We start from the raw sequence: 55,849 nt of genomic DNA on the forward strand, positions 1-55,849 counted from the left end.
CGTCGAGACCGATATCGGCAGCGGATACGTCATGGACGACTACATCATGGAGCGTCAAGCGTAGGCGCAACAGATTGCGGCGCAACATGAAGAGGCGGTCTGACCAATCGGTCGGACCGCCTCTTTTGCATCGATACTCGAAAAGCTAGGCAGGAACCGTTGCCAGCGACTCCTGTTTGGCCGCCTCTTCCTGCTCTTCACGCTCCAGCACCATCTGCATCGCCGCAATGGCGCATTCAAGCTGCTCGTCCTCGGGCTCGTTCGTGGTCAGGTACTGCATCTGCATGCCAGGCCACAGGATGACCTTGACCAGCGGATTGTCAGGATGGCTTCCAGCCCACTTCACCGTAATCTCATAGCTGACGCCTGCGATGATCGGCATAAGCAGAATGCGCACGAAGATGACGAATACGAGCTTGGGGGCGCCGCTGGGAATGCCGAGCGCTGCGATGACACCGTTGAGCGGCGTGAGCGTGTACACGATGATGGCTATGATCATGACCATGATAAGGAACGCCGTACCGCAGCGGACATGGAGACGCGGGAAGGACCGCGCGTTTTCCGGAGTCAGCGGCAAGCCGTGCTCGTAACAGTGGATGGTCTTATGCTCGGCGCCATGGTACATGAACATACGCTTGATGTCGGGCATGCGGCCGATCAGCCAGATGTAGAAGACGAAGATGGCCACGCGTACGATGCCGTCGACGATGTTCCACGCGAGCGTGTGCGCATCGTATTCGCCAACGAGAAGGTTGGACAGGACAGCAGGCAGCACCACGAACAACGCCACGCCCAGAACAAGGCCCAGCACCATGGAGATGGTCATCTCTACCTTGCCGAAGCTGTCCTCCTCCTCTTCGGAGTCCTCCTCGCCCGCATAGGCATGCATCGCTGCGATTTCCAGGGCCTTATAGCCAAGACCGAGGCTCTCGACAAACGCGCGGCATCCGCGGATGATGGGCCAGTACATCCAAGAGTTCTTCTTGCGGCCGCTTGCCAAATCGTGTTCTTCAGTGTAGATGTTGCCGTCCGGCTCACGCACGGCAACCGACCAGTTATACCTGCCGCGCATCATGATGCCCTCGATCAGGGCCTGGCCGCCGACATGGGTTTTCAGCTCGCCGTCCTCTTTGAACGCGCGCTTCAGGTCGCTATCGGTATTCTTAGGTGTCACTATTCACGTACCACTTTCGGATAGGGGTTTCCGCAGGTCATTTTACCTTCGGGGCAGGCGCCGCGAACACAGGATGCGCCGGCGTCCATGAAAATATACGGGGCTGTGGGCCGAGCAAGCTCCAACATGGCATGCGCAAGCTCGCGAATCTCCCACTGAGCGCGATTGCAGCAGCGGTTGGAGAAGAAATGGAGCAGCTCGCGCACGTTCATGGTCACGACGATCTTCGTTTCGGCGGCATTGGGAAGCAGGTAGCGCGCGTCTTCGGCCGGCACGCCTGCTTCGAGCAGTTTCTTATAGGCCTCCATGGCGGCGTCCACGGCTTCGTCGAACAGAGCGGCCGTTTCTTCGTTCGCGGAGATGGTCTCGGGGACGATCACGTCCAAGCCGTCTTTGTACTTCACGTAGCGCTGGGACTGCTGGTTGAAGCTTGCGATACGGTGACGCACCAGCTGATGCGTCAGGGCACGGGACACGCCGTCGATGGCGAAGGTATAGCTCGCATGCTCCAATGTCGAGAAGTGACCGCCGCGCATGATAGTGGAGAGGACGCTGTGCATACGTTCCTCCGACATGGTCTCCATCAGCTCGGATGCACCGACAGGCGCATAGCACAGGCGCGCGGCCGTAGCGATGGCCCGTTCAGGGTTCGGCGTATGGTACAAAAGCTCAACATGCATGGTTGCCCCCTAAGTCAATGCTGCGAAGAACGACATTTGATTGAACATGGTAATAAAGAATGCGACGACATACTCTGCCGTCGCATTGATTCCATGGATTGACCCGCGATAATCCTTACGCGCCTTCGCCTATGCCGACGGTAGCAAGGAAGGCCTCCCATTTTTGGAATGAGTCGCTGCTGATGGTGTGTTCCATCTGACAGGCCTCGTAGTTTGCCGTCTCGGGGTCGATGCCGATTGTCTCGTTGAGGAAACGGAACAACAGCTTGTGCTTGTGCCAAACGGCCCTGCCGTAAGCCAACCCCTCTTCGGTCAGCGTGATATCGCCATAGTACGGCTGGTCGGCAAAGCCCTTGTCCTTCAGGTTGGAGATGGCCTTCGACACGGACGCCTTGGAAACATCCAGCTTCTTAGCCAGATCAACCGCGCGGATGGGATTGTTCTCAGGACCAGCCAAGTCGACAATGGCTTCAAGGTAATCTTCAAGAGAATGGCTCAGGCCCTCGGCCTGACGAGATTCGAGCATAGTTTCAGTTTGAAGTTCAGTCATTCATTCCTCCTAGCTAGACCCACCCATTGTACCTTGATTTTTGATATTCCGTCGCAACGAATCAGTATCGAAATCTTATTCTTCGGTCGTGATTAGCAAAAGACCCGGCCACTCGATGCGGCCGGGTCCTCTACGACGTGCGGAGCTCCGCGCGATTACATGGAATGCGAGGCCAGGTCGCGATCCATGTTCTCAACCATGCGCTTGGCTGCGTCGCATTCGGCGCTGCCTGGATTGCAATGGCCCGAGCAGTGCTCCTTGTAGCCGCAGGTGCCCTTAATGCGGAATGTGCGCACGGACAAAGCGACAAAGACCACGAGTATCGCTAAGACGACGGCGGTTGCAAGATTCACAATGGCCTCCTTTCCTCAATCGTGCGGATAAGACGTACAGCAGCCAGGCGCTAAGCGGCGTCGGCGGCCGTCTCAGTACCCTTCTTGTCATAGTTGGGCATGGGACGGAAGATCTGGAACAGCAGGGCAGCCAAGACCACGATGGCGAAGACCGTGCCAATGCCGAATCCGCCGCCAGTGAACAGCATGCCGAACTGATAGACCATCAATGCGACGCAGTAAGCGAAGCCGCACATGTAGCCGATGGCAATCCAAGTCCACTTGCCAGAAACCATCTGACGATAGATGGTGCCGATGGCAGCGAAGCAGGGGGCGCACAGCAGGTTGAACGCGCAGAAGGACATGATGGCGGGAGCGGAGCCGCCGAGCATGGCAGCGAAGCCCTTCCACAGACCGGGGTCGGTCTCGCCCAGGTCCTCAAGAGCGGTCAGGGTAGCAACGGTGGCGACGACGTTCTCCTTGGCAACCAGACCGGTGACGGAGGTTGCGACCGCTTTCCAAGAGCCGAAGCCCAGAGGAGCGAACAGCGGTGCGAGGATGGTGCCGAGGCCGGCCATGAAGCTGTCTTCGATGTCGACCATGCCGAAGTGGCCATCAGCCACGCCCAGGTTCAGGAGGAACCAGATGACGATAGAGGACAGGAAGATGATGGTACCTGCTTTAATGATGTAGCTCTTGACGCGTTCCCAGGTCGCCAGCAAGACGGAGCGGACGGTCGGGATGTGGTACTGAGGGAGTTCCATAATGAACGGAGTGGCTTCACCTGCGAAATAGGGGGTCTTGCGCAGCATGATGCCGGAGATGATGATGGCGGCAACGCCCAGGAAGTAGAACATGGGGCCGACCCACCAGACGGATTCGTACTCAGCAGAGGCCAGAGCGCCGAAGACCAGAGCGATGATGGGCAGCTTCGCGCCGCAGGGAATCATCGTGGTGGTCATGATCGTCATGCGACGGTCCTTCTCGTTCTCAATGGTCTTGGTAGCCATGACGGCGGGCACGCCGCAGCCCGATGCGATGAGCATCGGGATAAAGCTCTTGCCGGACAGGCCGAAGCGGCGGAAGATACGGTCCATGATGAACGCGACACGCGCCATGTAACCGCAGCCTTCCAAGAACGACAGCAGCAGGAACAGGATGATCATCTGAGGAACGAAGCCGATAACGGCGCCGACACCTGCGACGATGCCGTCCATGATCAAGCTCTGCAGCCAATCGGCGACACCGGATGCCTCGAGGGCATTGCCGATGATGAGGCCAAGGCCGGGGATGTACAGGCCGTAATCGCCCATTGTCTCGGCTTCGCCGCTTTCCTCATCCCAGGCTTCCATGCCGCCAGGGGTGTAAATCCAGCCGTCGCCGGAGATGCCGTCGTTGGCCCAGTCGGTAACGACGCCGCCACCGACGGTACAGGCGGCATAGTAGACGACGAACATGACCAGAATGAAGATGGGCAGGCCCAGCCAGCGGTTGGTCACGATGCGGTCGATCTTCTGGGTGGTGGTCAGGGTCTTGCCAGACTTTTTGACCGTTTCGTCCACGATGTGGGCGATGGCGTCGTAGCGCTCGGAAGTGATGAGGCTCTCGGCGTCGTCGTCGAACTTAGACTCCAGGGTGCTGCGAACTGCAGCGACCTTGGCCAGGACATCCTTGGACGGATTGACCTTGGCGATGGCGCGCTCATCGTTCTCGAACAGCTTGATGGCATACCAGCGCTTCAGGTGCTCGGAAACAGACAGCGCGGATTCGATTTCGGACAGGCCGTCTTCGAAAGCAGCGTCGAACTGGAACGTCGGAGCCGCAGGCACACCGGCCTTGCCCGTAGCGATGGCGGTCTGCAGCAGCTCGTCGACGCCTGTGTTCTTCAGAGCGCTGATGGACATGACGGGGCAGCCCAAACGCTTGGACAGACCGTCGAAATCGATCTTGTCGCCGTTCTTCTCGACGAGGTCGGCCATGTTCATGGCGACGACCACGGGGAGACCCAGGTTGACGATTTGAGTGGTCAGATACAGGTTGCGCTCGAGGTTGGTGGCGTCGACCAGGTTGATAACGCAGTCGGGGCGTTCATCAACCAGGTAGTCGCGTGCAACGACTTCCTCGGGCGAATAGGGGGACAGGGAGTAAATACCAGGCAGGTCAGTGATGGTCACATCATGATCTTTGCTGTATTTACCCTCCTTCTTCTCAACGGTTACGCCAGGCCAGTTGCCGACATATTGGCTTGCACCAGTGAGAGCATTGAACAACGTCGTCTTGCCGCAGTTCGGGTTGCCGGCAAGAGCAATACGGATTGCCATCTCTCTCCTTCCATACTTCATGCATAGGGTTGACTAACTTTGACTAATACCGCTTGGGACAACGCGCCTCCGAGCGTCTGTGCGGGAATAGTCTTTACTGCAGCGGCTCGACGATGACATTCTCAGCCTCGCTCTTACGCAGCGACAGCTCGTAGCCGCGGACGGTGAGCTCCACCGGGTCGCCCAAAGGCGCAACCTTGCGGACATACACTTCGATGCCCTTGGTGATGCCCATGTCCATGATGTGGCGGCGGACAACACCGCTGCCGACAATCTTGAGGACCTTTGCGCTTCCCCCTACGGGAATGTCACGCAAAGTAATGGTCTCCTGCTCAGCCATTGATCCCCCTCTCGAGTATCTCGTGTTCCGATCGTACAAAGTTCCTACAACCGGGGATCAGCAAGCACGCAGTATTATTTGCTGATCTCCGATGGTGTAAGCTTGATGGCTGCTATTGCTGCACCGTAATCTTGCGGCAGACCCCGTTGTCCAAAGCGACCTGTGCACCCTTGATGACAACAATCTGGTTGCCGCCGTTCTCAGAGGCGATTTCGACCTCGGCGCCTTCTACGAATCCCAGGTTTTCCAAATGGTGCTGCATGTCTTCGTCGCCGATGTTGCGAATCTTGACGATGACGCCCTTCTCACCTGGCTTAAGAACCGACAGTGGGACGGCAGGCAAACCGCTCATCGATACCTCCAAAAAGTTAAACGTACTAAACTTAAAGTATGATAGCGCAAACTTTTGAAAAAGAAAACCTGGACAAACTTTTTTAGCGGTGTTTTTGAGCGGAGACGCCCGAAAAGCTTCGAAGGCCCCTCTCCCAGCAGGGCCTTCGACCCGATATGAACGTTGTGAATTCTTTGGGCGCGTCATCTGTCGGCATCCGTCAGATGACGCGCAGCGGCTGCGTGCTGCTCCGGTCGCATCCCGCCAGCTGGCGTAGAGTCCAGCCGACCCGAAAACATACCGAAGGTCAACCGCACACCGAAACGTAATCCCGAAGAAGCCTTCCCACATCGATGGTAATGGTCAACGATGCCGAACCGTCCGACCCCTCCGATGCCAGGGATCGTGCGATTGCCGAAGATGCGTTGTATGTGCGCACGGGCATCGCCGGTCGGACGGCGGATCTTGAAGGGCCTTCGACCGATGGCTTACGCTGTTCAGGAGCTTTGCGCTCACGACATGCTTCATGGAGCGGCTGCCGCACCTCGGTGCCAGAATCCGCATCGCGCCTGAAATCGTGCAGGCACCCGAAGCAGACATCCATGTCGTCAAAACAATTCGATTTGCACACAGGGCAGGTTTTCATGTGAATCCCTCCTTACGCGGTTTGGAAGGCCGGCGCGCCCGACACCCGGATTTTGCGCGGTTCGACAATAGTATGGGCCGGTACGCAGAGATACTGCGTCGCCTGGACGGGCGCGACTTTCGCCGCCTTGGTCTGAGGGGAGGCGCCGGCTTCCGACGGCTGCTCCGATTTAGCGGCAGGCCCGCTTATGACCTCGGAAAAACAGTTCTGGCCAAGCTCGAACCAAGGCATGTTCGGGGCGGAGGGACGTTCCACGGCGAAGCGCGCGTCGTGGCATCCGAACCGTGAACGCGGCGGCAGGTCCCTCATGACGGCGATGGCCGTACCGCGCTCATCGAAGAAGGCGATGTCTATGGAATGGCCCATGCCGTAGGTGTGGATATCGCGGCACGGCATGAGCACGATTGTGGGAATGCTGCGGGAGCGTGCGGCCAAAAGCCCGCGGAGCCTCCCCCACCACGTGGTCCGCACGTCAACGGCCTCCCCGCCCTCGTGCTCAAGGGCGCAATCCGCCGGTTCTTGCAAAACCGGTGCGGCGGCGGTGGCCATAGCGCGAGAAACCGCACCGAATCCAATCGCCTGCTGCTTGCGGCGTCGGTTGCCCAAATCCAACGCATTGATGCCGTATACGGCAGGAGCCGTAGGCTTGATCGCGTCTGCAGTACTCATATGACGATTCCTTTCCTATAGGGGCTGATTTCAAACTCTATTTCATGATGGAGCGGAGGGATGGCGACGCCGAACACCGACGATGGAGCAGGAAGCCCGTAAGACGAGAGCCTGAAGTCGAACCCCGCGGTGTAAACCACATGCCCATTCCACATCCTGTCGGCGCTCACCTGCACACATGACGGCGGGATGCCCGTGGCGGCGCTGATTCGAGCCGCCACTTCGGACGAAGATACGCCCCCTTCGTATCCATCGTCGACCTGCATGAGTATGGCGTCCCTGGCGGCGGGGTCGAACGCTGCACACTCGCTCAAGAAAGCCATCGAAGTAAAGACGACGACCGCGACCAGGGTCAGCACGGGAAACATGCAGGCAAGCTCGACTGTCATCTGTCCGGACTCACCCGACGTGCCTGGCACGCGCATTACGGCACCCCCTTCAATGCTCGAATGGTCTGTGATAACGGCCCGTCCTCATGCGCCACCACATACGCGGTATTGACAAGAGTCGGCTTAGCGGCTGATGTGTTCGCCGGCTCCATGCCGAGCTCTCCGATGAACGAACGCATCTCATCTGCCGCCCATGTCCCAAGTCCGCTTGCCCCGATGAGAGGCAGGCCGTCCAAGGCCTTCTCCACCCCGTCGGTCAAGCCGTCGACACCTCCTTTGTAGACTCCCAGCAAGGACGCCCACAGGCTAAGGGCCATCGTTCCGCAGTCCAACAGAACCGAATCGGCGTCGGCGCTTGCCCCTTCAAGCAGGGATGAGATGACGTCTTCGGATTCGTCCTCCACCAAAACGGCAGCCGAGAACGCCGTGAACGAACCCAGTTCTTCGGGGGTGCTCACGAACCCGACAGGCCGCCCGCCGTCCTCTCTGGCCGAAAGCTCAACCACAGCCCCGAATCGCCCTGGCGGATACGCCTCGATGCGATACCCGAGAACATCCTTGAACGCCTCAGTAAGCTCGCCGAAAGCATCATCGACCTCCGACTTGGCGCCCTCTATGGCTGGCAGTGCCTCGCTGCGGGCCCTTTCATATTCTTCGGCCGCCTCCGCAACCTTCCGATAGTGGTACTCGAAGCCGTTTTCTATATTCGTCGACGCCGAAAGGACCTGCCCCAACGCGACCGAATCCAGACCGCACGCCGGGCACACCTCGTAGGATCCGGCATCCAGCCCCGACAACGAACCGTATCCGCCGGAGCCGTCTTGCTGGTATTGCGGACACCCGGCCCATGCATGGATGTACGCATGCTCGCCAGCGCTTACCGGGTAGTCCGGGTTTGTGTAAAGCGGCGTCTCCTTCATTTCGGAAGTGTTCTTCGGGAGCAGCGGGAAATGCAGTTCGGGTGCGGATACGCCATCATCGATGACGTATCCTTCGTCCATGACATCGACCGCGTAGGCGAACACGTTCTTACGCAGCGCGCTACGCGCACCTTCCTCGTCCGTCGCGTCCATCGGAGCCTCATCTCGCAAACGAGCGCGGTAATACGCTTGCGCCCGCTTCAAAGGCACATCGAAGGACCAGGTAGTAGACGAATGGTACAGAGGGTTTTCGGACGGCGATATGCTCGAGAGCGTCTCGGCTCTCTGCTGCATGCAATAGTTCGGCGCGTATCCGCAATCCTCCAGATATGCATCGATCCAGGCGTCATCCGCCTCTTCGGAGGCCTCCTCTGCAGTATCAGCCAATTCCGCCACCGTGTCGGAAGCATCTGTCGCCGTATCGAGTGCGTCGTCCACGGACTCGAAACCGGGAATCTCGATCTCCTCCCCTTCACGGGGTACCAGCTCCATGTACCCTATATAGGTAGTGCCGTCTTCGGCGTTCGCGAACATGACGGATTCCGCCTGGGTCAGAGCCACCACCGGCAATGCGGCCTGCTCGAGGTTGAGCACCTGCGCCGATTTCTCGGCGAACACCTTCCTTTTCTCGAGCACTTTCTCGCCGGCCTCTATGAGGGAATCCCCCACGCCGGCGATAGGTGGCACGCAGCAGCACACGATCCCGACACCAAGAAGCGTCAACCCCGTGAGCGAAATAGTCAGCAGCGTCGCGTCCGCAACCTTCACGGATATCATGAACTCCGCTACTTCGGCCTCCGCAGCCAATGCCGCGGCGTCAGCGACGGATTGCACCTTGGTGGCGCGGCTTTGCGATTGGACCGCCCATGCCGAAAAACATACGAGCGAACAGGACAGGAGGATAGCGACGGCCGTACCCGCCGTGGAGAAACCGCGCTCGTCGAAGAACGCATCGGTCCAGCAACCGAGGCGCACGGAACGTCGACTCTGCGAGACACGCCTCGTGTACCAAGCAAACCTTCTCAAACCTTATCCTCCCATCTGTCTACCCAGGAACGCGGATCCATACCAGAACCCGACTCAGCCAGCCAGCTGTCCTTTTCCAATTTCACCTCGACTTCAAAACAGTACATGCCTCCCGCATCAAGCGCCCCGGCAGCCCCCATGGCCGCACCTATCAACGGCACTGGCTGAACGGAGTTTTGAATCACCACCGCGCACAAATCGCTCTGAGAATTCCCCTGCAGGTCCACAGCCCAATCGCCCTGGTGGAACAAGGGGGCATCAGGAACCGCCTTCAAATGGCGCTCAACCACGAAGCGCGCCGATGAAGCGTCCTCGGGTCGCAGCGTCGCAAGCATGCGGCATCCGTCAGCTGCGGCAGATTGCATCACAATGCGGTCGTACAGAATGATGCCCGGCTGGATAGCCATGAGCATCACAAGCAGCAGCACTGGTATGAGAAACGCAGCCTCAACTGTCGCCTGCCCGTTCGACGCCTTTTCCGCACGTTCAGAACAGCAACGCATCGACAAGTCCTTCCAATACCCGATGGGTCAGCGGCACAAGCGCTAAGTCGGCCGCGCGGCCGTCCGCAAAGAACTTCCAGATCGCACCCATCCCAACGATCAGCGACGCGAGCGCCGAGGCGACCACCGCGTATTCCACCGTCGATTGGCCGCACTCGCCTTCACGAGCCCTGGCGTCTTCTCTGCTCCTCATGTCAGCTACAAACCGTTGATGCTTGTGGCGATGGAGTTCCACAGCTCTTGGATCTTTGGTTTGAACAGGGTGATGGCCACAATGGCGATAACCACAAGCACCCCCACTAATAGTTTTGCGCATTTTCCTGATACAATGAGGTCAGGATAGAAAAAGGGGTCTGACATGGGTAAAGCAGAAAAAGAAATGCAAGGTAGACCGATGAAGGCGGCTATCTATACTCGTATCTCATTGGATAAGACAGGTGAGAAGGAAGGTATAGAGCGGCAGTTGCGCGACTGTCGGTTGATTTGTCGAATAAATAATTTCGAGGTCTACAAAGAGTATCCAGACAACTCAATATCAGCGTTCAGCACAGAAGCGCGTAGTGCTAAAGAACGCCCTCAGTTTGATGAAATGATTAAGGATTACAAAGAAGGCAAATTCGACGTAATCGTGGCATGGAAACTAGACAGACTTGTTCGGTCTGTTGCCGCGCTAGAAGATATGCTCAAAGAATTAGAAGGTCTTTGTATTTGCACGACCGACCTGGGCGGCATGGTTGATTTGCGCAACTCTGCGTCGATTTTACAAGTCCAAATCATGGCATCTATGGCTCAGTTTGAAAGTGCGCGTAAGAGCGAGCGCTTTAAAGACAAGTATCGAGACTCAGCCGCTCAAGGCTTTATGCGTTCGAACTCGAAACGTTCTTTTGGCTATACGCACAGGAACAAACAGATTAGAGAAGAAGCAAAAGCCGTCAGAGCCATATTTAAAGCTTATGCAGATGGCGCATATCTAGGATGGATAGCAGAAGCACTCAACGGCGAAGACAAGCACGGCTACGACTATATTCCGACCATTGAAACCGTAAGAGTGCGAGATGCCAAAGCAAAGAAAGAAGAACAAGAGCAGAGGAAGAAAGAGGGGAAACTAAAAGACGGAGAAAAGGAAATCGTCATTCCCAATTACAAGTGGACTACCCAGCGGCTAAGCCAGCTGATGCGGAATCCGAAATATGTCGGATGGGTCTATCACGCCCCTACTGGTGTAGATGGTAAACACCAGTCGTATTCGTCTGATAAATGGAATGACTACATCGTAAGGGATGATGACAACAATCCTATTAAGGCGAAAAACGTCACACCTATTATCGATGAACTGACGTGGTACAAGGTGCAAAGCCGATTAGAAGGAAACCTCGTTAACTGGGAGGGTAAGAGAATAACGAGGGGATATGGCAGAAAGAATATCGGTTCAGGAATTTATACGTGTATGAAATGCGGCGTACCACTAAAAACTGGCGGTAGAGCAAAAACAAAAAAGCACGACTATGGCATGACATATCACTGCCCTTCGTGTGGCATGTCCCGTACAGCAAAACACGTAGATAAATTCGTCTTGTACCAAGTGCGAAAGTTCATAGCGACTGATAAGTTTGAAGAAATTGCTCAGATGAACAATAGCGACGACCCCCGCATAGCGAAAATATCTGATGAGATAACTACTCTGAGACTTAGAATTGAACAAACGAATAAAGAGTGGTTGGATAGTTTGATACCAGGGTTATTGAGGTACGAAAAAGTAACGATGCTTGAGGGGCAAATAAAGCAGTTAGAAGCAGAACGAACAGCGTTATTACCTAACACGGCTTTAAGAGGTATCGCAGCATCTGATGACCGAGTAGCAGCTTTCGATGCAATAACAGATGCAAGAGCAATTGGAGCATTCATCGACTCAGTATTCACCGTTCAAGTTGACAGACACGCAAAAGGGAAAAGAGTCACACCACAGAGCAATGTTGATGAAATTAAAGTGGATTGGAAAGCGGGAATTGGAGAGCGGGAAACAGGCGAAATAGAACCTGAAATCGCCGAAGAAGAGCAAGAAGATTAGTGACGGCTAAGGAGCGTATTGGGCGCTCCTTAGCCTGTTACACGCGGATTGTTTGAGGGTTTATTCCTCAGCATCAGCTTCTTTCTTTTCGGCTATACCTGCCCTTCTGCGGTTCTTCTTCTCCTGCGCCATATCAACCACAGTTGACGAGAAGAAATCCGTTCCATATTGTTCTTCTATCGTCTTCTGGAACGACTCGTAGTACGTTTCGTCGGAGTTCTTGTGCTTGTGATTTTTCATGTAATCAATCATTATTTCGTTGAACGAGCGAGCTTTTGCTGCTTCAAGGTCTTCGAGGTCAGCCAGTTCCTTTTCGTATGCTTTTTTAGCATCGTCATACTTAGGCTGGATATCGTCAAGTTTCGCTTTCGCCTTATCAACTCTCTCCTGCTGTTTTTCGATTTTCTTGTCGTACTGCGCTTGCGTAGTAACCCTCTTACGTGCCATGAAACTGTCCTTCCTAGTAGTCAGCCCTTCATTTTGCCAGCATCATGTATCATAACGCGATTTTTCCTGCAAAGGCGGTTCATTTTACGAGCCGCCACGAGAGATTTTTAGCACTCAAAATTACGCTTGAGAAGGGTCTGTATATGAGCAACGAACACAATTACGATGACGAAATTTACGACGTTTGGGAAGTGGATACAATCAATGGCATCGTTCACATTGTTATCGACTCTGACAACGCGCATATGTCAGTACGTGAGCTTTACGAATTGTATGGGATTGTGGAGTACTACGATGACCCCTGGCTGTTTTGGAAGCAAAGAGCAGCTGCAACGGGGGAAGAATTTGACCTGTCTCTTTACGATTTTGGTGACGAATAACTCTATCTCCGAGCCAAAGAGCGCCTTATTTAAGGCGCTCACGAGAGATAACTCGTATGGCATTTGGCAATAGGATAGAGAGGACTAGTTATGTTGAAAGCATTCTTCCAGGGCAACGTCTCAACTGAGCCTGAATTGCGCGGTGTCAACAAGAACGTTTTAACGTTTTCGGTAGCCGTCAACACGCGCAAGAAAGACCCCGACTCCGACAAATGGGTTGAAGCACCGCAATTTTTCCCCTTCGTGATGTTCGGTAAACGCGCCGAAGCAGTTGGCTCATTCTTGAAAAAAGGAGCCGCCGTCAGCATCGAAGCTACCCCGTCGCAGAACGTCTGGGAAGACGAAAAAGGCAAGCGCTCGTCAATCGAATTCATCGTTGATGACATTCACGTTGACGCCACTCGGTGACAGAAAATCCGTCAATTTTCAACTGTGTAGGAAGCATCGTTCAGCCCTGTCTGAACGATGCTTTTTGTCAATTTCCGAAAGGGGTAACTATGTCTCACAAAGCAGTTCTCGTGCCTGTCGGCGATATGCCGCGCATCGTGGAGGTCGAAACCTACAAGGATATCCAGCGATACGTCGGCGGCAACATCGAACCGTGCAGTTGGGTATTCGATGATGCGCCTAGCGTCTACGTCAACGAAGAAGGTAAGTTCACGTGCCGACCGAACAGGGCAATCTATGCCACCGACAAGGACGCTGGAAAAGTCACCTGGGATGGCAAGAAAATCAAAGAAGGTGACCTTCTCGATATCCTCTTTGGTGACTTCGTTTGCATCGGTTTTGACCCTGAAACAGGTGAAGACCGCGACATTTCTGACGATGAAATCCAACTCGTGATTGAGCGCTTCGGCTCATACGAGTCGATTGACAGCGGCGTTATCGAAACGCTGAAAATCCAACTCGGAGCAGCAGGTGACCGCGCCTAGTTCAAAGGAGGTTGACTATGTACTTCGAGAAGTGCCAAGACCTCAACGAACTCAAAAGCGTCTATAAAAAGTTGGCGCTAAAGCATCATCCAGATTGCGGTGGCGATGTTCGCATCATGCAAGAAATCAATGCGGAATATGACCGCATCTTTTTGTTGCTGAAAGCGAAACAAAACTTCGCCGCGAACGATGATTTGACAGGTCGAACCAGACACACAACAGAAACGCCCGACGAATTCAAAGCGATAGTCGATGTGCTTCTGAAATTGGAGGGTGTCGAAGTCGAACTCTGCGGCGCATGGCTCTGGATTGACGGAAACACCTACCCACATCGCTCAGCGCTCAAAGCGGCTGGTTGCCGCTGGTCTGCGTCAAAACGTAAATGGTACTGGCGGCATGAGGAAGACGATTGTTTCTGGTCACGCGGAACAGCGTCGATGGAAGAAATCCGCGACAAATACGGTTCAGAGTGGCTTAGACCAAAAGCCGAACACGTCACACTACCCGCTTAACACGCCGAAACCCCTGCGACTTTTAATGGTCGCAGGGGTTACTTTTTCAAGCGTTTTAGCTTTGTTTTTGATGCACGTTTGATTAGTCCTTGAGCATCGATAAATCGACGCTCACGAGATATCTCGTAGGACTAATCCAAACTTGAGGAAAGGATAGAGTATGGCACATCAAATTAAAGCAGCCGAAGCTCACGTTTTGGCTGGTGGTTTCAAGCGTGATTATTTCGACGCTTGCTATCGTCGCATCGAAGCATACGCTCGACGCGGTTCCGAGTGCTGTTCCTTGAAGCACGCACCCGACCCCGAAACGGAGCAAGAACTTATTCGGAAACTACGCGATGACGGCTACAAGGTCTACGAGAACGCGCTTTTGGTCGGTTGGTATTGTCCAGACCACCCCTTGAACAAACGACCTTCGAGCGCCCCCGTAAGACCCTCTCAGAGCAATTCAATCTGTGATGCTTATGATGCCCGTGTCGAAGTCAATAGCCACAGGGTCAATTACGTCGCTGAGCAGTACGGCAAAATCTCAAAGGCTGCTCGTCGTGGCGAAACGTGGTGTCAACTCGACCACTCACCAGATAGCCAACTCGAAGGGCTTCTGTGCGAACTGCTCAAGCAAGATGGCTACGAAGTCCATGCTGACAAGATGATTGCGACGTGGATTTAATCATGATGACAAGAGAATTAACGTGGCTAGAATGCCATGCTCTTGCACGCGTTTTCTTACAACGTGAGAAGGGATTTGCAATCCTCAAAGATGACTTTTCACGTGGGCTTGATAGCATCGACTTTATAGCGCTTGACGATACGCAAACGGTCATCGTGTTCGTTGAAATGAGACTCAGGCATGAGAATTCTTACATCGACAAGAATCCTCGGAGCGATTTTGACAAGCGCCGTTTCGAGCACTTAGCACTTGCATTTTTGTCAAAATATCCGTGCTTGTTCAACCTCGAAATTCGAGCAGACCAGTTAAACCTATCACCGACTGGTGACGAAAAACTCACGATAAATTACTACTCGAATATTGCGTCAATCTCGTTCGAATGAGCAAAGAAGCGGCTCTGGGCTTAATGCCCGGAGCCGCTTCTTTTTATCGTATTTATAAAGTCTCAGACCGTTCTACAGCCCTCGTTCGGAACTTGCCGCAGTAGGTTCAATCGTAAGCGTATCGCTGACCTTAGAACCACTCTCAGCTTTCCAGTACAGATTTGCAGCTGCACCTGCTGACGAGTCGGTTTCCCAATCGTTCTCAAGAAGTTCTTCGTATGAGACACCGTACTTTGCGCAAATCTTTCGGAAGTCAATCAAAAACGACGTTAAATCTGAACTTGGAATCGCAACTCCCTCAAGAATTTCGTCGTTGTCGTTCATCGCATCGACCAGGTTCAAGTGCAAGTCATAAATGCCGTAATCGCGTGTCATGATTACTCCTAAAGATTAATTCGGTCGCTATACGGAAGTGACTTCATGTATTGTTCCATCCATACCCAATCAGGACTTCCATCCGATTTAACAGGAAGCTTAATCATCACGTTTTTATATCCATCCTCGGTCACTTTACGACCATAGCAATACTTATAGCGGTTTGCTTCCAAAATTGTTCTTACGAACAGGTATACGTAGACGTTCTTTGCAGAGCTATCTTTCAACAAAAGAATTTTTGCTGAGTCTCCAACAACACATCCATTCGGATGATATGCAACATAACCAGACGTTCCACTACGAGCAACAGTCAAACAGGGTTCGTCTACTCGTTTGTAATCCATCTCGTCGCAATACTCACGACTTATTAAACCCAACACACCCATGTTCTCTTCACCGCTCTGAACGGCTTCTAAATCACCAGGATGCTCTGCAATTTCATCAATAGTAATCCCTTTGCCATTGATAATTTTAAGAACGTCATCAACCAAGAATTCTTTCCAGTTTTGAATATCAAGCGGCACGTTTACTGACCGTATACCCGTTGTTACTGGCTTCGAATGCAACCCATCAATATATGCTTCCATAAAAGCCCAGTCAGGGTCGCCGCTTGGTGTAACTGGCAGCTCCAAATTAAAATCGTCTCGTATATGAACATTCAGTTCTCTCCCGAACGCTGAATACTTATATCGACACTCAAACATAATCACAGAACATATGAACAATTTCGCTTGTATGCTCATCGGCTCAAGTGCATGCAGCACAGCAACATTTTGGGAAGTATAGAATGGTTCGAACTGCAAGCATGAAGTTCCAAGACTACCACCTAAGGCAACCGTAATATCCCCAGAAGGGTACGGTTCTAAACCAGCAATTCTGTCAACCTTTGCCGCTACGCCATTATTGGAACTCGAACGACCCACGAAATTCACCTCTGGCGCGTCAAAAGTCATCTTATTCATGTCAAGCTTATTGCCCATCGTTATCTCAAATAACTCTGTGAGCAAAAAGACTCGTCTATTCGCATTATTAAGACTCATAAACAACACCCGTCTTCACGAGATACGATAGATAATTGTTTATGGTTCCCTGGAAGTCATTTTCAGCAAGCTTCGTATAGTCGGTATCCATGTAGGCTTCGGCAAGCCATTCGTTACTGCTTGTCACTGATTGCATAGCGCTGTAACCAGCCTCTATCGTCTTATTCCGATACAGGTCAAGCCATTTTTTGAGTATCTTTTTCCATTCGCTGTGGCCATCTGCGTCGAACTGCTCGACTCGACCAAGACCTTTGCGTTTTACAAAGCCATCATCACGGTAATATCCAAAGAACGTTTGCTTTTTCGGCGTACACCCGTCAGCTTCATAATGCGAACGGTTCAATGTGAACAACATGCAGCAAGCTTGTACAGACGCCCCTGGATAAAAGATTTCGGCAGGAAGAGAAAACACAGCTTCTAGAGTGTTATCAACTAGCAGCATTTCTTTCACGCTGCTCAAACGCGTTCCTGTTCCAATTGCAGCAGCCATCGGCAAAAGAACAGCCAATCGGACACCATCCCAATCCTCAGCTTTTGCGATATCTGATAAGTACTTTACGAAGACCAGACCTTTTGTCGGGTCAGACTTTCCATTTCTTTCTGAAGCCGTCCAATCACGTTTATAACTAGCAGGAATTGTTCGAGGTTTCGCGTTATAAGGGGGGTTCATCAGAATGACCGTAGGCTTTGCGTCAGCGATAAACTGTCGTTTATCGAAACATGAACCAAATTCCACGTTCGAATTACCATCTCCGTGTATCAACATATTTGTAGTTGATAACCCATACGCTTTTTCTTCATTCTCAATCCCAAAAATATGGTGTTGCTTTATCTCGTCAGCACGTTCACGAAACTCTGCTTCGGTGCAACCAAGACGAGCATCGGCAAGCTCTTTCACCATTGCCTGCACAAGAAATGAACCCGAACCACAGCACTCATCAAGCACAACGTCTTTCCAGGTTACTTCTGTGAGCTGAGCCATAAAATCTGTAATGTGGTCAGGCGTAAACGCTTGGTTCTTATCCGCTTTACCAACGTATTTGTTAAACGTAATAAAGAACAGATTGAGGATGTCTTGTCCCTCAGACGAATCCGCATCGATATACCGATAGATATTCATCAGAATATCAGTCAGAACTTCAATCCAATCTTCTTGTGTAAGAGCACGCACTTTCTGGTCTTCTAACACGTCTCGTTTGAGCAGGCGTATCTTGGTTTGCTTGTTGTTGCTACCATCAAGCAAATCTTCAAGAACTTCACCTATCGCCGAACGAATTTGTGTCGGCGTAAATTGACCCCAACGCTGTTGCATTTGGATTTTCACTTTGTCATTGACGCGCCCGCCATGACAGTACATTTCTATATCGTGTTTTACGAACAATAAACACGTCCCAACAAACTGGCTACGGTTCTTTTCATCTATATCTTTACGGTGCAAAAGTTCGTTCAACGCGTAGGTATTGCGCATGACTTTCTCGCGGTCGTTCTGATGGTCAATCGAGAACAAACGCTTGTAGTGTTCCATGCAATCAAGAACGGTTTCTTCGGGCAACAAATGCTCGTCATCAACTTCTGATTTCCAAACACGAATACGGTCATCATTGGTATTCGCGAGAATAGCGATGACCTTAGTACCGCGATGCAGCGCGTATTCTTCCTCGACATAAGTTGCAAGCTGCTCAGCATCGCTATCGACAAAACTCTGCTTTGTCTCAACCAACACGGCATAGGAACCCGTGTCATCCACATCCGTGAAGCGCCTATCAAGCTTATAGTGCGCAGGTCGATAACCCAGCTTCTCGGTAAGAGCGCCTAAAGTACCTGCGTCTTTGGCGTAACTCCACTCATCTTCCTCGATGTTATGACGATGATACTGAGCGCCTATAGTCTCAACAATTTGCTGTCGGTTCACCTTTTCACTCCTTATCTCAACCTCGGTCATTATCTCACGCGCTTATGCGTCCGGTCCTAACGGAACGGACGAATAAGCGTTAAAGGCTCCTATCGTGCGACAATCCACCGCCAGGAGCCATCGTTGCCGTGTGTTCACGCTGACGTGGTGCGCTAAAGGCAGATTGCATACCGCGTGACGTCTGCTGTTGCGTCTGTGGCGTTTGTTGCGCTACCTCAATCTTGAGCTGCTTATCTCTCTTTACATCCTGTGTGTATTGCTTCATTACGGTTTCGGCTGCGCGTGAACGCTTCTCGGCAGTCCACATCTCAGCTCGCTTATCGTAGAGATGTCGCTTTTGCATTTCCTGACGAATGCGCTGGATTTGACGCTCTCGTTCAGCCCACATCATGAGCAATATCGACACGATGATTGCCGCAGTATCACCCTTCTTTGTTGCATCACGCATCACTGTTTGTGCAGCATGTTGAACAACGTTTGCGCGTGATGCATTGACTTTACGACCCTGCTCTTTTGCGCGATGAAACGCTTTTTCCGCACGCTCGGTTTCACGTTGCATCTGTTCCATTTCTTTACGGAACGCATCGGCTCCGTTCTTATCAATGCGTTCACGCATTTCCTGATATAAATTCGGCTGCTTATTCTTGGATGCATGACTAGCAATTGCGCACGCATCCATTCGCGTTTCGTAAGCGTCCACTTTTAACGTACGCTCATCGCGTTCATTAGGTGTGTATTCTTCTGATTTAGATAACGTTTTGCTACGCTTCGATGCTTGCTCATCGTGCAACTTGTCTTCGTATTCTTGAAGCTCTGGCGAAAGTGGATAAACTTGCTCGTTGAAACGACGCTCAACTTCGTTACGCGTAAAATCTGAGCAGAGAGAAGATGCTTTGCGTCTACGTCGACGTTCTTTATTTGGGTCTGTCGTATCAAGCATTGAATACGACCAACCGTTTTTGTTCTCGCGTAACTCAACACCATTTTCGATGAGCAGCGTTTTAAATTCATCAACGCTGTTTGCCTGTTGCAAACACTCGTTGATAGTATCGCCAAGTTGCATTTCAAAACTTGAAAGTTTTCCGTTTGAACAAGTCTGTTCCCATGTACGCGATGCATGTTCACCAACGACCGAATAACCGTTACGTTTACAAACACGGTCAGCCGCAAGAGAAACATGCTTGTGCGACGTATTGCGTAACGCTCTACCCGTCACTTCATCTTGATTAACAACAAGACAATGTGCATGTAGATTACCGCCCTTACCATCGTCATGAATAACAATATCGCAAAGCGCGTTCGGGAACTGCTCACTGATTATGTCGTATGCTAATCCCGCAGCCGTTTCTGGTGCGTTCGGGTCGTTCGGGTCGAGGTCTTCTTTACTAAAAGAAATGCGTACATGCTGACCTTCGACCGTACGATTTTTCTTCTTGCACATCCGACGCGCATAACGCGGCAAGTTTTCGGGCGTGTCGCTACTTATGCGATAAACAACTCGGTCTGTTCCTTGTTCACGATGCTCTTTTGCAACGTCACCTGTTCCATGCGTCACGTACTCTTCAAGACCGCCAAAATCATAGATTGGCATGATGTTAGTTGTTGCCATGTGTATCACCTTCAATCCGTAACGGATGCGAGTATTCATCAAGCCATTGCTCTACTTGGTCAATGGCAGATTTGATATATGCGTAATCCGTTTGCGCTTCGTGCTTTGCATCCGCAATAATTTCGTCTGTAAGAACGCGGAAATTGTTCTTCGTATTAAGCACTCGTATCATCTGATTGAAGTTGTTCCCATGACGCGACAACTCAATGCGTAAACGCTGTAAATCGTTGTGAAGCATCACGGTATTTGGGTCGCATTCTACGGTGCTTGTTGCGTTACGCTCTTGAGCGCGTAACGCGTTACGTTCTGCATCTTCGGCAAACAGTTTGCCGTTACTATCAGAACTGATTAACCCGCGTACATACTGCGATACGTTCAAACCGTGTGCAGCAGCAATTTCTTGAAGCTCACTCATTTCATCTTCGTTAATGCGAACTTGCAACATTTTCTTTTTGGCAGGAAACATACGCTGTTGCTTCGTAGGCTTCGTTAACCCATAAATTCCATCCTTGCTCGACATGAAAACACCTCTGAAAATCATCCAATAATCGTCCATATTTCGGTCAATTCAACGCTTGCTCTGAGCCTTGAAATTTAGTTCCCGCATCGGTACCGTTGGTACCGTAAGGGGGGTACTGATATAGGCTCATAGCAAGCAGGGCATCCGTCACGACAAATTTCCCCTTCGCGGAAATTTGGTGCCTGGAAGCCAGCTCGCCCCGCCGCCTTCGACGGAAGGGGATTTACCCAACCCCCAGCCCCTATCCCTTTGCATGGGACAGGGGAGCTTTCCTACTACGACTAGCCGTAGCGGGTGGGCAATCGTGCAAGCACGTTTGCGTATTTGCACGACTGCCCTTAGAGATAAAGCACTACACCACAGCGCCCATAAACGGAGCGCGTTTGTTTTGTTCTTTGTGTTCCTTGTCAGATGTAGTGCCTTTATCATGCGACGCGTCGTTTGCGTCGTGCGTTACGTTCGGCTGATTTTGCTCTGGCTTTGGCGTTACGCTCTGCTGGTCATTCTTTGCATCAGAACCAGCATTGTTCTTTTTCTCAGCACGACGTTTCTTCGCTTTCTCTGCTCTCATAGCACGCGTTTCTTTGTCTGCTTCTGCATCAGCGGCAAGTTGCACGATGACATTCTCGTAATCATTGCTATATGCGTCTTCTGCGTAAAGCTGCGCATGACTCATAGCATCTTCGTACGCAGACGGATTAACTTTCTTGAGCGACTTCATAAAGCGCTCTGGCGTTGCGTAATCTTGGATTGTCTTTGCTCTATCGAGCACGTTCTTAATTTCTGCGAATGTTGCCATATTTATCACTCCTATTCTTATGAGTTGTTACCTAATCAATCGTTCCAATAGGAACGTCTTTATCCTGTGTTTGTGTTTTGTGATTGTTCATGCGTTCACGACGTTCGAGCTTCTTCTTTTCCCAACGCAAATCTTGGTCAGATTGCCACGCTGCAATATCGTTGTACGGAACACAATCTGGGTCATCGTCTGCTGAACTATCGACAAAGCAACAAGTGCTGTGTCGAACTTGACCGTTGAACGTATCTTCGAAATCAACGATGCCTGTTTGACCATCTACTGTGTCGGCATCGACGTATATGCCAGACGCTGGTAGCGGCGTCGAATACGCGCCGTTGTCGGCTCGGTATCGCTCATAACAATGTGCGAGTTTCACGCCATACGGTCGCGTGTTTGTTCGACCGATGATTTTCTGATTGCCGTAAATTGTCCCTGGCACTTCGTCTCGTCGTGCTCGGACAAATGAAACAACCCCAACGTCACTGATTTTGTTAATGCGAAGGTCTGGGTCATCCCAGCTATCGGGAATTAAATCTTCAAAAGCATCAATGTCATATCCAGCGTTTTCGTATTTGTGCGGGTCATCCATGTCTAAGAGTTCGCCGTACTCTATCGGCGGATACTCACCGCTCGAATCGGCTAACGTGAACGAAAGCGCTTTACGTCGGACGTATGCAACACAATTGATTGACGCTGCTGCTTTGCTGTAATTGCCTGCCATGATGTGCGTCATCACATGCTCAAGCGCATTCGGATTTTTATCAATAATATCGAGATACGTTGACGTGTTCATGTACGCGACTGGAACATCAACGTGTTCTTCTGTTTCTGCAACACCCACGGCTTCGAACAGACCAGGCGTGAACTGAATACGATGCATGCCTTTTGTTGTCTTGGCATATTCGATGAAGCGTTCTTCTGCTCGCTTGTCGTTCTTTTCGTATGCCAATTCTGCGAGCTGGAACGGCGTGTAATGCTTCTCTGCTGCTTTCTTGGTGTTGCCTGCTGAAAACACAACTTCATCGACCGCGCCCATGATTGAACCGCCCACGGATTTAGTTACGTAAGCCGCAACTTTATTAGCATCGCCAGCGCGTTCGATTGTGATGCGTTGTGGGTCTAAACGTGAGTGCTTTGGTGTTGTGTCGTACCATCCGTAGCGCTCTAAGCCCTTATCAAAGAACTCAAAGAGAATGTCGTTGAGTTCTTTGATATCGTCATCAGTAAGAGCGTTCTTGAGGTACAAGATTTCGTGATAATGCGCGTGCCAACCGTTCTTTGTTCCTTCGGTTACATCCTTTGCGCTTACTGCACCGATGTAGCCGAGTTTGCGTAATATGTTTTTCCATCGGCGCTGGCTCTTAAGATACTTGCGCACCTTGGCAAGAATTTCAAACTCTGAAGCAAGTGAGTCAACGTAAAAATGCGGAATCGTAATCGTGACGAAAAGGATTGTTCCATCCATTTCAATTACGGCTTTTGCAACACGTCTTGCTTTTTGTGATTGTTCGTATGCATAATGCGCTGCACAGACAGGGCAAATCCACTTTGAATTGCAGTGCTGTGTACCGCGAAACTTAGTGCCCTTGCCACAAATAATGCAGTTGTGTTCTTCTGGGTCTACAAGCCGAATGTTTTGAACTCTCACACCACCATCTTTACGATAGATTGGCTTTCCACAGTTACAAACTCCCATGTGCGTATGATTTCTCTCTAGTATCTTTTTCACAACTTTTCTCTGGTAGTAAGAGTTCTTTTTTACATCTCCATAGCTGTCAAAAAGTGCCGTTTTACTAGCACTGGACACAAAGCTTACATATGGACTAGAAACGCTGTTTTCGAACCCGTAATCACGTATGTTTTCGAGTATGTTTTGAACGTTTTCATCAGGTACGAATGTTGTCGGTTTGAGGTCTGGATTTAACATTGACATTTGGCTATTCACTTTCTTCTTGTGTCAACTCGAATTTGTGGTATTATTCGAGTTGACATTTGGCTATGAAAACGTCCGTAGTGGTAGCGGGCGTTTTCATTTTTTATGCAATCTAAACTGTCATGTACTCGCTAACGAGATTTGCTAACTTCTGCTTTGTTTCAAGCGAAAATTTCGGCATATCAGCCATCAATTTCTTGGCATATTCTTCGTACACAGCTTCCTCTTCCGCTGTGTATGGGGAAGTCAATTTTTCCAAGTCTGATTGCTTGTAATAGAGTCTCCCCAACTTAATAACAGCGGGGAGTTTTCCTGCTTTTCGATAGCGGTACAAAGTGGCGCGTGAGCCATAACCCGCGTCTATTGCTTCTTGTGCTGAGAGTAACTTTTCCTCGGTCATCGGTAGCCATCCGTTTCACTTGCAAACGGAGCAGCTACCAAAAACAAATAGGCAGCAACGTATACGCTCTCTTAGCGTATAGTCACCGCCCTTTTCGTCTTGCTTCTAAGGCTTGCGAGTTCTTAGAAACTACCCCCTCGGATGTTTGGCTAGGCAACCGAGGTTATGACCTTCTCTTTCACCTCGCAACCGAGATAGCCAGTCTCGATTACTACCCAGGCTGCATCCCGCTTACAGCCTGTTGCGGCACTCTTTGATTTCCTCGTTATCGGTCGCGGGATAGACCAATAACTTACGTTCCAAATTGGAACAACGGCAAAACGAATGTGACTCCGTTCGTGTCTTGAAATAAATCATACCATATCGTGTTAATTCTCGCAAACATCGTAACATCCCCTATAGGGTAACAGTTCGCAAAATTGTATAACTGTTTCAGCAAAAATCGACGTTTACCCAGCTCAAACCTAATAGCGAAAAACTTATGGTGGATACGCCGACGAGAATGGCGTATTCCGTGGTCCCCTGACCCGATTTGCTTACCAGAGAGCTGCGTGTCCACGCGCACAACTCTTGCGTTTTTCCGGCAACCTTGGCGCCGAAGTTCTTCATCATGTATTCCATATATGTCTCCTTTCGCGTTCTTTACAACAGTTCAAGCATCACGGGGCCAAGCACGACGATTAGCATGGCAGGCAGGATAAGCATCGCCGTAGGCATGAGCATTCTCACCGGCACCTTGGCCACCTTTTCTTCCATCCGAGTGCGATAGGCCGCCTGCGCCTCCGCCGACAAAGCACCTAGCACCCGAACGATGGAACTTCCGAACTTCAGGTTTCGGCTGACGTTCGAGGCGAATCGGCGCAACGGTGCGGAATCGAACCTCTCGGCCATATCCGTCAAGGCCTGTTCGCGGCTCACCAACCCCGACTCCCATTCCGTATGGGCCTGGGCGCAGGCCCTGGCAAGCTCGTCGTCGAACCGCGCATGGTAAAGCCCAAACGCGCTGTCGAACGACAAACCCGCCTTCATGCCCAAAGCGACGGCGTCCATCATTTCCGGAACATGCCGCTCTATGGCCGCCGAAGCCTCCCTTTGCCGCCGCTTACGCCGAACAGCCCCGAACAACCCGTCCGACGCCGCGGCCCCCGGACCGCGTCCGCGGCGCTTCAAGAATTCCTTCCTGTGGATGAAGGACCACCCCACGATGAATCCGCAGCCAAGAGCACTGGCTACGGCAGCCAACAACCACACTTTCATCACCCCAAATCAACAGCCAGCATCCTCCTGACAATCAGAATGCCACCGGCCAACATCGATGCGGCCATGGCCAGCAGTGCCAAACCCGTCCCCGTTTCGAAAAACGGGTTGAAGAAGTGGGGGCTAACAAGCGAGAGCACACCCACGAGCACGAGCGGCATGGCACTGACGATCTGCGCCGAAAGCTTCGCCTGAGCCGTCTGTACACGCAAAGTCCGCCGCAGCTCGAGCGCGTGGTCAACCGAATCCTGCGCAATACGCAGCACAGAGGTGGCGTCGCCGCCGGACACGTACTGCACGTCCAATGCGACGGCGACGAACGCCAGCTCGGGAAGGCCCGAGCCAAGCCGAAACCGGTCGAGAGCCTCATCAACGGAATGCCCGAGCTCGATATCGTGCGATACCTGCGCGAACGTCTGGCTGAGCGGAGGTTCGGTTTCGCGGGCGGTTTCCGCGAAGGTCTGCGGCAAAGACAACCCCGCCTGGAAACACGACTCCATACACCGCAATGCGTCCGGAACCAGCTCTCGAAGACGGTTCTGTTCCTCATCCGCAGCATGCGACCCCGCCGCAACCACGGCGAATACACATCCGCCCGAAAGACACAGGGCAGCCACCAGCGAACCGGAGACGGCTAATCCCAACGCGAACCCGAAAACCGCAAGCGCGCACATGAGTTCGCAGATGCTTTGGGCGTTTGCAGCGTATCCTTTGCGAATCAAAAGCCGGACAGCGCCCTCCAAATACCGAGACGCCTTTCTGGAACGCCTGACCATGCGAGCCGCGAAGCCGAACAACGGCAAGCCGTTGCGCATCAGGTAGCGAACCATCTTTTCGGCATTGTCGCGCCAGGACACCCCTGACGTATACACGCCGGCATCTTGGGATTTGGCAGACGACCAGGCCTTTGCGCTCCACGCATAGGCAAGCCCTGCGAGCACGGCGCCCGAACAGGCCGCGCTTACGACGCCTGCACCAGCGAACACGACCCCTTCCACATACTCACCTCCTCCTCTTGGACAGACCCCGTCTGTACGGCTCCGTCGATCCAGGTTGGGCATGCGAGCCAACGCCCCGCATCGTCGGGTCCGTCCCGCTTGTATACGGTCCTGATTCGGCACCCCTGGCCGCCAGGCCCCGGCACCACATCGGCGACCGCCGTCACGAAACGCCTGCCATCGCGCCAGCGCGTCACCTGGACTACCACGTCAAGCGCCGAGGCCACGATGCCTTCGATCACGTCGACCGGCAGATCGGACCCGAACCTGACCATCGCCACCAAGCGCATGACCATGTCGTCGGGGGAATTCGCATGCAAAGTAGTGAGCGACCCGTCGTGGCCGGTGTTCATGGCCTGCAGCATATCCAGGGCCTCAGCTCCACGGCACTCGCCCACCACGATGCGATCGGGCCGCATGCGCAGCGAATTCCGCACCAGATCGCGGATGGTGACTTCACCGGTGCCTTCCGAATTACGCGCTCTAGCCTCGAGCCGCACCACATGCGGATGCTCCAGAAAGCGCAGTTCAGCGGAGTCCTCTATGGTCACGATCCGCTCTTCGAAGGGAATGAGGCACGACAGGGCGTTGAGCATGGTCGTTATCCAGTAAATCAAATGGTACCAACCTGTGATAACCTATACTCGGATAACGAAAGGCGGCGACACCATGGCTAAACGTAAGTCCGACACCCGCACATGCGCGATCTACCTGCGCATATCCCTCGACAGAAAAATGGACGGCCTCGCTATCGAGCGCCAGTGCGAGGACTGCGAGCGACGCGCCCGCGAGCGTGGCTGGGACATCCACATCCCCGAGCCGTCCAAGCCGTCCCCCTACTGCCACTACGTCGACCAGTCCAAGAGTGCTACCGACAAGACGAAGCGTCGCCCCGCCTACGACCGCCTCGTCGCCGACTACAAGGCCGGCCGCTTCGACGCCATCGTGTGCTGGGACCTCGACCGCCTGACCCGCCAGCCCCGGCAACTCGAGGACTGGATCGACGAGGCGGAGGACCACGGCCTCGTGCTGCTGACCGTCTCCGAGTCGGTCGACCTGTCGACCGAGAACGGGCGCATGTTCGCCCGCGTCAAGGCTGCGGTCGCCCGTGCCGAGGTCGAGCGGATGGGCCAGAGGCGGCATCGCGCCCTCGTGCAGCACGCCGCCCTCGGGAAGATACCGACAGGCCCGCGGTTATACGGTTACAACTGGGACGGCAGCGTCAACGAGTACGAAGCCGAGATCGTCCGGACCATATACCGCCGGTTCCTGGGTGGCGTCGCCGTCAAGACGATGTGCCGCACCCTCATGGGCAAGCCCGTCGGTCTGCCCGTCAAGGGGCTGCCCTGCACGCCTCGTCCGTCGTACGCCGTCGCCGTCGAGCGCAACGAGCGGCTCGCTGCCGAGGGCAAGCCGACGAAGCCCCTGCCGCCCGAGCAGCCGTGGACGAACACCATGGTCACGTCCATGCTCCGCAACCCCCGTTACGCCGGCTACAGTTTCAAGATGACCGACGCCGACCGCCGCGACCGCAAGAACAACGCCCACACGTCCAAGGTGCCGTTCATCGTCAAAGGCGACGACGGCCAACCCGTGATGGGCGAATGGGAGCCGCTCGTGTCCGAGGCTGACTGGTTGGCCGTCCAGGACATCCTCGACGACCCCGCCCGAAAGACCAACCGCAAGGGGTGCCGGCGCGCCCACCTCGGCTCCGGCCTGTTCCTATGCGGCACGTGCGGCCGCCCCATGGCCGCCCACGGCGGCGACAAGCGGCACTACAACACCTACTACTGCAACAGGCAGGATTGCCCGCGGCCCGTGTACCGGCGCAAGGAGCACGTCGACGCGTACGTGCTCGCCTACGTCCGCGCCTTCCTCGGGCGCCCCGACATGCGCGATCTTCTCGTCGTGCGCGACGACGCCCGCCTGGATGCTGTCAACGACGAGATCAAGCGGCAGCGCATGCTCATCTCCCGCGCCGAGGACGGCTACCTCGAAGGCGCCCTGTCCGCCGCCAAGGCACGCTCTGCCCGCGAGAAGGCCGAGGCCGAGATCGAGCGGTTGGAGGCCGAGCGGGCGGCGCTGGTCGCAGACGGCTCCCCCGACGGCATCCTGTCCGCCGCCGACCCCGTCGCCGCGTTCGACGCCGCCACGCTCGACGAGCAGCGCGCCGTCATCAATGCGCTATGCACCGTCGTCGTCCACGTGCACGACCGCGCCGACAAGGACATGGTCAACATAGATGTCGACATCATCCCCAAGACGCGACTCGACGGGACAGATGCTTGATATGGCAATCCCCTGCCCGGCCGCGCCTGCGGAGGCCGCGGGCGATTCGGTCATGCGGACTACGAAGAAACCCCACATCGCGGCACGCGATGTGGGGTTTCTTTGCTGGGCCGCGTCGACCGATTCGCACGGGGTCTATGCTGGCGCGCGAACGGGCGGGGGATTGCTATTCCACGACAATCGTGTCGTCGACGCCCTTGGCCGCCTCCGCAGCCATGCTCGTGCGGACCGCCGCCGTCACCGACGCGTCCGCCAAGTCGTTGTCGAGCAGTTCGAGGTAGTCGACGCCGCCGTGCCGCGCGACCAGCTGCTTCAGGTCGAACAGGAACGACGTGAGCTCGTCGGAGCGGATGGCGAAGCCGGTGATGATGTCGCCGCTGCCGTCCATCGCGTCGACCAGGTTCAGATGTAGGTCGTACTGGGCGTACGTCGTCGCGAGTTCCCCGCTCATCGCGCACGCTCCACCATCGAGCCTAGCATCTCGCGGGCCTCGGCCTCGTCGTAGGCGCCGTCGCCCAGTTCGTCGAGCAGCATGGCCGCCACGCCGGACGCCGTGGCCTGCAGGCCCGACCATACGGCCTGCTCCACCTTCTCGCATAGTTCCGGTTCCATGCCGTTGCCCCGCATCGTCAGATGGAACCCCGCGAGCGACGTTGCCGCATCGTCCGGTTTGTCCGGTGCCGCGTTGTACAGTTCGGTCGCATAGTCGGCCAGCGCCTTGAGGGCTTCGTTCCTACCCATCTCCGTACCTCCTGGATCCATTGGTTCAGACGATGGTCATTATCCCACTGTTTTGCGGAACGACGTCGTTGTTAAACGCGGTTGTAGGTGAAAATGGGCGGTAACCGTTTAGGCTCCCGCCCGATAACCTATATCGGTTTTTTTAGAGTCCCAGCACATCCTCGTTGACGATGCGTATGGCCTCCTGTTCGAGTTCGTATGCCTCGAACCGCTTCCGGTTTGCGTCCAGCATGAGCCCGTTGATGGTCGCCTGAACGTGTTCATCGCCGAGCAACGGCACCGGTATGCTGCGCACGTGCTCATCGGTAATTTCGTCGACTACCGAACCATACGTGTACCTGCAGATGAGTTCGCGGCCGTAGTCGCTCGCGAGGAACACGTTCAAGTAGCCCGCAATCTCATCGTCAGCCGGAACCACGCGAATGATGTGCTCGCTTGCCACCCAGTCTTCCCAATGTCTTGGCACAAGCATCACTTTCCCAATGCTTCCGCTACGGGTGATAAGCGTCATTCCCTCGTGAAGCCTGAGTTGTTCCGAGATGCGGTCGCCATGCTTGACGTTGGACAGGTACTTCTTGTTCGACGGGTCGAGTTCCCACAACTGCTTGCCGCCGATGAACGTGACGCCATGTCCCTCGTCGACGTACACGCGCTTGAAACGTCCCGGCAAGATGACCTTCTTGCTGATGCGAGGGTCGCCGACCGTCGTCATCTGGCCGGCATGCGCCTTCAGGTGGTCTACGATCGCGTCGACGATGGGAACATGGTAAGACGCGTCGGCGCGCCCCGCCATGTCGCTCAACTTGATCGAGAACGTGTCGACGCCGGCATCCTGCTTGATGAGGTCACGATTGAGTTCGTGCGCGGGCGGCAACGCCAGCGCCTCGACCATCATCGCCGTGGCCTCGTCGACCATCGCGTTCGACTCGTCGCGGAGCCGGTAGCTCTCCATGACGAGTTCGTTCACGCGCTCCCGCACGTCCCTCGGCGCGTTCGGGACGAGCACCTGGCGCATGTGGTCGGGTTCGACGTGCTGCACAACCGCTCCGAACGTGTTCGACTGGACCAGGGCCTTTCCAGCAGGCGTCCTCAAATATGCATACACATAACCTGGTAACTCGGTACATTCGAGCCTGATGCTGTGCTCGCTCACCAAATACCTGGACAGCGTCTCACCCACCAATGTGACGTTGCCGATAGTTCCCGAACGCGATACGAGTACCGTGCCCGGCTTTACCCGAAGTTCGGAATTCTCACCGTCTTCGACCATGTACTTCACGGGATGAGGATAGCAATCAAGCATCTCGGACGAACCGACGAGTCCAACGACGTCGTCCCTCGTCTTGCTGACATAGCGCCTTTTCAAGCGTGCTCCGTAATACGCATCATCAAGCAGGCTGCCCAACTTGACCGTACCGAACCTGCAGCCATCGACGATCGAGCGCATCCGCATGGCGTCGACGTCGAACGCGCTGGCATCGATGCGCTTGCCCCGGGCGATGGCATCGGAGAGCCTCACCGTGCAGTGCTTCAGGTTCGTCACCTCCGCTGCTACCATACTATGCCCTCCTGTTTCTTCCACTCGGCGAAGATCTCCGGCACGAGCGTCGTCTGGTCGTCGATGACCGGATGCGCGCCATGGTCCTCGTCGGCCACGAGCACTTCGTTTCCGTCGTCGTCGCGGACGAAGATCGGGTTGCCGCGCTTGTCGTGCCCCACATGCTCGACCATCGCCATGAAGATGTCGTAGTCGGCCACGTGCCTGGTCTTCGCCTCGGCGTCCTTCTCCGCCTGCGACTTCTTCTGCAGGATGAGGACGCTCGTCTGTACGCCGTTATGGGGCTGGAACGTGTCCTGATGCATGTCGAGGCTCGCCACGATACGGTGGTTGGCGATCAGCCACTCCCTGATGTAGCCCAGCCCAGGCGAGCCGAGGATGGAGTCCGGCAGCACGATGCCCATGCGCCCGCCTTCGACGAGGAACTGCGTGCAGCGCTCGACGAACAGGATCTCCGGCGGCACGCTGGACTGCAGCCTGTCGGTCATGGTCCACTTGCCCGTCGTCTTGTCGCATTCCCAGATATGGGCCAACTCGAACTGCCCGAGGATGCTCGTGTCCTTGATCGGGATCTTGGTCCCGAACGGCGGGTTGGTCACGATGACGTCGAACATCGCCAACGACTTCCAGTTGACGAGCGACTTCGGGTCCCTGCCGATGGCCTTCGCGAGCCTGGACTTGAAGTCCATGTCCCACTCGTGGGGAGGCAGCAGCGAGTTCGTCTGCATGATGTTGCCGCTGCCGTCGTTGTTCATGACCATGTTCATCTTGGTGGCCTTCGCGAGGTCGCGGTCGATGTCGAACCCGAAGAAGTTCCGGCTCGCCACGTCCGACACCCTCTCCTGGAACGCCATCGTTTCGTCGACGCCCCAATCCTCGCGGGGCCCGAACTCGTCGACCAACTCCGCCTCGATGCGCTGCATCACGTGCGTCATCGCCATGACGATGAACCCGCCCGTGCCGCAACTCGTGTCCGCCACGCGCTCCTCGTCGGTCGGGTCGAGCATCTCGACCACCATCTTCATGACGTTGCGCGGCGTGAAGAACTGGCCGCGGTCACCTCTGAGGTTCGCGCCTACGATCTCCTCGTACGCCTTGCCCTTGATGTCGATGTTGGTGTTGAGCAGGCTGTAGCCCTGCAACTCGCTCACGATGTAAGCGAGGCTGCGCGGCGTGAGCTCGATGACGGCATCCTCGTCGAAGATCTTGCCATGGCGCTTCTTCACCTTCTCGAAGATGGCGCCGACGCGCTTCTGCACCGTCAACTGGCCGTCGCGGCTGCCACGCTCGTCCGACGTCGCGTAGAACTCGAGTGGATGAGGTAAGTTGCGCTCGTCCTCGATCTTGCAGAATATCACCTTGAGCAACTCGAAGAACGCCTGCTGCTTCTGCAGGCCGTCGTTCGCGTAGATATGGTTATGACACGTCCTGAACACGAACAGGAGGTTGTCGTCGGACGCGCTCTTGAGCGTCTTGCGCTTCGGCCTGTTCACGTCGTCCAACGTCCCGTTGGCAGACGGGATGTCGTTGTACTCCATGAACGTGATGTGCCCCTCGTCGTCAACCGACTTGCGGAACACGAACTTCTGAAGGCTGTTCGTCCAGAGACCCCATTCGCAGTTCGGGCAACACGACATGTACGACTTGAGCTGACCGACGCCGTCCTTCTTGGCGCTCGGGCTCACGGACTCCTTCTTGCACTCGATCGCGATGCGCACGTTCTCCTGGGTCTGGGGCACCGACTCGTTCTCGAAAATGGCGAGATCGACCCTCGGCTTGTTGGAGCCCACGTGCAACGTGAACTCGACGCGCACCTGGCCGCGCTTGTACTCGTGCTCGTTTACCAGCCTCTTCTCGATGGTCTGGCGGACGTACTCCTCGGGTGTGTCCTTGCGGAATTTCCCGTCGATGTAGTCGCTGATGTACCCATCGGGGATCGTCACAACGTCGTTTGCCATTGCCGCTATTCTCTCTTTCCTGTCTCTTCCTCGGCGTCCCGCAGGATGCGGTACACCGTCGCCCGCGATATGCCCTCAGCCTCCACGATCTCCGGTATCGTCTTTCCCTCGCCGCGCATCCTCACGACGGCATCCGCATGCGCTTCGCGCACGCTTGGGCGCCCGCCGTGCCTGCCACGGGCGTTCGCGGCCTTGAGCCCGTCGAGCGTGCGCACGCGGATCGTGTCGCGCTCGAACTGCGCCATGGCCGAGAGCACCGTCACCATCATCGTCGCCGACGGGTTGTCGTCGGTCGTGTCGAGCCAGGACTCGTTGAGCGACTTGATGTTGCAGCCCTTCTCCCGGATCAGGTCGATGATGTTGAGCATGTCCCGCGTCGACCGCGAGATGCGCGTCATCTCGGCCACCACGACCGTGTCGCCCTCGTTGAGCTCGTCGAGCATGCGCTTCAACTCGGGACGGTACCGCTTGGCCCCGGACCCGGTCTCCTGGTAGATGAGCCTCTCGTCGACGCCGTATGCCTTCAGCGCGTCCAGCTGCCTGTCAAGCACCTGCTTGTCCGTCGAGACCCTCGCGTATCCGACCAGCACTCCCGTCACCTCCCATCTGCGCGCAAACATCCACCGATAATAGTATCATAAACGTATCTTTATTGCAAACGCGGAAACGGCCCGTTTCGGCCATCGAAACCCCAGGTCGCCGACCCCGGCCGACCCCGTTTCCAGGCATCTCACAATCATTCGTTTTTGATACGGAACAGATGTTCGATATTATCTGCGCATCGAAGCCTTAGACTTGACTGCACACGCCCCCCAGCGTCTGCAGATCGAATCCTGTTTTACAACAGGTGCCCCACGATCAAATGAACGTTGCTCGACGATACTCGACCACGTATGTTCACGTTGTATTCGCGCACGTACTCGCCAACGATGTCGTCACCGTACAGCGACAGCGTCAAGGGCGTGCGGTTCACGACGAGCAGCGCCTTGCATGGCAACCCGTGAAACACGGTAGCCAGCCTTCGATGCTCTTCCTCACCGAACAATCCAGCATAATCCGCAAACTCGGAATCATATGGCGGGTCTAGGAACGCGAAGTCATCGCGCTCGCAGCACATGAGCGTCTCCTCGAAGTCGCAGCACCGCAGTTCCGCTCCCACCAGCGCCCGAGCATGCACCTCGGTCACGTCGTCCGCCCGGAACGCCTTGCCGCGCCCGTACGGCACGTTGTACTCGCCGCGCCTGTTTCGCCGTATCAACCCGGAAAACGACGTCTTGCTCACGAAATAGAACGCCGCCTCGGTCGACGTGTCGCCGACGACCTTGCCGTTGAGGACGTCCCTCATCCTGTCATAGAGCGCACGCTTGCCATCGTCGTCGGCCGCGTCGAACTCGGCCTGCAGCCTCGACAACTCGCCATGCAGCCTACGGTACCGTTTCTTGACGGCACCGTAGAACGCGACCAGTTCCGGTAACGCGTCCGACAGCAGCGCCCGATGCGGTTTCAGCGCGAAGAACATACTGGCCCCGCCGAGGAACGGCTCGACGTACTTGCCCCGGTACGATGGCACGTGCGGCACCAACTCATCCAGTTCTCCGCGTTTCGAGCCCGGCCACGTGAGCATCGGAGGGATGTCCTGGTTCGTGTACGCCCAATCGACGCTGTCCGAATAAGCATGCAGGTACGCGTAGTACGTGCCTTGCGACAACCCCGTCGTAGCGAGAATCTCGGCAACCGGGCATCCGCTCTCGTGCATATCCAACGCCCGCTCGACGAGCATCCTGTCGACTCTCCTCCGGGTCATTTCGCCACCTGTTATCTGTAATATACCGTCTATATATAGACCATTATTACAGATAACCCATTTCGTATGACTCCGGATTTCCGATATCCCATCACGCGCCCATCCATCCTGTTGTCCTCCCGTCGATGAACGGACGAACCGTCGTCGATGACGACGACCCCGCCATGCCGTGCGCATACAGCGCACGGGCGGGCGTACCTCCGTCATGAACTCTGACGGAAGGAGAACATCATGGCCATCACCATCTGCATCGGCTGCTACGCGTCCTACAACGCAGGCTACCTCGTCGACGAGTGGGTGGACCTGCCCATGCCCGACGCCGAGCTGGACGCGGCCCTCGGGCGCATCCGCGCACATGCACAGCGCCTCACCGGCGATCTGTGCGAAGAGCTCTACGTCAGCGACTACGACGGCATGCCCCTCGGCGTGTCCTACGGCACGGGCGTCTTCGGCGAGTGCACGCCGATACGCTACCTCAACGTCCTGGCCCGCCTCATCGAGCGATATCCCCGCGAGGCGGAAGTGGTCGCGGCCGCGCTCGGCTGCGGGTGCGACGAGCCAACCGACATCGTCGAGCTCATGAACTGGATCCTTCAAGCTGACGACATCCCGTACTACGCCTACGACGCGCCCGGGTGGTGCACCGATCCCGACGAGCGGTTCGGCTACACCTGCGCACAAGGCTCTGAATGGTACGAGGCGCTCGTGAAAGCGGGTGTCGAAGACCATTTCGACATGAAATCCTACGGGGCCGGCTGCGCGCACTACGTCCATCTCGGCGAGGACGGCTACATCGACGCCTGCCAGGACATGCCCCGCGGCGACCTGTACTCCATAGGCGAGATAGCGGAGATGCTCGACACGGAACAGGCCGCCAGATGCGCATGACTCACTCCAACCTGTTCTCCCCAACGATGGACGAACGAACCGCCGTCTGTAAACGGCGAGCCTACCATTCGGCGTGCGCACAGAGCGCACGCGCGGGCAGGCGTATCGCATGTAATCAAACGGACGGGAAGGGAGCGCCGACATCATGACCGACTTCTACATCAGCGACACCCACTTCGGACACGCAAACATCATCGGGTTCTGCAACCGTCCGTTCGCCGACGTCCATCAGATGGACCGCGCCATGGTCGAGCTCTGGAACAGCCGTGTCACCGAGAACGACCACGTCTGGCATCTCGGCGACTTCTGCTACAAGTCCGGCAACGACCCGCGTTCGTACCTGCGGCAACTCCAAGGTCACATCCACCTAATTGTGGGAAACCACGACTTCAAGGGCCTCCTGCGCCTTCCCGACCTCTCCGACTACGTCGACAGCGTCGAGCACGCCACGTCTCGCGACGACGGGCACGGGCATAGGATGTTCATGTGCCACTACCCGCTCGCGTACCCACCCCGTCACATCTGGTGCCTCTATGGGCACATTCACGACAACGTCGTTTGGCCCGGTTTCGACGTCGTCATGTCGCAGGAGCGCTCGCTCAACTGCTGCGTCGAAGTCAACGGCTACATGCCCGTCACCTTCGACGAGCTCGTCCGCAACAACGCGCGTTGGCGCGAGTCCTGCCGCAACCGATAGGAAGGAGACCTGCACATGGAACTCACCGGCCCCCGCACCGTCATTGCCCGAGACGACGAGCGCTACCCGCACCGTCTCCTCGACCTACCCGACCCGCCACGTGAGCTGCACGTCATGGGCGACCCCGGCATCCTCGAGATGCCGTCGCTCGCGGTCGTCGGTGCCCGCAAATGCTCTCCCTACGGCATGGACGTCGCCGTCCACATCGCGGACGTGGCCGCCGACGAGGGCATGGCGACGGTCACCGGCGGTGCAGTCGGCGTGCCGACAGGGGCCATGCGCGGCACCCTCGCCGCCGAGGCGTTCGGCATCGTCGTGCTCGGCAGCGGGCTCGACAACCCGTATCCGTCCGACAACATCGACCTGTTCCAGGCGATCGTCGGCGGCGGCGGATGCGTCGTCACCGAGTACTACGACCAGATGCCGCCTCGCCCCTACATGTTCCGAGAGAGGAACAGGCTCATCGCAGCGCTGTCATCTGCCGTCGTCGTCGTCGAGTGCGGCATGCCGTCCGGCTCCTTCTCGCTCTGCGACACGGCCATGTCGCTGGGCCGACCCGTCTTCGCGTTTCCCGGGCCCATCACGTCGCACGCGTCAACGGGCTGCAACGTGCTCATCGCCAACGGGCAGGCGTCATGCGTCGACGACTACGGACGGCTCGGATTCTACCTGCGTGAGCTCATGGAAAGGGAGGAAGACCATGCCCAATAGGTCCATCGTCATCAGCAGCGTCATCTCCGGCGTCGAGGCGGTCCCCATCGCCGTCGAGTGTTCGATCGGCGAAGGTGCGCCCGACTTCCAGATTATCGGCCTACGCAGGGAACTCGCCGACGAGATGCGAGCCATCGTGCGTTGCGCCATCAAGTCGACGGGCTACGAGTGGCCCAACCGCAACGTGACCGTCGCACTCACGCCACTCGACATGCCGAAACGTGGCGCTCACCTCGCGCTTCCCATCGCGGCCGCAGTCCTCGAAGCAACTGGGCAGATCTGTCTGCGTGACGACTACGTCGTAGTCGGCGAGATGTCGCTGTCCGGCTGCCTCGCGTACCCAACGCGTGGCATCATCGCGGTCAGGCGACTCGTGCAGGAACTGCATAGGGAGATGGTCTGTCCGTCCTGTGACAGCATGCCAGCGGGCTACACGCATCGCGCGCTGGGCATCAACAGTCTCGCTGACCTGCGCACCGGCAGTTTCGAGCGCGTCGGTTGCATCGAGTCGGGCGAGAAGTACGACGCCGATAAGCTCGAAGCGGAGCTCTCCGATGGCGCCCGCGCCGTGTACGACCGCATCGTCGACCTCGTCGGGGATGACGGCTGGTACGAGGGCTTCAAGTCCGTCCTCATCGTGGCGCCTCATGAGCGCACCACGTACGTCCCCGAGGCACTGAGAGCCGCTGTTAACCCTATCTCGGGCAATATGGTGCTCGAGTGCGCGGCAATCGCCAGCGTGGCCGGAGACGGCGACATACCGTCGTTGCTGGGCTACCACCGTCCCATTCGCATGCCGGACCCGTCTATATCGCTCCCCGCGCTCATCGGCGGCGGCATGCCCGTTCGCCCCGGTGAGATTTCGCTTGCTCATAACGGCGTGTTGTACCTCGACGACCTCGCGCTCTGGAAACCGAGCACCTTGCGTCAGGTCGACGCCGCGCGCAGGGACGGACACGTCCGCATCGTGCGCGCCGACGGCGTCACCGGGATGCCTGCCGCGTTCCAGCTCGTGGGCTGCATCGCTCCATGTCCCTGCGGCCACTACGGCGACCCCGACCGCGACTGCACCTGCGAAGCACAGCAGGTCGCTGCCTGGCAACGCCGTATCGAGCAGATGTCGGCCATGTTCGACACCGTCATCCACCTGTAGAGAGAGGAGCACCACATGACACGCGCACTGCTCATTCCCGTAGACGACGCCCCGCGCCCCGTCGACGTCGACGGCCTTCGTGACCTGCAACGCCTCGTGGGAGGCGACATCGAAGCCGTCGGCTGGGTCTTCGACGACGCCCCGACCATCTACGTCAACGAATCCGGCAAATTCGATGGCCTGCCTCCGAACAGGGCGATCTTCGCCGAACACCCCGGCACGCGCTGGGACGGCAGCCCCATCCGCGTCGGCGACCTCCTCGACGTTCTCTACGGACCGATCGTGGCCGTGGGCTTCGACCCCGCCACGGGCGAGGACCGCGACATCAACGACGCCGAGGCTGCCCGCATCATGTCCCGCTTCGGCGAGAACAGCATCGGCAGCGGCCTCCTCGCCACACTCGGCGTCCGCCTCGTCGCCCGATACGCGGAGTAGCTGACATGCGTTCCAGCGTCTTCGCGGACGTCCGCGAGTGGGACGTCGTCGAGCAAAACGCGTCCGGGAAACCCGTCCACCTGCAACGCGAAATCAACGGCCTCCTCGTCTCGCTCGAGTACGACGACGTGCGTGGATCCTGGCGCTATTCCATCACGCGGCTGCAGCCGCACGACGCCATCGTCGTCGACCATGACGGCGGCGCCTTCCTGGCGGGCGCGATGCACGCCGCGTTCATGGCCATGCGCCTGCGGCGCATGGCCTGACGCCCCTGTCCGCCCACGGCGATCTCGCCACGGCCGGCACTACGTGCCGCCCGGACGGGCCGGGCGGGGCGGGGTTTCTCACGCAAGGCCGATAAACGGCCATCACACGTGAGAAAGGGAGTCACACATGGACGGAAACATCCACATCGCAACGCAAGCCGAGTTGCTCGAGCGAGGCATTAAAGCCACAGGCCGATACCTCGAACTCAACGGCGAGACCGTGCTCGACGCGGCTTACGAGACGCCCGCAGGGCGCATCGACCTCGTCACGCGCGACGCGAACGACGTCGTCCGCTTCGTCATGGTGCGCGTGCGCAGGAGCATGCTGCCCGACATGATGAAGATCGGCGACGAGGAGCGCGGCGTGCTCGAGATGCGCGCGTCGACTTGGCTCGAAGCGCATCGCGACGCAGTCGACTGCGCCATCTCGTTCGACATCGTCGACCTCGCCATCATCGGCAACGGCAACGATCGCGCGATCATGCGCGTCGCACGTGATGCGCTCGCCGGCTCGTGCCCGTATACGACGGGCAACGATCTCCTGGCCCGCGCCGAACTGCGCGCTGCTACCGTTCCCGACGGCGCTGTCGAGCTCGATATCGACGACGACGCCGAGGAGCCCGCGGAGCGGCCTGCCGAGGACATCGCCGCAGAAAGCGTCGACGAATCCTAACCCCCATGCCGTCCGGCGCTGCCAGACCGCCCGGTAGAGCGGGCATGGCGGCGCATGGCACCCAGGGTCCATCCCCGCATATATGGAGCATGAACGCTTTGCTCTGGGGATGGGCCCTCTTTTTTCTCGCGAGGACACCGAGGAGATAGGCACGGCACCGGGCCGTGCCACGGCTACTTATACGAGGAACCTCGACCGAGAACAGGGGAAAAGGAGACCACCATGCAGAAGACCAACGCCATCGACGCCATCCTCGGCCTCGTCGTCATCGCCGCCGTCATCGGCATCCTCGCAGGCTCCATCTGCATGTTCGCCGCGGGCATCCAGGAGTTCGGCGCCCTCGGGCTGTTCCTCGACCGCGGCATCTTCCGCCTGGGCATGCTCTGGGGCCAGCCTCTGTTCATGACGGGTTTCGTCATCGACGCCGTCTCGACGGTCGTGCTGTGCACCGCCGCCGCGCTGGCGAAGCGCTAAGGACACCGAGGAGATGGGGCACGGCATCTGCCGTGCCTCGGTTTCATAGACGGAATGGCATCCTCAAGAGAAGGGATTCCGCATGAACAAAACTTTCTTCTACGGAAACGTGGCCTCCGATCCCGAGCTGAAGGGCAGCTCTAAGAACGTGCTGACCTGGCGCACCGCCGTCAACAGCCGCGTATACAACGCCGACAAGGGCGAGTGGGTCGACGCCGCCGACTTCTTCGACTGCGTGCTCTACGGCAAGCGCGCCGAGGCCATCGGCAAGTTCCTGGCTCAAGGCATGCCCGTCACGCTCGAGTGCCACGCTAAACAAAACACGTGGCAGGACAAGGACGGCAACAACAGGAGCCGCGTCGAGTTCGTCGTCGACGACATCCAGGTCGGCCGCAAGGCGTAGCGGCGACCCTCCCGGCCCCGTCACGGGCCCCGAACGCGACAGGGCGCGTCCCCGCATGGGATGCGCCCTGTCTTTTTCCACAACCGTCCGACCGCACAGGAGGCCATCGCCATGTACGTCGTCCTCGGATTCGCCGCCCTCGTCGCCCTCGTCTCGGGTCTGTACCTGTCCGCGTACGGACGCCCTGCGGGCGCCGCGCTGCTCGCTGCCGCCACGCTCGTGCTTGCCATCCACTAGAGCAGAGGAGTCTCATATGTCTGACCCCATCCACGACATCGCCGTCGAAGTCGCCGCTCTCGAGGACTTCTACGACCACTTCGGTTTTGCAGATGCGCAGGCAGAGCCTGGCGGGCTCGCCGCAGAGATCGTGCACATGCTGCACGAAGCGCCGCAGGCCGTCATCAAGCGCATGTACGACTTGTTCGAGGACACCGGCGACTACAACGCCATCCACCTCGCTGCCATGGTCAGGAGGACGTGCGTCGAAGCCGCGTAGACCAGACCGCCACTATATCGCGATATAACGAGCCGCATCTCCCGTACTGGGGGATGCGGCTTATTTTTTTTCGCGCCAGAACCAACTACGACGGCTTGTTCTCGATGCTCTCCCTGCACTCTTGTGCCGTCGACAGGAACTCGCCTGCATCGTACTCGCCATCGATGAAACGGCGCAGCGCATCATGCAATGCGTCGATGTCCGCGCTGCCCGTCGGTGTCGGCATCTTTCCATGGAAACCGAGTTTCTCGACGAGCCTAACCGTCTTTTCCAGGAACTCGCCTGCACTGATCTCGTCGGCGAGATACTTCTCCCACACGTCGTCGAAACGCATCCACAGGATGTCGTCCGACAGCACGCTTTCCTCGTACACGAGCACCGCGCCATCGCCGTCCTGCACAACATGGGCCAAATGCACGAGGCCGTCTACCTCGTAGCCCGCAGGCGCCGCCACCTCGGTCACGGTCACCGTGCCCAGCGGGATGACGTTCGCGCCATCGCGCACGTACCGCCACGACGTCCCGTCGACCGGGCGCGCATCGACGAAGCGGACGACGCCGTCGGAATCGCCCGCGAACACAGCGCTCGCCTGGCTGTACCCATAGGGCAACGAACCGTCGTAGTAATCCACCCGAACCTTGAACCCGCCGAAGCCGGCGGCATCGCCCTGCAACCCGCGCCCCGTCTCCGCGTCCGCCTTGACCGCGATGACGTCGGGAACCGCAACCGGCCCGTCCACAGACACGGCCCGCGCCTGCAACGGCGCCTGCGGCGCCGTGTCGACGGGCTCCGGGGCCATCACGGCACCGTATGCCGCCGTCGCCGCCAGGGCGGCGGCCACCGTCGCGCCGACCGCGGCCATCGTGACGACAGCAGCGCGACGGCGCCCGATTCCAATACCATCATCCATGTCGACCAACCCCCTCGATATAGAAACGGTTACTCCATCTCACGTTCTTCGCGTTCGACACCGGCCTCGGGCCCATCGACCTCGTACGCCACAGCCTCGCCGGCCTGCCTCTGCTGTCCGAGCCCGCTCGCCCAAGATGCGACGCCGTTCGTCACGATGTCGCGCAGCTCGCCGAACATCGGCATGTCGCCAGTCGTACTGCCGACGACGCCCTCCTGCCCAAGCCGCTCCAACAGCTCCTCACGGGCCCGTGCAACTTGGAAAACACGCCACCCGTACACGGCCAACGCGACGCAACTGCGCACGAAGCCCCTCGCATTGTCCACTTTCGCGTCGGCCTCGGCGAGCTTGGCGGCACGGTCCGCCAGCCTCTCGAACGCGGCTTGCGACGCCGGCGCGTCGCGCAGCGCGTGCCTGTAACCCATGCCGCGCACTTCGTCCAGCTCGGATTTCGCCTCAGTGTCGTACTGCTGCGCCAAGTACTGCTCGACGTCGACGTGCGGGGCGTTGCGTTTCGCACGGGGCATCTCGCCATGGGCGACGTCGACGCACTCCTCATGCAAGCGCCACAGCAGGTCGGGGTCCGCTGCATCGGTCTTCGCCATGATCGCCAGCTCGTTGTCGACGGCGAGCACGGCGCGCTCGACGTCGCGGCGGGTGACGCGCGCGTACCGCCCGTCGTCCCACTCGCGCTCGAACGCCTCTGCAAGCGCGGGCACGACGTGACGCTCTTCCGCAGCCTGCATCTGACGCTCTACCTGCTCCTGTCTCCGTTCGAGTTCTTCGCGTCGACGGTCCTGCTCGGCGACGAGTGCCGCCGATGCCTGCTGCATCTGCTGCGCCTGCAGTTCGGCGATACGGGCCTCGATGCCGGCCTTCGTGAAATCGCAGGACAGATTACTCGCCTTGCGCGAACGCATCCTCGGCTTGCCGCCGCCGCGCTTCCTGTACGCATCGCCGTCGTCGGACACGTGCATCTTGTACGTCCAGCCCTCGGCGCCGTCGACCTCGGTGACCTCGACCTCGATGCCGTTATCCCGGCAGAGTTGGAGCCACTCGTCGGTCGTGCTGAAGCCACCTGCCTGGTACAACGCGTTCACGGCATCGCCGATGACCAGCGCGCGCTGCGCTTCGAGCATCGTCTTGCCGGGCTTGTCGATCTCGCCGGCGTCGAGTTTCGCACGCTGCTTGTCGTATGCGGATTGATGCTTCTCGCGTTCGTTTTCCCACGAAGGTCGCCGGTCGGTAACGACCTGCATGCCGCGCTCGCGGGCGAGGTTGTCACTTGCCGACCTGACCATGCTCCAACGGGTGGCCTGCTTCTTCGTCGTGAGCAACGTGTCGTCAAGCAGCGACCTGTTCGCCACGGCGGCATGGCCGTGGACGAGGCCGGACTCGCCGTCGTTGTGGATGGTGATGTCGAAGGGATGGCCAGGGCAGTTCTCCTCGATGAACGCCTCGATGAAAAATCCAGCCGCGTCGTACGAGCGCGGGTCTTCCGGCGGCAGCTCGTCGGCCGACCACGAGAAACGGTAGACTACGGCCTCGACGCCCTTGCGGTTTGCCTTCGAGAGCTCACAGTAGGTCACGAACGCCTCGCGGTCGCCGAACGTGTCGTACCACCACAATGCCCTGTCGGTGCCAGCGGCTTTATGCTTGCGCCTTTTCTCGCCGCGCCCGAGCTCGTAGTACCCGATGCTCGCGCCCGCGCTCTTCGTCGTCTGGGTCCATGTCGTCGGCATGCTACTCACCTCCCTTTCCCTTGGTGTACGATTGCGCCCAACGCTTCGTGCCGCTCTTCCCGAGAATCCTCATGGCATCGTCCATGCCCTTCCACTTCATGCCCGACACGGCACCCGTGTCTACATCCCGCTCGGGTTCGGGCTTCGGTTCAGGCTTCGGTTCGGACTTCGGTTCCGCAGCGGTTTCCGGCACGGGTTTCGCCGTCGGTTTCCGCTTCTTTTTTTGCTCGGTTTCCGGCTCCGTTTCCGCAGTCGTTTCAGGCTTCGTTTTCGCAACGGGTTTCGGTCGCTTCCCAGGCTTCGTTTCCGGCTTCGTTTCCGGGTGTTCCGCTACCGCCGGGGCGGCGTCCGCGGAAGCGTCGTGCTCCGCCGCGGACACGGCATTCGCCGTGTTGTCCCGCGCCGTCGTCCCCGACGCATCCGACCCGTTCGTGCTGTCCGTATCGAGAGGGGGTATAGGGCGCACGTCGTCGACGTGCCCGCGCTCGGCTATCGCTTCGAGCGCGACCCTGCACGCGACGAGCTCCGCGAGCCACGCGTCCGCGTTGCCCGGGTCCACGTTGCCGCTGTTAACCTGTTTCGCAATCTGGTTGATATTGACGCCGACGCGGTCGATGGCGACGCGGACGACATGCGCAGCGCGGGCGTACTCCTCGTACGCCTCGCGCGCCGCGCGCCCGGACCCCAACTGCTCGACGCCCGTCTCGCGGAGCCCGTAGTAGAACTTCCTCAGATGCTCCACGACGCGCTCGTCGTCGCCGGCGTTGCGGAACATCTTCATGCGCATTGCGTCCGAGAACGTCACGTCGCGCATGTTCGCGTACGACTCGAGCTCGATGATCTCCTCGGCGGTGAGCCGCACGCTCTTGACCGCGCTGTAACCCGCATCGAGCGTCTCCTGATTCGTCCTGCGGCCGTACTTGTCGCGCTCGATCGTCTTCTTCTTCTTCATCTACATCACCGTTCCCTTCATAAGGACACGTGGCGCCAAGGTGGACGCCGAGGAGGTGCCTACGGCACTACGCGCACCCTTCCCCGGGGTGCGCGGGACGCCGCCGTCGCGCCCATGCGCGAGCCGTAAACGACGTTTCCGGCCACCTTCGTCGGCGTAATACAAAATGCCTACGGCATCACCGCAGGTCAGGCACGGAAAACGAGTTTCCGCACCTCGGCGCCCTGCGTTGACGTGGGGTTTTGCTTCGCACCCCACGCATGCTCGGTACCGGATTGGTACCGAGTGAGGGCAAGCAGGGGTCGCGTAATACGCGCCCGCTTGCCGGGGCGATGCCGCCCCTGGGCCCCTGCCGCACCCCTCGCGGGGTGCAACGAACAGCCGATGTCTGTTCGTCAGACGGCACTCGGGGCAGGAGCCTCCGAGATGCCGGGACGTGCGCTTCACCGTTGGCACCGCCGGTGCCAAACGCTGGCGCACGATGGGCGGGACGGGCTGTCCCACGATGCATGCATGCGCATGCCCGTGGGGCCGTCCCGCGAGGCTGTCACACCACTCGTGGGAGTAGGTGACAGAAGGCGTCCCGAGCGAGTCGGGACGTCCGTCCGCGAGCGGACGGATGCTACGCGCACGGAGCGCGGCGAGGACGCCCGGCGTCCGCGACGGGTCGCGTCCGCGGGCACCTGCCGCGTGCGGCCGGGAGGACCCGACCGCGGTCTCCGTGCACGTGCACAGGGGAGCGGTCGCGGCGATGCCGCGAGCCGTCCCCGAGGACGCCTCCGGAGCGGTCCGATGGACCGTCGGGAAGGACGCCGCGTGGCCGATTCCTTTCATTTTTCCTTCATATATAGGGCCAAAATGGAACCCTAAATTGGTCAAAATGGAGCCACGAATTGGCCACGGGGAGGCCCCGGAACGGCCGTGATGCGGCCTCTCGGGAGCCTCCGGAGAACGGCGGCGGGGCGCCGTGAGGGCACGCTCCGAGAGGAGGTGCCCAAAGAAGCGGCAACCGCCGCACGAGGAGGGGTACTGGGTACCCCGCGAGCATGCGGGGGCATGCTCGTCGCCGACGATTTCCATCCATGCGGGCACCGTGGCGGACACATGGATGTCCGCGTGGATGGAAACAGTCGAGAAGCACGCCAGAACACGGTCCGCTATCCCCATTTCCATCCATGTGGGCACACGGGTAAACGCAGTGGCGAACACCCGAGTGCGCACCATGGTGGAGATGGGGGCGGACACCGATGCGGGCATCACGGTGGGCACCCATGCGCACACGCTGGTCGCCGCCGATGCGGGCGCATCGGCGAGCGCCGCGGCATCCGTGCATGCGCTCACCGGGGCAGCCGCCGTGACGGGCGCATGGACGGTATCGCTGTATGCCGGGATGCTACTCATAGAGTTTGCGTCCCTTCCGGCGCATGACGTCCTCGATCATGAAGCTGACGTTCGTGTCATGGCGCTCTGCCATCTCGACCCACTCCTGCCAGAGTCCGGCAGGCACGGTGATGGCATGCGTCTCGCGTGCGGGACCGCGCCTGCGGCCGCGCCTCGGCTTGGCCGTCTCCGCGGACGCTCCCTCGGTCGCCGTGCCGCCGTCGCCCTCCGCGGGACCGTCCGTGCCCGAAACAGGCGTGGAGGGGGGCTGTGCGGTGACGGAGTCTACAGTCGCGTCGGCCATTGCCTTCCTCACCGTCTCTTCGCGCGATGCCTGGAAGGCAGCGGCGCCCTCCTCGGCTTCGTCGAACATGTCGAACGCGTTTTCCCTACCCATGTCTCCTACCTCCCGGTGTTATCGGCGAGCACCTTCGCGGGCGCCTGCATCATGCTGTCCGCTTCGTCCCGCCTGCGCAGTTCCTTGACGGCCTCCGGGGCGAGCCCGACTCGCGCCCTGACAGCGTTGGCGAACGCGATCACGGCATCGGCGCACTTGCCCCCGCGCTGGTAGTCGACGACGGATTTCTTCGCGAGGTACGCCTGCGGGACGGCCTCGGCCTGGGGCACGGTGAGCACGCGGTCGGTGCCGACCTTGCGGCAGAGCCAGTCGATGAAGTCGTTCGCGACGTTGTAGCGGTTGCAACGGGTCACGACGACGACATAGGGCACGCCCGCCTCGTCCAGGACGCCGAAGGTCTTCTTCAGCGGGGACATGTCGCGACCCGACGCGTTGACGGCGACCACGGCGAGGTCGGCCTGCGGCAGCACCTTCAGCGTGCGGTCATCGAGGCCCGCCGGCGTGTCGACCACGGCGACGGCGGGGTCGGGGTCGCGGTGCCCGGAATGCAGGGAGCCGCCCTGCCCGTCGAGGTCGTAGAACGCGTACGCGGTTCCAGTCCTGTCGAGGCTAAACGCAAGTTCATCTGCGAGAGTCGACTTGCCCACGCCGCCTTTCTGGCTGATGACCATGATTGTCTTCGGTTTCTGCATGTCTCTACACCTTCCTCTCGATAACGCCGTCGGAATCAGCCTCGTCCAACCGGCGTCTGTACTCGTTGACCACGGCAATCTCGAACTCGCAGGCGGTTCTCGCGAACCCGACCGACCCGTAACGCTGGACCTCGCCGGTGCCGTCGAGGACGCGCAGCTCGCCGTCAGCGTTCACGGTGGCGACCGCCTTGCCGTCCGGGTCGCGGTACTCCGACCAGACGTAGAGCCTCGGCTCGTAGTCGTCGGCACCGCCGCACAACTCCCAGCGGTAGCCGTCGAGCAGGCCGCGTTCCCCGATGTAGTCGGAAACCGTGCCCGCCCGCCATCGGGCGACCATCTCGTCGGCGACGATCGTGTACAGGTCCTCCTCGGCCATCTAGTCCACCTCCTCGGCGTCGACGACGATGCAGCCTGCCTCCACGGCGCCCATGGCGTCGAGCAGGTCGGCGACATCGTCCCTCGGCAGCATCTGTGCCTGCCTGTTCTGCTTCCTCGCGTCTTTCCAGTTGGATGCCTTGAACGCCCGCTTCGACTGGTTGAAACCGTTTATCCACTGGCACTTCTCGTCGACCGTCTTCGAGGGGTCGTCGAGGTCTGGTATCGTCCAGAGACCGAGGCGATGGCCCATGACACAGGTCATGATGCGGCTCCACTCCCAGTCGGCGACCTGGCGGCGCACGCCGGCCTGCGCGCCATGGACCTTCGCGAAGAACGCGCGCCAGTCGGACTCCGTCCGCAGGCACTTCATCGTGCGGGCGCGGGCCCGGTAGAACTCGAACTCCTCGGGCGTGTCGAACGGGACGGTATCGACGTTGCAGACCTCGTACGACCTCCCGCCGATGAACGTGCGGCAGTACTCGACCTCGTCGGCGACCTCGGCGTACTCGTCGGGCGTGAGCGTGTCGAGGCTGTACGCGGCGGCGATCTCGTCCTCGGTGACGGCGATGTCGAAACGCTTGGTGACGAGGCTCGTCTCCACCGGCTTGCGCTTCATGTCGAAGTCCATGCGCAGATCGCGCCTGGCGTCCTCCTCGACGTAGAAGTCCTCGCGCAACTTCTTGTCGGCCAGTTTTCGGAACGTGACCCAGGCGCCGTGCGTGCAGGAGCACTTGCCCTCGTTGACGTCGGGGGAACGCGTCAGCCAGGCGTCCAGGCAGTAGAGGCGGTCGGCGAGCGACTCGGGCGTGTACGGGGAGATGTAACTGTTGTGGGCGCAGACGCCGGCGGCGTGCAGCACGGTGCCGTCCGATGCCTCGATCTTCGGATACGGGGCGATGTTGCCCCTGGTCGTGACGTTGTAGAACCACTCCTGGCGGTGCTTGGCCTCCCAGACGGTGCCATCGCCGACCAACCCGAAGCGCAGCGCCTCCAAGTAGGGGGCCAGCCCGAACAGGGACAGGTTGCGCACCATGGCAACGTCGGCGTCGGTGATGAAGCCGTCCGTCGTGAACGAATAGCACCGATGGCCGCCCATTTCCAACTCGTTCATGGCCGCCATCAGGATGCACCGGACGGCCGCCGTCGTCACGGTCGCGTGCGTCGGAGACGTGATGCACGACATCCCCAGGTCCTCCATCTCGCCGCTCATCGCGTTCCACGACGTCTTCTCGATGACGTTCTGCGCCGACTTGCCGTACACCGAGCAAATCATGGTCTTCTCGCCCTGCTCGAAGACCTTCAACTCGGGCTGCCCGTTCTCCATCGCGTACTTGAGGGTGGCGCGGTCCTCGACGAACTGCTGCCCGCCGCGGAACATCGAGTGCGTGGGGAACCCGCGGTCGTCCAAGCGGTACTTCCCGAGGTAGCCGTGCTCGATGTGGATGTAGGCACCCAACTTCAGCGCGAGCCAGATCTCGAACCCGGTGACGTACACGCCATCGCGGTCGCCGAGGGAGCGCGGGAAGACGATGCAGTCGCCGACGTGCATGGCTATGCAAGGATAGGGCACGTCGTCGGGAAAGCGGTAATCGTCGACGTAGGCGAACGCGGGGTCCCACGGCGTGCGGAAGTCCTGCAGCGTCGGCTCCTCCCGGACCCACTCGCGCACGATCGACTTCGGGTCTTCCCAGTCGATGTCGAACACGCCGGAGAACGCGGTCGGATAGGCGCTGCACGCGTCGACGTCCGTCGTCGGCTTGTCGATCAGGCCGATGGCGCTGCACCCGTTGGCACCGCCCTTGAACGCGTTGCGCGCGTACTCCTGCAGGATGCGGGCACGGTCGTTTACGGGCACGAGGCTCGACTTCGGGCCGAGGCGTCCCCTGGCACCGGGGGCCAGCCCCTTCTCGCGGACGAGCCCGCGCCATACCCGGTCGAACTCGGCGTTCGACGTGATGCCGAAGTAGCCCTTCATCGAGATCCTCATCGACTTCGCGGCGGCCGAGCTCATCGTGACGGGCATCGCGCGGTTCTCCACGTACATCGCCGAGGCGTACGCCAGCGTAGCGACGGCGTCCTGCGCGGCGTACTCGAAGAACGCCACGGGATCGCCCTTCAGGAAGGCGTCCATATGGTCCTTCGAGTAGCCCTGCGGCAGATGCACCTTGGGCACCCCGACCGCCTCGCCGAGGGCCTCCAACGACTTCAACTTCGCAGGGGCGTGCCCCATCGTGTCGCGTATTGTCACGTTGAGCGGGTAGAAACGCCACCACGAGGCCGCGAGGTGGGGGTTGGCGGTGTAGGGCTGCAGCGTCATGAGGCCGCCCTGGATGTTGGCGACGCGCAGCAACATGTCCTTCTCGTAGTCGTCGGCATCGTCGGTGTACGCGGTGAGATCGGCCTTGGCGGCATGGCAGACGACCGTGACGGGCACTGCCTGCCCCTTACGGTGGAACCCACCGAACTCGTTGCGGTAGCCTGCGAGCGTCACAGGCTCGCCTGTCTCGAGGTCAACCTTCAACTTGCATCGGGCGGGATGCGAGCCGCGCGCCTGCCGTTCTGCGGCTTTCTTGCCCATGCCTCCCCGGACCAACGAGTCGACGTACAGGTCGTACACCATTACGAGTTCCTCGTACTCGTCCTTGAAGGCAGGGTCGCCCACGACATCGAGGGCCTCGTCGAACGACTTGCACTTGACCCAGCCGGAGCACCTTCCCTTCTCGTCGGGATCGTATGCATCCCACCCGGCGCCGTGCAGGTCGTGGTCGGGCACTATCCAGACGCGGGACGCGGCGTACATGTACCCGTCCTCCGGGCACGTCGTGGCGCCGAGCGCCGACAACTGCCCAACGATGCCGAACCGCTCCATGATGTAGGCGATGGCGCGGTGGAACCCCAGCCGCTTGTCGGCAGACACCGCGTAGAACACCACCTCATGCCATATATCGGGGTTCGCGGGCTCGGCGAACGCGTACTGCCACGTCAGCATCAGCCGCTCGCGGCCCTTCGGCGTGATGTAGTGGAACTCGGTGTCGAGGGCGATGACGAACTCCGCGCGGGGCGAGCGGATCGCGCGGATCGTCGGCAACGTCGACAGGTCGAGCGGCAGCGACACCGCGGGCGGGGCCGGTGGCGCGTACACCCCGAGGGCCGTCGCCGGCGGGGCCGCGGACGCGGGCGCAGCGGGGGGCACGGCGGCGGGCGCGGGCAGCGCCGGCGGGGTGCTGGCGGCAGGCGGCGCGGGGGCCGCTGCCGTCGTCTGCGCGGGCTGTTGCGGCATGGGGGGCGAGACCGTGTGGGGGAGTCCCCTACACACTTTCGCCCCCGCGCCCTGACCTGGGCTACCATTGCAATTTGCCTTTAGCGCGGACGTCGCTGCTAAAGGTCCCGCGCCCGAATTCGCGCCCACCGCGCCCGCCGCGGGCAGCGCTTGGGAGGAGGTAACGGCGCCAGCCTGCGCCAATGCCGGCGCGCCCTGCGCAGCCGCGGCGCCGCCGCCCCGGAGCAACGGGCTCAGCGGGTTCGCGATCTGCCGGTGCAGCACGCCGAACTGCTTCCTGCCCTTCGTGTTCGTGAGCTCGTCCTCGTCCCAACCCGCCGCGACGAGCCGGTCGACGAGCGACCTGTCGTCTTCGAGGATGGTCGACGAGCCGGGCATCCATGCCCTGGTGGCCATGGCCGACCGCCGCCTACAGCAGCGTCGCGCGGATCGCCGCGCGCTGCTCGTCGGAGATCTCCGGAGCCAGTTCCGCGAGTTCGCGGGCGGCACGCTCGATGCGTGTGCGGATCGCCTCCTCGCGCGTCATCGCCCCGGTGCGCTCGCCGTACCCGTCGGGGCACGCGAGCGCCTCGAGGTCGGCGCGGCGCACGCGCCATTTCTGGCCGCCCATCTTGGTGGCGGGCAGCGTGCCGTCCTTGATGCGCGCCTTCAGCGTCTTCGGCTCGCCGTAGCCGAGTTCGGACGCCTCGCGCAGCGTCAGGTAGTCTTTAGTTGATCGGGGTTGGGTGGTCGCCTCTCTGGTCATGTCCGGTCCTCACGAGCCAGGCCCGGTACCATGTACCGCGCCTAACCTCGGGACCCGGAACGGCTCCTGTGCCTCGCCGGAGCGCTACCTGCCGACTACCACCGCCGTCTTGACTTCACCCGCTTATTAATCCGCCATCACGCGGATCGGGGGACGCTATTGCGACCACAGCAAATCCTAGACCTATCCATTATAGCATAATAGTCCTACCTGTCAAAACCTATACGGTGTTTCCGCCGTTCATTGACGGTACCATTTGACCTACTGTATAGTTTTACCGCTGCCCGTCCCACCGCAAACAGCGATGTTCTTGCGCGCATGGACGGCCCATTCGAACACCTTCGCTACAGAACAGTCGAAAGAGCCCTTGGCCATCATCTCTTCCAGCGACATAACATGGGCGGTGAATTTCCTGATGGTGATGGTGGGCCCATCCAACGCGATGGGCGGAATGACTATGTTGACACGATGACCGCTTGACAGACGGGCGTCCACCATCGGCGAGCTCTCGTCCACGCGTCTTCCCAGGGGTGCCAGAACGCGATCTATCAGCGCCCGGACCTGCTGCTCGCCCGCAAACGACACACCCGCTGGCAGCAAGCGGCCGTTCAATTCCACGAACACCGATCCGTACCCATTGACCATGACCTCAGTTACGCGGCCGTCGTCGATCAGCGGCTGCAACGGCCCCAATCCGAACACCGTGTCCAGAAGATCCTGCATGAGCGCCCTATTCGACTCGATTCCGCGATCGGACCATGCGGGCTGCGCGAAGATCTTCTTGCAGGCGTTGCGAATCTCACTTCTAGCCTGGCGAGGATTCTCCACCACCATACGGGCCAGCTTGTCGGACGGCAGATACACCGAGACATCTTTCTTCAAATCATCCAGGGCCCGACCGCCATCGGCTCGTCGGGCCTGCCCTCCTTCGCGCTCAGCCACCTGAACGCGCTCATACAGTCCCACTCGATTCCCTCCTTCCAAACCATTTCCTATGCTGACGCTTGCCAGCCTTGCCCTTCTCCTCGGCATGCCCGCCGAGCGCCGGCACCACGGCCGTGATGGCATCGTCTGCTGCCGAGCAGAGTGGGTTCTTGGAACGAGCAAGCTCATCGGCGTACCCCGAATCCAGCAACTCCTCAACCTCTCGGCCGCCGTCACCAACGGGCATTGCCTTGGCTCCGCGCAATGCGCAGGACACATCCACCGTGGATACCATGCCCGTGCGCGTATACCTTCCAATGAGGAACACGAACGAGCTGGTGGCAAGCCCCATGCGGGTGCACAGTTCCACCGCGCGCACGGTTGCCCGCAGCGATGACGTCCGCTGTCCCAGCATGAACAGCACCGCGTCGGAAGCCTCTATGATTTGAGGCTGGACGTCGTTCCAGAATGCTCCGGTATTGACGAGCACCACGTCGAACGTCTTCTGGAGCGTGCGGATGATAGGCACCAGCGCTGCGGCTGCCCATTCGGAATCTTCTACACGCTCAGGCGGCGCAATAACCACCGGACGGCCCGATCCCTTGTCGCTGGAAAGCGCAGAAACCGAATGCGGATGCAAGGCAGCCTCGTCCATGCCCAGAGGTTTCTTCGCCCCCAGGAGATAGGCCATGTCCCCAAACTGCAAATCGGCATCGACCACCGCCACGGACAGCCCGCGCCTGCAACACCGCAGGGCAAACACCGCCGCGAACGAGCTCTTCCCGCATCCCCCGCTTGCCGACACGACAGACACCACGGTTCCAGCTTCCACCCCGGCAGGAGGCGCTATCTGAGGCCACTTCACCGGAGGCATGAGACGCCCCGATGGCTGCGGCGCGACCTTGGCGGGAGGCCGCACGCTTGCCGTCCCGGTAACAAGGGGAACGCGGCTTTGACTTCCGGATGCGGATTTCGTTGCGGGCTGCGACACCTTGACCGCTGGCTCCGACGGCGGGGCCTGAACGACCCGCTGCTGTTTAGGCATCTGGGCAGACACGGATGGAATCACTGTCGTCTTGGCAGCCGGAGCCAGCAGCATCGCACGCTTCTTCACCGTGGCATAGGCCGTAGCAAACGCCCTCTCGTCGTACAACGTGTCGATTCCTGCGGCGCTTGCGCGGCTGGCCAGCGATCCGTTCTGCTCGAATGAGACCAGTCGGACCGAACGGGCGGGGTTGTCGCGCTTCAACGCAGCGGCCAGGTTGATCGGCGACATGTCGTCGCAGGAGACTACCCATGCCTCCGTCGCTTGAGGGTTTCGCCCGCACGTATCTCGACACTCCTGGGCAGTTGAAGCGCATGCAAGCCACGGCAGCGACAGGACGTTTTCGCCCTCCAGCCCCATAAGCGACGGCTCTTTCAAAGTCGGACCGTCCGCGCAAAGTATTACTTGGACAGGCATCAAAGCACCTCTTCTTCCTGGGATTTGGATTCCGTCGAAGGACCTTCATCAAAGGCCGTGTCAGCCGAAGCATCGGGTTCGCCTTCATCCGATTTAGCCTCGACCTCTGGCTCGGGTTCGGCTTCCTGGGGTCCGTCCGCCTCGCCTTTTTCGGATTCGGTTGCATACGAACCATCAGCCAACACGGAATCCGAAGGAAGGGAGAAATACAGGCTCGTCCTTTCGGCGGCAGAGATGAGCTCCTGTACCATTTCGGGCTCGACGGCAAGGGTTGCCCAGGAGATGGCCTCCGAACCGTCGGCCGAAGATGCGCTCGTGAACAAGACCAGCACGTCATGGGCAAGAAGGTCGGTCGTTGTTCCCGAAGAAACGTACACGTCAACCCTGCTGCCGGCCCTTATGGAGCCGCCCACCGTCGCGACATCTTCTGCGGGAACGCTGACGGCACACAATCCTTCGGGAACCGGCGTGCCGAGGGCCTCGTCATCGGCTACGAACCGCTGCGCAGAGATAACCTCGCCTTGCACGATGGGGCTGGTTGCAACACGGCTCTCCAGGCCGGCCAGATCGGAAACGGCATCGTGAGGAAGCAGCTCGACGAGCCACATCCTGTATTCCGCATTGGTCTCGTCGACCGTCTCTCCCGGTGCGATGTCGCGCGTTGCCACCCAAACTTCCGTCTGCTCGCCACCGTAGCGAGCCAAAGCCTCTGCGCGTTGGGCATCGGCATCAGCCTGAAGCTGTTGGGCGTACATCGCCACGCACAACGCGCAGGCGATGCCGCACAGGATGCCGAATACGACCGATTTCCGTCTCTGCATAGGTTCCTCCCGTCTCGTCGGATGCCCCGATGATGACAGTCGAACCTTGCCGATTTGTATGTAAACCTTGCATCGAAAGGTGGTCTCTTTTTGAACTCGACCTGAATCCAATCTGAGTCTCGACTTATTCTCCACGTTGTGTCAAAATACTTTTTCGCACGCGGGCGATTGGCGCAGCGGGAGCGCAGATGCTTTACACGCATAAGGTCGGGGGTTCAAATCCCTCATCGCCCACCAGAAACCATCCAGGCCGACGGAACAACCCCGTCGGCCTGGTTTTTTCTGCCATGCTTTGCGGTCCGGAATGGCCCATATCGGCCGAGTCGGACGCTATTCTAGGTTCGTTCATCTGGCAAAGATTTCGGAACAGCCGATCTGAAATCTAACAGAACTAACCTCTCACCCCTGCTCAAGCGCCTGTTCGCATATGCATCCGCATTGTTCTTGTCGGGTTGCGGACCCAATCATTGGCCTGATAAGCCGCTCCTGCTCTTCTTCGATCGACACCCGCTCCCGCAGACCCTCTGCCGCGCGGTTCCGTACACGAAGGGACGTCCGCACACCTCGCATATGCCCAGCGATCCCTTGCGGGGACGCGATGCGAGTCCACGCGCAACGGTAGTCCACAACGCGCCCGCAAGACAGTGGGGAACATGGCTCACGCCGATTGTTTCCCCTGCTGAAAGCACCTGTCGTTCAGAAAAGAGAAACGCCGAGAAAACGTAGCGGACGTATTGGGCAAGCACCATGGAGAAATGGATGCCGCCGGATTCCATTCCGTAAGATTCGTCAAGGCACCCCGACGCCAACGCGTCCTCCACCTGTTCGAAGGCGTATGCCTGCTCAGGCGCATGCGCGTGGTATGCGTCAAGCACCTCCGCATACAGCCGCCGAATGCCCCCTTCAGGCTGTTCGTCGTCCAGGTCCATAAGGGGAGATGTCGGATAACGCCCTTCGCCATAGGCCTCCCTTCCGTACAGGCGGGCCAGAAGATGCATGTGCGCCAGAAGGTCGCTTCGCAGCTTCAGCACGTCTGACAGGGAAATGCATTCCGCATCCGCTTCATTGGGACGAAAGGGCCGCCAAAGCCCCGATATCTCGAAAATGGGGCTTTGACCTTGCAAAACGTTTTCGCGGTCCCAGATTTGCAACGCCTGTCGGGCTTGGGTTCTATCGGACGCGCGGGTCGTCCTGCGACCGTCGGCATGCGCCCAATCTGCAGCGAGCGCCGACGCGTCCAACGTAGCGAACACTTCCCCGTCAAATGCTTCATACGGCGCAACCAAGCGAATATCCGGATAGGCCCATGCCAGCCGATGCAACGGCTCCAGCAGTTCCGTCGGGGTTCTGGCATTCACGAATCGGACCGCAACGTCCAGCAGGCCCGCTTCGTCCAAACCGCTGGAATCCCCCAGGACACCCCGTCTGGCCTCGGGCGATGCGCAGCCGATGAAGCCCTCTCCCCTATCGCTATAAAGCCAAAGGCACCTATCGCCCATCCGTTCTCCTTATGCATCGTTAATTCAAATTTAACGTTGCAATT

At 58.4% G+C, this 55,849-nt stretch carries 63 protein-coding genes and 1 tRNA gene (1 of these 64 running past the window's edge); 21 read left to right on the top strand and 43 right to left on the bottom strand.

The annotated features are described in order from the left end of the window. Positions 1–64, top strand: the 3' portion of a protein-coding gene (locus tag SHEL_RS09805) for a GNAT family N-acetyltransferase (protein ID WP_012799115.1). 452 nt of this gene lie to the left of the window's left edge; 64 of the gene's 516 nt are visible here — the last part of the coding sequence; its start codon lies beyond the left edge, outside the window; the stop codon is at positions 62–64. 81 nt (positions 65–145) lie between these two features. Here SHEL_RS09805 and SHEL_RS09810 read toward each other — a convergent pair whose 3' ends face one another. The 12 genes from SHEL_RS09810 to SHEL_RS09870 all read right to left on the bottom strand — a co-directional run bounded on the left by SHEL_RS09810 (position 146) and on the right by SHEL_RS09870 (position 10,074). Further along, positions 146–1,174 (bottom strand): DUF1385 domain-containing protein, encoded by a 1,029-nt coding sequence (locus SHEL_RS09810; protein WP_012799116.1) that lies wholly within the window; start codon positions 1,172–1,174, stop codon positions 146–148. After that, positions 1,174–1,854 carry an FAD-dependent thymidylate synthase gene (gene thyX / locus SHEL_RS09815; protein ID WP_012799117.1) on the bottom strand — a complete coding sequence of 227 codons (681 nt, stop codon included), beginning with the start codon at positions 1,852–1,854 and terminating at the stop codon, positions 1,174–1,176. The genes SHEL_RS09810 and thyX overlap by 1 nt, the downstream gene beginning before the upstream one ends. 115 nt (positions 1,855–1,969) lie before the next feature. After that, positions 1,970–2,404 (bottom strand): metal-dependent transcriptional regulator, encoded by a 435-nt coding sequence (locus SHEL_RS09820; RefSeq protein WP_012799118.1) that lies wholly within the window; start codon positions 2,402–2,404, stop codon positions 1,970–1,972. A gap of 155 nt (positions 2,405–2,559) precedes the next feature. Next, entirely contained in the window at positions 2,560–2,757 is a 198-nt protein-coding gene (locus SHEL_RS09825) for a hypothetical protein (RefSeq protein WP_012799119.1), read from the bottom strand. 50 nt (positions 2,758–2,807) lie between these two features. Further along, positions 2,808–5,057: a ferrous iron transporter B gene (gene feoB, locus SHEL_RS09830; protein WP_012799120.1), complete on the bottom strand. Its 2,250-nt coding sequence runs from the start codon at positions 5,055–5,057 to the stop codon at positions 2,808–2,810. Between the two features lie 94 nt (positions 5,058–5,151). Then, positions 5,152–5,397 carry a FeoA family protein gene (locus tag SHEL_RS09835; RefSeq protein ID WP_012799121.1) on the bottom strand — a complete coding sequence of 82 codons (246 nt, stop codon included), beginning with the start codon at positions 5,395–5,397 and terminating at the stop codon, positions 5,152–5,154. A gap of 112 nt (positions 5,398–5,509) precedes the next feature. Further along, positions 5,510–5,749, bottom strand: a complete 240-nt coding sequence (locus SHEL_RS09840; RefSeq protein WP_012799122.1) for a FeoA family protein — start codon at positions 5,747–5,749, stop codon at positions 5,510–5,512. A 637-nt stretch (positions 5,750–6,386) separates the two neighbouring features. Then, positions 6,387–7,043 carry a DUF192 domain-containing protein gene (locus SHEL_RS14485; RefSeq protein ID WP_012799124.1) on the bottom strand — a complete coding sequence of 219 codons (657 nt, stop codon included), beginning with the start codon at positions 7,041–7,043 and terminating at the stop codon, positions 6,387–6,389. Then, positions 7,040–7,468, bottom strand: a complete 429-nt coding sequence (locus SHEL_RS09855) for a hypothetical protein (protein ID WP_012799125.1) — start codon at positions 7,466–7,468, stop codon at positions 7,040–7,042. Before SHEL_RS09855 ends, SHEL_RS14485 begins: the two co-directional genes overlap by 4 nt. Further along, positions 7,468–9,378, bottom strand: a complete 1,911-nt coding sequence (locus SHEL_RS09860; RefSeq protein WP_254303245.1) for a hypothetical protein — start codon at positions 9,376–9,378, stop codon at positions 7,468–7,470. The genes SHEL_RS09855 and SHEL_RS09860 overlap by 1 nt, the downstream gene beginning before the upstream one ends. Next, entirely contained in the window at positions 9,375–9,881 is a 507-nt protein-coding gene (locus SHEL_RS09865; protein WP_012799127.1) for a TadE/TadG family type IV pilus assembly protein, read from the bottom strand. The genes SHEL_RS09860 and SHEL_RS09865 overlap by 4 nt, the downstream gene beginning before the upstream one ends. Then, complete coding sequence (locus SHEL_RS09870; RefSeq protein ID WP_012799128.1) at positions 9,865–10,074, bottom strand: hypothetical protein; 210 nt, start codon at positions 10,072–10,074, stop codon at positions 9,865–9,867. The genes SHEL_RS09865 and SHEL_RS09870 overlap by 17 nt, the downstream gene beginning before the upstream one ends. A gap of 165 nt (positions 10,075–10,239) precedes the next feature. Here SHEL_RS09870 and SHEL_RS09875 point away from each other — a divergent pair, with 165 nt between their 5' ends. Next, on the top strand, positions 10,240–11,949 hold the full coding sequence (locus SHEL_RS09875; protein ID WP_012799130.1) for a recombinase family protein: 1,710 nt from the start codon (positions 10,240–10,242) through the stop codon (positions 11,947–11,949). 60 nt (positions 11,950–12,009) lie between these two features. Here the strand turns inward: SHEL_RS09875 and SHEL_RS09880 are convergent, their stop codons facing one another. Beyond that, on the bottom strand, positions 12,010–12,396 hold the full coding sequence (locus tag SHEL_RS09880; RefSeq protein ID WP_012799131.1) for a hypothetical protein: 387 nt from the start codon (positions 12,394–12,396) through the stop codon (positions 12,010–12,012). Positions 12,397–12,539: 143 nt separating this feature from the next. Here SHEL_RS09880 and SHEL_RS09885 point away from each other — a divergent pair, with 143 nt between their 5' ends. The 6 genes from SHEL_RS09885 to SHEL_RS09910 all read left to right on the top strand — a co-directional run bounded on the left by SHEL_RS09885 (position 12,540) and on the right by SHEL_RS09910 (position 15,273). After that, the gene (locus SHEL_RS09885; RefSeq protein ID WP_012799132.1) at positions 12,540–12,776 is read left to right on the top strand and encodes a hypothetical protein; all 237 of its coding nucleotides are present in this window, start codon (positions 12,540–12,542) and stop codon (positions 12,774–12,776) included. 90 nt (positions 12,777–12,866) lie between these two features. Beyond that, complete coding sequence (locus SHEL_RS09890) at positions 12,867–13,184, top strand: single-stranded DNA-binding protein (RefSeq protein WP_012799133.1); 318 nt, start codon at positions 12,867–12,869, stop codon at positions 13,182–13,184. Between the two features lie 89 nt (positions 13,185–13,273). Beyond that, entirely contained in the window at positions 13,274–13,708 is a 435-nt protein-coding gene (locus tag SHEL_RS09895; protein WP_012799134.1) for a DUF3846 domain-containing protein, read from the top strand. Between the two features lie 17 nt (positions 13,709–13,725). Then, positions 13,726–14,220, top strand: a complete 495-nt coding sequence (locus tag SHEL_RS09900) for a J domain-containing protein (protein WP_012799135.1) — start codon at positions 13,726–13,728, stop codon at positions 14,218–14,220. A gap of 160 nt (positions 14,221–14,380) precedes the next feature. Then, positions 14,381–14,890: a hypothetical protein gene (locus tag SHEL_RS09905; protein WP_012799136.1), complete on the top strand. Its 510-nt coding sequence runs from the start codon at positions 14,381–14,383 to the stop codon at positions 14,888–14,890. Next, a complete protein-coding gene (locus SHEL_RS09910) occupies positions 14,881–15,273 on the top strand; it encodes a YraN family protein (RefSeq protein WP_012799137.1) in 393 nt (130 codons plus the stop codon). The genes SHEL_RS09905 and SHEL_RS09910 overlap by 10 nt, the downstream gene beginning before the upstream one ends. A 72-nt stretch (positions 15,274–15,345) precedes the next feature. On the opposite strand, the gene SHEL_RS09915 is transcribed toward SHEL_RS09910, so the two are convergent. From SHEL_RS09915 to SHEL_RS09970, 12 genes are all read right to left on the bottom strand, one after another. After that, entirely contained in the window at positions 15,346–15,648 is a 303-nt protein-coding gene (locus SHEL_RS09915; protein ID WP_012799138.1) for a hypothetical protein, read from the bottom strand. An 8-nt stretch (positions 15,649–15,656) separates the two neighbouring features. Then, complete coding sequence (locus SHEL_RS09920; RefSeq protein WP_012799139.1) at positions 15,657–16,688, bottom strand: restriction endonuclease subunit S; 1,032 nt, start codon at positions 16,686–16,688, stop codon at positions 15,657–15,659. After that, positions 16,678–18,600: an HsdM family class I SAM-dependent methyltransferase gene (locus tag SHEL_RS09925; RefSeq protein WP_050749571.1), complete on the bottom strand. Its 1,923-nt coding sequence runs from the start codon at positions 18,598–18,600 to the stop codon at positions 16,678–16,680. The genes SHEL_RS09920 and SHEL_RS09925 overlap by 11 nt, the downstream gene beginning before the upstream one ends. 79 nt (positions 18,601–18,679) lie before the next feature. Further along, positions 18,680–20,209: a relaxase family protein gene (locus tag SHEL_RS14915; RefSeq protein ID WP_169304518.1), complete on the bottom strand. Its 1,530-nt coding sequence runs from the start codon at positions 20,207–20,209 to the stop codon at positions 18,680–18,682. Next, positions 20,196–20,729, bottom strand: coding sequence for a hypothetical protein (locus SHEL_RS09935; RefSeq protein WP_126513807.1), 534 nt, complete (start codon positions 20,727–20,729; stop codon positions 20,196–20,198). Before SHEL_RS09935 ends, SHEL_RS14915 begins: the two co-directional genes overlap by 14 nt. A 352-nt stretch (positions 20,730–21,081) precedes the next feature. Beyond that, positions 21,082–21,528 (bottom strand): hypothetical protein, encoded by a 447-nt coding sequence (locus SHEL_RS09940; protein WP_012799143.1) that lies wholly within the window; start codon positions 21,526–21,528, stop codon positions 21,082–21,084. A 31-nt stretch (positions 21,529–21,559) separates the two neighbouring features. Next, entirely contained in the window at positions 21,560–23,473 is a 1,914-nt protein-coding gene (locus SHEL_RS09945; RefSeq protein WP_144298190.1) for a protein rep, read from the bottom strand. Between the two features lie 100 nt (positions 23,474–23,573). Continuing rightward, complete coding sequence (locus SHEL_RS09950) at positions 23,574–23,861, bottom strand: helix-turn-helix transcriptional regulator (protein ID WP_012799145.1); 288 nt, start codon at positions 23,859–23,861, stop codon at positions 23,574–23,576. A 432-nt stretch (positions 23,862–24,293) separates the two neighbouring features. After that, entirely contained in the window at positions 24,294–24,482 is a 189-nt protein-coding gene (locus SHEL_RS09955; protein ID WP_012799146.1) for a hypothetical protein, read from the bottom strand. 21 nt (positions 24,483–24,503) lie between these two features. Beyond that, positions 24,504–24,914 (bottom strand): type II secretion system F family protein, encoded by a 411-nt coding sequence (locus SHEL_RS09960; RefSeq protein ID WP_126513809.1) that lies wholly within the window; start codon positions 24,912–24,914, stop codon positions 24,504–24,506. Positions 24,915–25,117: 203 nt separating this feature from the next. Continuing rightward, positions 25,118–26,116 carry a type II secretion system F family protein gene (locus tag SHEL_RS09965; RefSeq protein WP_012799148.1) on the bottom strand — a complete coding sequence of 333 codons (999 nt, stop codon included), beginning with the start codon at positions 26,114–26,116 and terminating at the stop codon, positions 25,118–25,120. After that, positions 26,080–26,733: a TadA family conjugal transfer-associated ATPase gene (locus SHEL_RS09970; RefSeq protein WP_331852452.1), complete on the bottom strand. Its 654-nt coding sequence runs from the start codon at positions 26,731–26,733 to the stop codon at positions 26,080–26,082. The genes SHEL_RS09965 and SHEL_RS09970 overlap by 37 nt, the downstream gene beginning before the upstream one ends. Before the next feature lie 52 nt (positions 26,734–26,785). Here SHEL_RS09970 and SHEL_RS09975 point away from each other — a divergent pair, with 52 nt between their 5' ends. Further along, complete coding sequence (locus SHEL_RS09975) at positions 26,786–28,405, top strand: recombinase family protein (protein WP_012799149.1); 1,620 nt, start codon at positions 26,786–26,788, stop codon at positions 28,403–28,405. A 166-nt stretch (positions 28,406–28,571) separates the two neighbouring features. On the opposite strand, the gene SHEL_RS09980 is transcribed toward SHEL_RS09975, so the two are convergent. From SHEL_RS09980 to SHEL_RS10005, 6 genes are all read right to left on the bottom strand, one after another. After that, the gene (locus SHEL_RS09980; RefSeq protein WP_012799150.1) at positions 28,572–28,856 is read right to left on the bottom strand and encodes a hypothetical protein; all 285 of its coding nucleotides are present in this window, start codon (positions 28,854–28,856) and stop codon (positions 28,572–28,574) included. Then, positions 28,853–29,146, bottom strand: coding sequence for a hypothetical protein (locus SHEL_RS09985; protein ID WP_012799151.1), 294 nt, complete (start codon positions 29,144–29,146; stop codon positions 28,853–28,855). The genes SHEL_RS09980 and SHEL_RS09985 overlap by 4 nt, the downstream gene beginning before the upstream one ends. Before the next feature lie 142 nt (positions 29,147–29,288). Next, entirely contained in the window at positions 29,289–30,704 is a 1,416-nt protein-coding gene (locus SHEL_RS09990; protein WP_012799152.1) for a restriction endonuclease subunit S domain-containing protein, read from the bottom strand. Then, complete coding sequence (locus SHEL_RS09995) at positions 30,698–32,662, bottom strand: type I restriction-modification system subunit M (protein ID WP_012799153.1); 1,965 nt, start codon at positions 32,660–32,662, stop codon at positions 30,698–30,700. Before SHEL_RS09995 ends, SHEL_RS09990 begins: the two co-directional genes overlap by 7 nt. A gap of 5 nt (positions 32,663–32,667) precedes the next feature. Further along, the gene (locus SHEL_RS10000; protein ID WP_197720353.1) at positions 32,668–33,261 is read right to left on the bottom strand and encodes a recombinase family protein; all 594 of its coding nucleotides are present in this window, start codon (positions 33,259–33,261) and stop codon (positions 32,668–32,670) included. A gap of 239 nt (positions 33,262–33,500) precedes the next feature. Continuing rightward, positions 33,501–34,466 carry a DNA adenine methylase gene (locus SHEL_RS10005; protein ID WP_169304519.1) on the bottom strand — a complete coding sequence of 322 codons (966 nt, stop codon included), beginning with the start codon at positions 34,464–34,466 and terminating at the stop codon, positions 33,501–33,503. A gap of 231 nt (positions 34,467–34,697) precedes the next feature. On the opposite strand from SHEL_RS10005, the gene SHEL_RS10010 reads away from it, so the two are divergent. The 11 genes from SHEL_RS10010 (at position 34,698) to SHEL_RS10050 (ending at position 40,662) form a co-directional block, all read left to right on the top strand. Then, positions 34,698–35,354: an antirestriction protein ArdA gene (locus SHEL_RS10010; protein WP_012799156.1), complete on the top strand. Its 657-nt coding sequence runs from the start codon at positions 34,698–34,700 to the stop codon at positions 35,352–35,354. 145 nt (positions 35,355–35,499) lie between these two features. After that, positions 35,500–36,051 carry a metallophosphoesterase gene (locus SHEL_RS10015; protein WP_012799157.1) on the top strand — a complete coding sequence of 184 codons (552 nt, stop codon included), beginning with the start codon at positions 35,500–35,502 and terminating at the stop codon, positions 36,049–36,051. A 15-nt stretch (positions 36,052–36,066) separates the two neighbouring features. Beyond that, positions 36,067–36,762 (top strand): DNA-processing protein DprA, encoded by a 696-nt coding sequence (locus SHEL_RS10020; RefSeq protein ID WP_012799158.1) that lies wholly within the window; start codon positions 36,067–36,069, stop codon positions 36,760–36,762. Next, positions 36,752–37,915, top strand: a complete 1,164-nt coding sequence (locus SHEL_RS14490) for an ATP-binding protein (protein WP_012799159.1) — start codon at positions 36,752–36,754, stop codon at positions 37,913–37,915. Before SHEL_RS10020 ends, SHEL_RS14490 begins: the two co-directional genes overlap by 11 nt. Before the next feature lie 15 nt (positions 37,916–37,930). Continuing rightward, complete coding sequence (locus SHEL_RS14495; protein WP_012799160.1) at positions 37,931–38,350, top strand: DUF3846 domain-containing protein; 420 nt, start codon at positions 37,931–37,933, stop codon at positions 38,348–38,350. Positions 38,351–38,355: 5 nt separating this feature from the next. Then, positions 38,356–38,616, top strand: a complete 261-nt coding sequence (locus tag SHEL_RS10035; RefSeq protein WP_012799161.1) for a hypothetical protein — start codon at positions 38,356–38,358, stop codon at positions 38,614–38,616. A 127-nt stretch (positions 38,617–38,743) separates the two neighbouring features. Continuing rightward, positions 38,744–39,289 (top strand): YraN family protein, encoded by a 546-nt coding sequence (locus SHEL_RS10040; RefSeq protein WP_012799162.1) that lies wholly within the window; start codon positions 38,744–38,746, stop codon positions 39,287–39,289. 222 nt (positions 39,290–39,511) lie between these two features. Next, entirely contained in the window at positions 39,512–39,763 is a 252-nt protein-coding gene (locus SHEL_RS14500) for a hypothetical protein (RefSeq protein WP_012799163.1), read from the top strand. Positions 39,764–39,845: 82 nt separating this feature from the next. Further along, positions 39,846–40,166, top strand: coding sequence for a single-stranded DNA-binding protein (locus tag SHEL_RS14505; protein WP_012799164.1), 321 nt, complete (start codon positions 39,846–39,848; stop codon positions 40,164–40,166). A 60-nt stretch (positions 40,167–40,226) separates the two neighbouring features. Beyond that, positions 40,227–40,403, top strand: coding sequence for a hypothetical protein (locus SHEL_RS15310; protein WP_012799165.1), 177 nt, complete (start codon positions 40,227–40,229; stop codon positions 40,401–40,403). Positions 40,404–40,419: 16 nt separating this feature from the next. After that, positions 40,420–40,662, top strand: a complete 243-nt coding sequence (locus tag SHEL_RS10050; protein WP_012799166.1) for a hypothetical protein — start codon at positions 40,420–40,422, stop codon at positions 40,660–40,662. A gap of 85 nt (positions 40,663–40,747) precedes the next feature. Here the strand turns inward: SHEL_RS10050 and SHEL_RS10055 are convergent, their stop codons facing one another. From SHEL_RS10055 to cpaB, 11 genes are all read right to left on the bottom strand, one after another. Further along, positions 40,748–41,572, bottom strand: a complete 825-nt coding sequence (locus SHEL_RS10055) for a hypothetical protein (protein WP_012799167.1) — start codon at positions 41,570–41,572, stop codon at positions 40,748–40,750. Between the two features lie 29 nt (positions 41,573–41,601). Next, positions 41,602–43,314: a relaxase family protein gene (locus SHEL_RS10060; RefSeq protein WP_012799168.1), complete on the bottom strand. Its 1,713-nt coding sequence runs from the start codon at positions 43,312–43,314 to the stop codon at positions 41,602–41,604. Between the two features lies 1 nt (position 43,315). Then, complete coding sequence (locus tag SHEL_RS10065; RefSeq protein WP_012799169.1) at positions 43,316–44,266, bottom strand: MobC family plasmid mobilization relaxosome protein; 951 nt, start codon at positions 44,264–44,266, stop codon at positions 43,316–43,318. A gap of 1,393 nt (positions 44,267–45,659) precedes the next feature. Continuing rightward, positions 45,660–46,043 (bottom strand): hypothetical protein, encoded by a 384-nt coding sequence (locus tag SHEL_RS10070; protein WP_012799170.1) that lies wholly within the window; start codon positions 46,041–46,043, stop codon positions 45,660–45,662. Between the two features lie 5 nt (positions 46,044–46,048). Then, positions 46,049–46,696, bottom strand: a complete 648-nt coding sequence (locus tag SHEL_RS10075; protein WP_012799171.1) for a ParA family protein — start codon at positions 46,694–46,696, stop codon at positions 46,049–46,051. Between the two features lie 4 nt (positions 46,697–46,700). Continuing rightward, positions 46,701–47,072: a hypothetical protein gene (locus SHEL_RS10080; RefSeq protein ID WP_012799172.1), complete on the bottom strand. Its 372-nt coding sequence runs from the start codon at positions 47,070–47,072 to the stop codon at positions 46,701–46,703. Then, positions 47,073–50,354: a hypothetical protein gene (locus SHEL_RS14510; RefSeq protein WP_169304473.1), complete on the bottom strand. Its 3,282-nt coding sequence runs from the start codon at positions 50,352–50,354 to the stop codon at positions 47,073–47,075. It abuts the gene before it with no gap. Between the two features lie 409 nt (positions 50,355–50,763). Next, positions 50,764–51,099, bottom strand: a complete 336-nt coding sequence (locus tag SHEL_RS10095) for a helix-turn-helix domain-containing protein (protein WP_012799174.1) — start codon at positions 51,097–51,099, stop codon at positions 50,764–50,766. A gap of 261 nt (positions 51,100–51,360) precedes the next feature. Continuing rightward, entirely contained in the window at positions 51,361–52,065 is a 705-nt protein-coding gene (locus SHEL_RS10100; RefSeq protein WP_012799175.1) for an ATPase, T2SS/T4P/T4SS family, read from the bottom strand. Next, entirely contained in the window at positions 52,052–53,428 is a 1,377-nt protein-coding gene (locus tag SHEL_RS10105) for a CpaE/TadZ family protein (RefSeq protein ID WP_012799176.1), read from the bottom strand. The genes SHEL_RS10100 and SHEL_RS10105 overlap by 14 nt, the downstream gene beginning before the upstream one ends. Before the next feature lie 56 nt (positions 53,429–53,484). After that, a complete protein-coding gene (cpaB, locus tag SHEL_RS10110; RefSeq protein ID WP_012799177.1) occupies positions 53,485–54,306 on the bottom strand; it encodes a Flp pilus assembly protein CpaB in 822 nt (273 codons plus the stop codon). Positions 54,307–54,468: 162 nt separating this feature from the next. Here cpaB and SHEL_RS10115 point away from each other — a divergent pair. Further along, positions 54,469–54,543: transfer RNA gene (locus SHEL_RS10115), tRNA-Val, on the top strand. Positions 54,544–54,770: 227 nt separating this feature from the next. On the opposite strand, the gene SHEL_RS10120 is transcribed toward SHEL_RS10115, so the two are convergent. Beyond that, positions 54,771–55,805 carry a DUF2256 domain-containing protein gene (locus SHEL_RS10120; protein WP_012799178.1) on the bottom strand — a complete coding sequence of 345 codons (1,035 nt, stop codon included), beginning with the start codon at positions 55,803–55,805 and terminating at the stop codon, positions 54,771–54,773. Between the last annotated feature and the right edge of the window lie 44 nt (positions 55,806–55,849).

Source organism: Slackia heliotrinireducens DSM 20476, assembly GCF_000023885.1.
Classification (GTDB): domain Bacteria; phylum Actinomycetota; class Coriobacteriia; order Coriobacteriales; family Eggerthellaceae; genus Slackia; species Slackia heliotrinireducens.

Bases quoted from the DNA above. Each gene is read 5' to 3' on its own strand.
- thyX (WP_012799117.1), bottom strand. From the start codon at position 1,854: ATGCATGTTGAGCTTTTGTACCATACGCCGAACCCTGAACGGGCCATC.
- SHEL_RS09820 (WP_012799118.1), bottom strand. From the start codon at position 2,404: ATGACTGAACTTCAAACTGAAACTATGCTCGAATCTCGTCAGGCCGAG.
- feoB (WP_012799120.1), bottom strand. From the start codon at position 5,057: ATGGCAATCCGTATTGCTCTTGCCGGCAACCCGAACTGCGGCAAGACG.
- SHEL_RS09835 (WP_012799121.1), bottom strand. From the start codon at position 5,397: ATGGCTGAGCAGGAGACCATTACTTTGCGTGACATTCCCGTAGGGGGA.
- SHEL_RS09840 (WP_012799122.1), bottom strand. From the start codon at position 5,749: ATGAGCGGTTTGCCTGCCGTCCCACTGTCGGTTCTTAAGCCAGGTGAG.
- SHEL_RS14485 (WP_012799124.1), bottom strand. From the start codon at position 7,043: ATGAGTACTGCAGACGCGATCAAGCCTACGGCTCCTGCCGTATACGGC.
- SHEL_RS09855 (WP_012799125.1), bottom strand. From the start codon at position 7,468: ATGCGCGTGCCAGGCACGTCGGGTGAGTCCGGACAGATGACAGTCGAG.
- SHEL_RS09865 (WP_012799127.1), bottom strand. From the start codon at position 9,881: ATGCGTTGCTGTTCTGAACGTGCGGAAAAGGCGTCGAACGGGCAGGCG.
- SHEL_RS09870 (WP_012799128.1), bottom strand. From the start codon at position 10,074: ATGAGGAGCAGAGAAGACGCCAGGGCTCGTGAAGGCGAGTGCGGCCAA.
- SHEL_RS09875 (WP_012799130.1), top strand. From the start codon at position 10,240: ATGGGTAAAGCAGAAAAAGAAATGCAAGGTAGACCGATGAAGGCGGCT.
- SHEL_RS09880 (WP_012799131.1), bottom strand. From the start codon at position 12,396: ATGGCACGTAAGAGGGTTACTACGCAAGCGCAGTACGACAAGAAAATC.
- SHEL_RS09885 (WP_012799132.1), top strand. From the start codon at position 12,540: ATGAGCAACGAACACAATTACGATGACGAAATTTACGACGTTTGGGAA.
- SHEL_RS09890 (WP_012799133.1), top strand. From the start codon at position 12,867: ATGTTGAAAGCATTCTTCCAGGGCAACGTCTCAACTGAGCCTGAATTG.
- SHEL_RS09895 (WP_012799134.1), top strand. From the start codon at position 13,274: ATGTCTCACAAAGCAGTTCTCGTGCCTGTCGGCGATATGCCGCGCATC.
- SHEL_RS09900 (WP_012799135.1), top strand. From the start codon at position 13,726: ATGTACTTCGAGAAGTGCCAAGACCTCAACGAACTCAAAAGCGTCTAT.
- SHEL_RS09905 (WP_012799136.1), top strand. From the start codon at position 14,381: ATGGCACATCAAATTAAAGCAGCCGAAGCTCACGTTTTGGCTGGTGGT.
- SHEL_RS09915 (WP_012799138.1), bottom strand. From the start codon at position 15,648: ATGACACGCGATTACGGCATTTATGACTTGCACTTGAACCTGGTCGAT.
- SHEL_RS09920 (WP_012799139.1), bottom strand. From the start codon at position 16,688: ATGAGTCTTAATAATGCGAATAGACGAGTCTTTTTGCTCACAGAGTTA.
- SHEL_RS14915 (WP_169304518.1), bottom strand. From the start codon at position 20,209: ATGGCAACAACTAACATCATGCCAATCTATGATTTTGGCGGTCTTGAA.
- SHEL_RS09935 (WP_126513807.1), bottom strand. From the start codon at position 20,729: ATGTCGAGCAAGGATGGAATTTATGGGTTAACGAAGCCTACGAAGCAA.
- SHEL_RS09940 (WP_012799143.1), bottom strand. From the start codon at position 21,528: ATGGCAACATTCGCAGAAATTAAGAACGTGCTCGATAGAGCAAAGACA.
- SHEL_RS09950 (WP_012799145.1), bottom strand. From the start codon at position 23,861: ATGACCGAGGAAAAGTTACTCTCAGCACAAGAAGCAATAGACGCGGGT.
- SHEL_RS09955 (WP_012799146.1), bottom strand. From the start codon at position 24,482: ATGGAATACATGATGAAGAACTTCGGCGCCAAGGTTGCCGGAAAAACG.
- SHEL_RS09960 (WP_126513809.1), bottom strand. From the start codon at position 24,914: ATGATGGACGCCGTCGCTTTGGGCATGAAGGCGGGTTTGTCGTTCGAC.
- SHEL_RS09975 (WP_012799149.1), top strand. From the start codon at position 26,786: ATGGCTAAACGTAAGTCCGACACCCGCACATGCGCGATCTACCTGCGC.
- SHEL_RS09980 (WP_012799150.1), bottom strand. From the start codon at position 28,856: ATGAGCGGGGAACTCGCGACGACGTACGCCCAGTACGACCTACATCTG.
- SHEL_RS09985 (WP_012799151.1), bottom strand. From the start codon at position 29,146: ATGGGTAGGAACGAAGCCCTCAAGGCGCTGGCCGACTATGCGACCGAA.
- SHEL_RS09990 (WP_012799152.1), bottom strand. From the start codon at position 30,704: ATGGTAGCAGCGGAGGTGACGAACCTGAAGCACTGCACGGTGAGGCTC.
- SHEL_RS09995 (WP_012799153.1), bottom strand. From the start codon at position 32,662: ATGGCAAACGACGTTGTGACGATCCCCGATGGGTACATCAGCGACTAC.
- SHEL_RS10005 (WP_169304519.1), bottom strand. From the start codon at position 34,466: ATGACCCGGAGGAGAGTCGACAGGATGCTCGTCGAGCGGGCGTTGGAT.
- SHEL_RS10010 (WP_012799156.1), top strand. From the start codon at position 34,698: ATGGCCATCACCATCTGCATCGGCTGCTACGCGTCCTACAACGCAGGC.
- SHEL_RS10015 (WP_012799157.1), top strand. From the start codon at position 35,500: ATGACCGACTTCTACATCAGCGACACCCACTTCGGACACGCAAACATC.
- SHEL_RS10020 (WP_012799158.1), top strand. From the start codon at position 36,067: ATGGAACTCACCGGCCCCCGCACCGTCATTGCCCGAGACGACGAGCGC.
- SHEL_RS14490 (WP_012799159.1), top strand. From the start codon at position 36,752: ATGCCCAATAGGTCCATCGTCATCAGCAGCGTCATCTCCGGCGTCGAG.
- SHEL_RS14495 (WP_012799160.1), top strand. From the start codon at position 37,931: ATGACACGCGCACTGCTCATTCCCGTAGACGACGCCCCGCGCCCCGTC.
- SHEL_RS10035 (WP_012799161.1), top strand. From the start codon at position 38,356: ATGCGTTCCAGCGTCTTCGCGGACGTCCGCGAGTGGGACGTCGTCGAG.
- SHEL_RS10040 (WP_012799162.1), top strand. From the start codon at position 38,744: ATGGACGGAAACATCCACATCGCAACGCAAGCCGAGTTGCTCGAGCGA.
- SHEL_RS14500 (WP_012799163.1), top strand. From the start codon at position 39,512: ATGCAGAAGACCAACGCCATCGACGCCATCCTCGGCCTCGTCGTCATC.
- SHEL_RS14505 (WP_012799164.1), top strand. From the start codon at position 39,846: ATGAACAAAACTTTCTTCTACGGAAACGTGGCCTCCGATCCCGAGCTG.
- SHEL_RS15310 (WP_012799165.1), top strand. From the start codon at position 40,227: ATGCGCCCTGTCTTTTTCCACAACCGTCCGACCGCACAGGAGGCCATC.
- SHEL_RS10050 (WP_012799166.1), top strand. From the start codon at position 40,420: ATGTCTGACCCCATCCACGACATCGCCGTCGAAGTCGCCGCTCTCGAG.
- SHEL_RS10055 (WP_012799167.1), bottom strand. From the start codon at position 41,572: ATGGATGATGGTATTGGAATCGGGCGCCGTCGCGCTGCTGTCGTCACG.
- SHEL_RS10060 (WP_012799168.1), bottom strand. From the start codon at position 43,314: ATGCCGACGACATGGACCCAGACGACGAAGAGCGCGGGCGCGAGCATC.
- SHEL_RS10065 (WP_012799169.1), bottom strand. From the start codon at position 44,266: ATGAAGAAGAAGAAGACGATCGAGCGCGACAAGTACGGCCGCAGGACG.
- SHEL_RS10070 (WP_012799170.1), bottom strand. From the start codon at position 46,043: ATGGGTAGGGAAAACGCGTTCGACATGTTCGACGAAGCCGAGGAGGGC.
- SHEL_RS10075 (WP_012799171.1), bottom strand. From the start codon at position 46,696: ATGCAGAAACCGAAGACAATCATGGTCATCAGCCAGAAAGGCGGCGTG.
- SHEL_RS10080 (WP_012799172.1), bottom strand. From the start codon at position 47,072: ATGGCCGAGGAGGACCTGTACACGATCGTCGCCGACGAGATGGTCGCC.
- SHEL_RS14510 (WP_169304473.1), bottom strand. From the start codon at position 50,354: ATGCCGCAACAGCCCGCGCAGACGACGGCAGCGGCCCCCGCGCCGCCT.
- SHEL_RS10095 (WP_012799174.1), bottom strand. From the start codon at position 51,099: ATGACCAGAGAGGCGACCACCCAACCCCGATCAACTAAAGACTACCTG.
- SHEL_RS10105 (WP_012799176.1), bottom strand. From the start codon at position 53,428: ATGGGGCTGGAGGGCGAAAACGTCCTGTCGCTGCCGTGGCTTGCATGC.
- cpaB (WP_012799177.1), bottom strand. From the start codon at position 54,306: ATGCAGAGACGGAAATCGGTCGTATTCGGCATCCTGTGCGGCATCGCC.
- SHEL_RS10120 (WP_012799178.1), bottom strand. From the start codon at position 55,805: ATGGGCGATAGGTGCCTTTGGCTTTATAGCGATAGGGGAGAGGGCTTC.